General features: G+C 62.1%; 53 protein-coding genes and 2 tRNA genes (2 of these 55 only partly in view). 18 read left to right on the top strand and 37 right to left on the bottom strand.

Annotated elements, in window-relative coordinates; genetic code table 11:
• A protein-coding gene (locus HMPREF1484_RS07750; protein ID WP_016664483.1) for a hypothetical protein crosses the window boundary here: on the bottom strand, positions 1 to 248 show its 5' portion. It extends 34 nt beyond the left edge of the window; 248 of the gene's 282 nt are visible here — the first part of the coding sequence; its start codon is at positions 246 to 248; the stop codon falls past the left edge of the window.
• A gap of 285 nt (positions 249 to 533) precedes the next feature.
• Here HMPREF1484_RS07750 and xerC point away from each other — a divergent pair, with 285 nt between their 5' ends.
• Positions 534 to 1,652, top strand: a complete 1,119-nt coding sequence (xerC, locus tag HMPREF1484_RS07745; RefSeq protein ID WP_016664482.1) for a tyrosine recombinase XerC — start codon at positions 534 to 536, stop codon at positions 1,650 to 1,652.
• 48 nt (positions 1,653 to 1,700) lie between these two features.
• Here xerC and HMPREF1484_RS07740 read toward each other — a convergent pair.
• Positions 1,701 to 1,777, bottom strand: a tRNA-Ile gene (locus HMPREF1484_RS07740).
• A gap of 151 nt (positions 1,778 to 1,928) precedes the next feature.
• Between HMPREF1484_RS07740 and HMPREF1484_RS07735 the strand changes: the two genes are divergently transcribed.
• The 4 genes from HMPREF1484_RS07735 to HMPREF1484_RS07720 all read left to right on the top strand — a co-directional run bounded on the left by HMPREF1484_RS07735 (position 1,929) and on the right by HMPREF1484_RS07720 (position 3,631).
• Positions 1,929 to 2,001: transfer RNA gene (locus HMPREF1484_RS07735), tRNA-Asn, on the top strand.
• Between the two features lie 79 nt (positions 2,002 to 2,080).
• Positions 2,081 to 2,569 carry an OsmC family protein gene (locus HMPREF1484_RS07730; protein ID WP_016664481.1) on the top strand — a complete coding sequence of 163 codons (489 nt, stop codon included), beginning with the start codon at positions 2,081 to 2,083 and terminating at the stop codon, positions 2,567 to 2,569.
• The gene (locus tag HMPREF1484_RS07725) at positions 2,569 to 3,054 is read left to right on the top strand and encodes a peptide deformylase (protein WP_016664480.1); all 486 of its coding nucleotides are present in this window, start codon (positions 2,569 to 2,571) and stop codon (positions 3,052 to 3,054) included. Before HMPREF1484_RS07730 ends, HMPREF1484_RS07725 begins: the two co-directional genes overlap by 1 nt.
• 85 nt (positions 3,055 to 3,139) lie before the next feature.
• The gene (locus HMPREF1484_RS07720; RefSeq protein ID WP_016664479.1) at positions 3,140 to 3,631 is read left to right on the top strand and encodes a DUF3145 family protein; all 492 of its coding nucleotides are present in this window, start codon (positions 3,140 to 3,142) and stop codon (positions 3,629 to 3,631) included.
• 29 nt (positions 3,632 to 3,660) lie between these two features.
• Here HMPREF1484_RS07720 and dnaG read toward each other — a convergent pair whose 3' ends face one another.
• Genes dnaG through HMPREF1484_RS07700 form a run of 4 tightly spaced genes read right to left on the bottom strand, consistent with a single transcriptional unit; the run spans position 3,661 to position 9,559 of the window.
• On the bottom strand, positions 3,661 to 5,664 hold the full coding sequence (gene dnaG / locus HMPREF1484_RS07715; protein ID WP_016664478.1) for a DNA primase: 2,004 nt from the start codon (positions 5,662 to 5,664) through the stop codon (positions 3,661 to 3,663).
• 15 nt (positions 5,665 to 5,679) lie between these two features.
• Positions 5,680 to 6,993 carry a deoxyguanosinetriphosphate triphosphohydrolase gene (locus HMPREF1484_RS07710; RefSeq protein ID WP_016664477.1) on the bottom strand — a complete coding sequence of 438 codons (1,314 nt, stop codon included), beginning with the start codon at positions 6,991 to 6,993 and terminating at the stop codon, positions 5,680 to 5,682.
• 3 nt (positions 6,994 to 6,996) lie between these two features.
• Positions 6,997 to 8,154: a tRNA dihydrouridine synthase DusB gene (dusB, locus tag HMPREF1484_RS07705; RefSeq protein ID WP_016664476.1), complete on the bottom strand. Its 1,158-nt coding sequence runs from the start codon at positions 8,152 to 8,154 to the stop codon at positions 6,997 to 6,999.
• 16 nt (positions 8,155 to 8,170) lie between these two features.
• Complete coding sequence (locus HMPREF1484_RS07700; RefSeq protein WP_016664475.1) at positions 8,171 to 9,559, bottom strand: glycine--tRNA ligase; 1,389 nt, start codon at positions 9,557 to 9,559, stop codon at positions 8,171 to 8,173.
• Between the two features lie 142 nt (positions 9,560 to 9,701).
• Here HMPREF1484_RS07700 and HMPREF1484_RS07695 point away from each other — a divergent pair, with 142 nt between their 5' ends.
• The 5 genes from HMPREF1484_RS07695 to HMPREF1484_RS07675 are packed head-to-tail and all read left to right on the top strand — an operon-like array spanning position 9,702 to position 13,457.
• The gene (locus HMPREF1484_RS07695; protein WP_016664474.1) at positions 9,702 to 10,820 is read left to right on the top strand and encodes a metal ABC transporter substrate-binding protein; all 1,119 of its coding nucleotides are present in this window, start codon (positions 9,702 to 9,704) and stop codon (positions 10,818 to 10,820) included.
• 44 nt (positions 10,821 to 10,864) lie between these two features.
• Positions 10,865 to 11,599, top strand: a complete 735-nt coding sequence (locus tag HMPREF1484_RS07690) for a metal ABC transporter ATP-binding protein (RefSeq protein WP_034373007.1) — start codon at positions 10,865 to 10,867, stop codon at positions 11,597 to 11,599.
• Entirely contained in the window at positions 11,596 to 12,465 is an 870-nt protein-coding gene (locus HMPREF1484_RS07685) for a metal ABC transporter permease (RefSeq protein ID WP_016664472.1), read from the top strand. Before HMPREF1484_RS07690 ends, HMPREF1484_RS07685 begins: the two co-directional genes overlap by 4 nt.
• Positions 12,462 to 12,878: a Fur family transcriptional regulator gene (locus tag HMPREF1484_RS07680; RefSeq protein WP_016664471.1), complete on the top strand. Its 417-nt coding sequence runs from the start codon at positions 12,462 to 12,464 to the stop codon at positions 12,876 to 12,878. Before HMPREF1484_RS07685 ends, HMPREF1484_RS07680 begins: the two co-directional genes overlap by 4 nt.
• 15 nt (positions 12,879 to 12,893) lie before the next feature.
• Positions 12,894 to 13,457 carry a DedA family protein gene (locus tag HMPREF1484_RS07675; RefSeq protein WP_016664470.1) on the top strand — a complete coding sequence of 188 codons (564 nt, stop codon included), beginning with the start codon at positions 12,894 to 12,896 and terminating at the stop codon, positions 13,455 to 13,457.
• A 6-nt stretch (positions 13,458 to 13,463) separates the two neighbouring features.
• Here HMPREF1484_RS07675 and HMPREF1484_RS07670 read toward each other — a convergent pair whose 3' ends face one another.
• The 11 genes from HMPREF1484_RS07670 to hrcA all read right to left on the bottom strand — a co-directional run bounded on the left by HMPREF1484_RS07670 (position 13,464) and on the right by hrcA (position 24,196).
• On the bottom strand, positions 13,464 to 14,264 hold the full coding sequence (locus tag HMPREF1484_RS07670; protein WP_016664469.1) for an isoprenyl transferase: 801 nt from the start codon (positions 14,262 to 14,264) through the stop codon (positions 13,464 to 13,466).
• Positions 14,261 to 15,031 (bottom strand): DNA repair protein RecO, encoded by a 771-nt coding sequence (gene recO, locus HMPREF1484_RS07665; protein ID WP_016664468.1) that lies wholly within the window; start codon positions 15,029 to 15,031, stop codon positions 14,261 to 14,263. Before recO ends, HMPREF1484_RS07670 begins: the two co-directional genes overlap by 4 nt.
• A 12-nt stretch (positions 15,032 to 15,043) precedes the next feature.
• Positions 15,044 to 16,756: a 2-isopropylmalate synthase gene (leuA, locus tag HMPREF1484_RS07660; protein ID WP_040386953.1), complete on the bottom strand. Its 1,713-nt coding sequence runs from the start codon at positions 16,754 to 16,756 to the stop codon at positions 15,044 to 15,046.
• Positions 16,757 to 16,933: 177 nt separating this feature from the next.
• Positions 16,934 to 17,872: a GTPase Era gene (gene era / locus HMPREF1484_RS07655; protein WP_016664466.1), complete on the bottom strand. Its 939-nt coding sequence runs from the start codon at positions 17,870 to 17,872 to the stop codon at positions 16,934 to 16,936.
• A 10-nt stretch (positions 17,873 to 17,882) separates the two neighbouring features.
• Positions 17,883 to 19,184, bottom strand: coding sequence for a hemolysin family protein (locus tag HMPREF1484_RS07650; protein WP_016664465.1), 1,302 nt, complete (start codon positions 19,182 to 19,184; stop codon positions 17,883 to 17,885).
• Positions 19,181 to 19,675, bottom strand: a complete 495-nt coding sequence (gene ybeY / locus HMPREF1484_RS07645; protein ID WP_016664464.1) for an rRNA maturation RNase YbeY — start codon at positions 19,673 to 19,675, stop codon at positions 19,181 to 19,183. Before ybeY ends, HMPREF1484_RS07650 begins: the two co-directional genes overlap by 4 nt.
• Entirely contained in the window at positions 19,672 to 20,679 is a 1,008-nt protein-coding gene (locus HMPREF1484_RS07640) for a PhoH family protein (protein WP_016664463.1), read from the bottom strand. Before HMPREF1484_RS07640 ends, ybeY begins: the two co-directional genes overlap by 4 nt.
• A 2-nt stretch (positions 20,680 to 20,681) precedes the next feature.
• Positions 20,682 to 21,032 carry an HIT domain-containing protein gene (locus HMPREF1484_RS07635; protein ID WP_016664462.1) on the bottom strand — a complete coding sequence of 117 codons (351 nt, stop codon included), beginning with the start codon at positions 21,030 to 21,032 and terminating at the stop codon, positions 20,682 to 20,684.
• 162 nt (positions 21,033 to 21,194) lie between these two features.
• Positions 21,195 to 21,986 (bottom strand): 16S rRNA (uracil(1498)-N(3))-methyltransferase, encoded by a 792-nt coding sequence (locus HMPREF1484_RS07630; RefSeq protein WP_016664461.1) that lies wholly within the window; start codon positions 21,984 to 21,986, stop codon positions 21,195 to 21,197.
• Complete coding sequence (dnaJ, locus tag HMPREF1484_RS07625) at positions 21,983 to 23,134, bottom strand: molecular chaperone DnaJ (protein ID WP_016664460.1); 1,152 nt, start codon at positions 23,132 to 23,134, stop codon at positions 21,983 to 21,985. The genes HMPREF1484_RS07630 and dnaJ overlap by 4 nt, the downstream gene beginning before the upstream one ends.
• 33 nt (positions 23,135 to 23,167) lie before the next feature.
• The gene (gene hrcA / locus HMPREF1484_RS07620) at positions 23,168 to 24,196 is read right to left on the bottom strand and encodes a heat-inducible transcriptional repressor HrcA (protein ID WP_016664459.1); all 1,029 of its coding nucleotides are present in this window, start codon (positions 24,194 to 24,196) and stop codon (positions 23,168 to 23,170) included.
• A gap of 125 nt (positions 24,197 to 24,321) precedes the next feature.
• On the opposite strand from hrcA, the gene HMPREF1484_RS07615 reads away from it, so the two are divergent.
• Positions 24,322 to 25,200: a DUF3097 domain-containing protein gene (locus HMPREF1484_RS07615; RefSeq protein ID WP_016664458.1), complete on the top strand. Its 879-nt coding sequence runs from the start codon at positions 24,322 to 24,324 to the stop codon at positions 25,198 to 25,200.
• Positions 25,201 to 25,784: 584 nt separating this feature from the next.
• Here the strand turns inward: HMPREF1484_RS07615 and hemW are convergent.
• From hemW to lepA, 3 genes are read right to left on the bottom strand one after another with little or no spacing between them, the layout of a single operon-like run.
• Positions 25,785 to 26,969, bottom strand: coding sequence for a radical SAM family heme chaperone HemW (gene hemW / locus HMPREF1484_RS07610; RefSeq protein WP_016664456.1), 1,185 nt, complete (start codon positions 26,967 to 26,969; stop codon positions 25,785 to 25,787).
• Positions 26,953 to 27,726 carry an MOSC domain-containing protein gene (locus HMPREF1484_RS07605; RefSeq protein ID WP_016664455.1) on the bottom strand — a complete coding sequence of 258 codons (774 nt, stop codon included), beginning with the start codon at positions 27,724 to 27,726 and terminating at the stop codon, positions 26,953 to 26,955. Before HMPREF1484_RS07605 ends, hemW begins: the two co-directional genes overlap by 17 nt.
• Positions 27,727 to 27,736: 10 nt before the next feature.
• Positions 27,737 to 29,578 carry a translation elongation factor 4 gene (gene lepA, locus HMPREF1484_RS07600; protein WP_040386531.1) on the bottom strand — a complete coding sequence of 614 codons (1,842 nt, stop codon included), beginning with the start codon at positions 29,576 to 29,578 and terminating at the stop codon, positions 27,737 to 27,739.
• Positions 29,579 to 29,699: 121 nt separating this feature from the next.
• Here lepA and HMPREF1484_RS07595 point away from each other — a divergent pair, with 121 nt between their 5' ends.
• Together HMPREF1484_RS07595 and rpsT are read left to right on the top strand one after the other, a co-directional pair.
• Positions 29,700 to 30,302 (top strand): type II toxin-antitoxin system PemK/MazF family toxin, encoded by a 603-nt coding sequence (locus tag HMPREF1484_RS07595; protein ID WP_016664453.1) that lies wholly within the window; start codon positions 29,700 to 29,702, stop codon positions 30,300 to 30,302.
• 253 nt (positions 30,303 to 30,555) lie between these two features.
• A complete protein-coding gene (rpsT, locus tag HMPREF1484_RS07590) occupies positions 30,556 to 30,822 on the top strand; it encodes a 30S ribosomal protein S20 (protein WP_016664452.1) in 267 nt (88 codons plus the stop codon).
• Positions 30,823 to 31,035: 213 nt separating this feature from the next.
• Here the strand turns inward: rpsT and holA are convergent, their stop codons facing one another.
• Positions 31,036 to 32,025, bottom strand: coding sequence for a DNA polymerase III subunit delta (gene holA, locus HMPREF1484_RS07585; protein ID WP_016664450.1), 990 nt, complete (start codon positions 32,023 to 32,025; stop codon positions 31,036 to 31,038).
• Between the two features lie 108 nt (positions 32,026 to 32,133).
• Here holA and HMPREF1484_RS07580 point away from each other — a divergent pair, with 108 nt between their 5' ends.
• Positions 32,134 to 32,928: a sulfite exporter TauE/SafE family protein gene (locus HMPREF1484_RS07580; RefSeq protein ID WP_016664449.1), complete on the top strand. Its 795-nt coding sequence runs from the start codon at positions 32,134 to 32,136 to the stop codon at positions 32,926 to 32,928.
• Positions 32,929 to 32,947: 19 nt separating this feature from the next.
• On the opposite strand, the gene HMPREF1484_RS07575 is transcribed toward HMPREF1484_RS07580, so the two are convergent.
• The 13 genes from HMPREF1484_RS07575 to HMPREF1484_RS07515 all read right to left on the bottom strand — a co-directional run bounded on the left by HMPREF1484_RS07575 (position 32,948) and on the right by HMPREF1484_RS07515 (position 50,388).
• Positions 32,948 to 33,646, bottom strand: a complete 699-nt coding sequence (locus HMPREF1484_RS07575) for a GntR family transcriptional regulator (protein ID WP_040386529.1) — start codon at positions 33,644 to 33,646, stop codon at positions 32,948 to 32,950.
• Complete coding sequence (locus HMPREF1484_RS07570; protein ID WP_016664447.1) at positions 33,639 to 35,264, bottom strand: ABC transporter ATP-binding protein; 1,626 nt, start codon at positions 35,262 to 35,264, stop codon at positions 33,639 to 33,641. The genes HMPREF1484_RS07575 and HMPREF1484_RS07570 overlap by 8 nt, the downstream gene beginning before the upstream one ends.
• A gap of 9 nt (positions 35,265 to 35,273) precedes the next feature.
• Positions 35,274 to 37,118, bottom strand: coding sequence for a gamma-glutamyltransferase family protein (locus HMPREF1484_RS07565; protein ID WP_016664446.1), 1,845 nt, complete (start codon positions 37,116 to 37,118; stop codon positions 35,274 to 35,276).
• Positions 37,119 to 37,122: 4 nt separating this feature from the next.
• Positions 37,123 to 38,001 (bottom strand): ABC transporter permease, encoded by an 879-nt coding sequence (locus tag HMPREF1484_RS07560; protein ID WP_016664445.1) that lies wholly within the window; start codon positions 37,999 to 38,001, stop codon positions 37,123 to 37,125.
• Positions 37,998 to 38,954: an ABC transporter permease gene (locus HMPREF1484_RS07555; protein WP_016664444.1), complete on the bottom strand. Its 957-nt coding sequence runs from the start codon at positions 38,952 to 38,954 to the stop codon at positions 37,998 to 38,000. Before HMPREF1484_RS07555 ends, HMPREF1484_RS07560 begins: the two co-directional genes overlap by 4 nt.
• On the bottom strand, positions 38,951 to 40,570 hold the full coding sequence (locus HMPREF1484_RS07550) for an ABC transporter substrate-binding protein (protein ID WP_016664443.1): 1,620 nt from the start codon (positions 40,568 to 40,570) through the stop codon (positions 38,951 to 38,953). The genes HMPREF1484_RS07555 and HMPREF1484_RS07550 overlap by 4 nt, the downstream gene beginning before the upstream one ends.
• A 118-nt stretch (positions 40,571 to 40,688) precedes the next feature.
• Positions 40,689 to 43,070: a ComEC/Rec2 family competence protein gene (locus HMPREF1484_RS07545; RefSeq protein ID WP_016664442.1), complete on the bottom strand. Its 2,382-nt coding sequence runs from the start codon at positions 43,068 to 43,070 to the stop codon at positions 40,689 to 40,691.
• Entirely contained in the window at positions 43,051 to 43,887 is an 837-nt protein-coding gene (locus HMPREF1484_RS07540; protein WP_084813945.1) for a helix-hairpin-helix domain-containing protein, read from the bottom strand. Before HMPREF1484_RS07540 ends, HMPREF1484_RS07545 begins: the two co-directional genes overlap by 20 nt.
• Positions 43,888 to 43,981: 94 nt before the next feature.
• Positions 43,982 to 44,650: a vitamin K epoxide reductase family protein gene (locus HMPREF1484_RS07535; protein WP_016664440.1), complete on the bottom strand. Its 669-nt coding sequence runs from the start codon at positions 44,648 to 44,650 to the stop codon at positions 43,982 to 43,984.
• Positions 44,643 to 45,623, bottom strand: a complete 981-nt coding sequence (locus HMPREF1484_RS07530; RefSeq protein ID WP_016664439.1) for an NAD(P)-dependent oxidoreductase — start codon at positions 45,621 to 45,623, stop codon at positions 44,643 to 44,645. The genes HMPREF1484_RS07535 and HMPREF1484_RS07530 overlap by 8 nt, the downstream gene beginning before the upstream one ends.
• The gene (locus HMPREF1484_RS07525) at positions 45,620 to 48,283 is read right to left on the bottom strand and encodes an alpha/beta fold hydrolase (protein WP_016664438.1); all 2,664 of its coding nucleotides are present in this window, start codon (positions 48,281 to 48,283) and stop codon (positions 45,620 to 45,622) included. Before HMPREF1484_RS07525 ends, HMPREF1484_RS07530 begins: the two co-directional genes overlap by 4 nt.
• Complete coding sequence (locus tag HMPREF1484_RS07520) at positions 48,277 to 49,302, bottom strand: 3-oxoacyl-ACP synthase III (protein WP_040386946.1); 1,026 nt, start codon at positions 49,300 to 49,302, stop codon at positions 48,277 to 48,279. Before HMPREF1484_RS07520 ends, HMPREF1484_RS07525 begins: the two co-directional genes overlap by 7 nt.
• A gap of 114 nt (positions 49,303 to 49,416) precedes the next feature.
• Positions 49,417 to 50,388 carry a sugar phosphate isomerase/epimerase gene (locus HMPREF1484_RS07515; protein WP_016664436.1) on the bottom strand — a complete coding sequence of 324 codons (972 nt, stop codon included), beginning with the start codon at positions 50,386 to 50,388 and terminating at the stop codon, positions 49,417 to 49,419.
• An 82-nt stretch (positions 50,389 to 50,470) separates the two neighbouring features.
• On the opposite strand from HMPREF1484_RS07515, the gene HMPREF1484_RS07510 reads away from it, so the two are divergent.
• Positions 50,471 to 51,082: a thymidine kinase gene (locus tag HMPREF1484_RS07510; RefSeq protein ID WP_016664435.1), complete on the top strand. Its 612-nt coding sequence runs from the start codon at positions 50,471 to 50,473 to the stop codon at positions 51,080 to 51,082.
• A 41-nt stretch (positions 51,083 to 51,123) separates the two neighbouring features.
• Positions 51,124 to 51,978: a pyridoxal kinase PdxY gene (gene pdxY / locus HMPREF1484_RS07505; RefSeq protein ID WP_016664434.1), complete on the top strand. Its 855-nt coding sequence runs from the start codon at positions 51,124 to 51,126 to the stop codon at positions 51,976 to 51,978.
• A gap of 220 nt (positions 51,979 to 52,198) precedes the next feature.
• Here pdxY and HMPREF1484_RS07500 read toward each other — a convergent pair whose 3' ends face one another.
• The gene (locus HMPREF1484_RS07500) at positions 52,199 to 52,438 is read right to left on the bottom strand and encodes a hypothetical protein (protein ID WP_016664433.1); all 240 of its coding nucleotides are present in this window, start codon (positions 52,436 to 52,438) and stop codon (positions 52,199 to 52,201) included.
• A 168-nt stretch (positions 52,439 to 52,606) separates the two neighbouring features.
• Between HMPREF1484_RS07500 and HMPREF1484_RS07495 the strand changes: the two genes are divergently transcribed.
• Positions 52,607 to 54,106 (top strand): MFS transporter, encoded by a 1,500-nt coding sequence (locus HMPREF1484_RS07495; RefSeq protein ID WP_016664432.1) that lies wholly within the window; start codon positions 52,607 to 52,609, stop codon positions 54,104 to 54,106.
• A 17-nt stretch (positions 54,107 to 54,123) separates the two neighbouring features.
• Complete coding sequence (locus HMPREF1484_RS07490; protein ID WP_016664431.1) at positions 54,124 to 54,696, top strand: TetR/AcrR family transcriptional regulator; 573 nt, start codon at positions 54,124 to 54,126, stop codon at positions 54,694 to 54,696.
• Positions 54,697 to 55,788: 1,092 nt separating this feature from the next.
• On the opposite strand, the gene HMPREF1484_RS11995 is transcribed toward HMPREF1484_RS07490, so the two are convergent.
• Together HMPREF1484_RS11995 and HMPREF1484_RS07485 are read right to left on the bottom strand one after the other, a co-directional pair.
• Positions 55,789 to 55,989, bottom strand: coding sequence for a DUF6318 family protein (locus HMPREF1484_RS11995; RefSeq protein ID WP_369707159.1), 201 nt, complete (start codon positions 55,987 to 55,989; stop codon positions 55,789 to 55,791).
• A 604-nt stretch (positions 55,990 to 56,593) separates the two neighbouring features.
• Positions 56,594 to 57,281, bottom strand: the 3' portion of a protein-coding gene (locus HMPREF1484_RS07485) for a UTP--glucose-1-phosphate uridylyltransferase (RefSeq protein WP_016664428.1). It continues 686 nt past the right edge of the window; 688 of the gene's 1,374 nt are visible here — the last part of the coding sequence; its start codon lies beyond the right edge, outside the window; it ends in the stop codon at positions 56,594 to 56,596.

Genomic DNA, 57,281 nt, shown 5'->3' with positions numbered 1-57,281 from the left:
TCCCTTTCACGCTTACGCCGCTGGCGCTCAAGCCACGCCTGAGACTGCTCCGGCGTCATGCTCGTCAGGTGCCACCGCTTGCGCTGTTTGCAGGAATAGGCTTCCTGGGGGTGTTTGTGCAGGCCAGACTTGCCAACCCATCGCCCGTTGTCGAGCGCTTTTTGCACCTCGCCACGCGATCCGTAGATAGCTTTGCCGCTTGGACAGCGACGCTTTCCGTTACTGTCGCGGTTTTTGCGGTATCCCATGACGCTTCCTTTCAAACTGGCCGATGCAATTTTGTGTACCGCCAAGGGCTAGAAGCCTTCTCGTGGTGAGAGACTAAGAGCGACCTCGCCTTGATCCACCTGGAGTACAGCCATACCACGCCAGTCCCTCGCGCCCGGAGAAATCGGAACCATCTCGCACCAGGTGAAGCTCGAAGGGAAATGGGTCATTGAGGAGGAGGCGAAGCTCAAGGGGTCAAGCCTTCCTCTCTTCCGCGTCGGGCTAGAGCGCGCGCAAAACTCAGCAACGGCAGAGATGTCCGGTTCATGGTCTCGGGCCCTACGAAAGGCGCGATCGAACACCGGATCAAGCTCAAAATGCGCGAGGCAGAAGAGAAGCTTGCGCGAGAAATCGAGGAGCGCTCTTCTCGACAGACCCTCGGTGAGTACGCGCGGCGCTACCTTGATGGAATCGACGCAGGTGTTCTCGAGCGCGAACGCTCCAGCGCCACGAGAACGAAATATCGGTACACAGCAAAAACCTACGCACTCAATAGCCCGCTCGCCGACCTCAAGATCGACGACATCACGAGAAACCAGCTCACCGACGAGCTGCTGCGCCTTGGTCGCGAAGGGCTGACGGGCGAGCGCAAGCACGTCCTGACAATCTGGCGAAAACTATGGGAGATCGCCGATGGCGATGTAACCGGCACCCCGCCACCTTCACCACTTGACCGGCTGCGCCTTCCCCGCGACGGCGCAGTCAGCAAAAACCCGCAGGTGGTTCATAAAGGCCGCGCCTACACCGATGAGGAAATCGCGACCCTCATGGATACGGTGATGAATGACCCGCGCGCCCAAGGTAATAACTCCTCTGACGCCATCATGCTGCTTCTCCAAACCGGCTGCCGTATCGGAGAAATCGCCGGGCTGCGCTGGCAAGACGTCGATCTTAAAACTGACCCGCCAGCGGTCCACCTGCGCGGCCAGATCCATACAGAAGATGGCGAGCGTCGATGGGAGCCTCGGCTGAAGTCGAAGCTCTCCTACCGCTCTATCCCGCTCACGCAGCAAGCGTGCGAAGTGCTCAAACGGCGGCTTTCACTGCGCATGAGGCCTGGGGCAACAGATGCCGAAATGGAGTTTGTCTCCGCCACGGCTCGAACCGGTAACATCCCCGACCCCCGCGCCCTCACCCGGTCAATTAAACGCACACTATCCGATGCCGGGCACCCAGAGATGAGTTCACATACTTTCCGCCGCATTGTTGAACGCAGGTTAGAAGAGTCAGGCCTTTCACGAATGGATCGTGAATCCCTCATGGGGCACACCATCCAAGTGGCCGAGCGCCACTACTCCACCCACGGCGTACCCCAACGCGCCTTGGAGGCGTTGCAGGCAGAACCAAAACGGACAATAAACGGGAAATCGCCACTTTGTCCGTGAAAAACTAGAACGAAAATAGGCCCAAAAACACGGTGTGACCTAGGCATATGGTAGGCCCGGCGGGGCTTGAACCCGCGACCGACGGATTATGAGTCCGGTGCTCTAACCGACTGAGCTACGGGCCCGCGTATGGGTTCCATTATCGCCGGTTCATGCCTCGGAAGAAAAGTTGACGCGGCCCGAGCGCCATGAGCGTGGCCTTTGGCACATCTGCGCCAGATTGAGCCTCTGAATTGGCGAGATAGGCCGGGGCGCTGCTAATGTATTTCGAGTCGATCCCCCATAGCTCAATCGGCAGAGCATTCGACTGTTAATCGAAGGGTTATTGGTTCAAGTCCAATTGGGGGAGCAACAGAAGGCCCCGGGGAAACCCGGGGCCTTCACTTTTCGCGGTAGCGTTAAGCCCCGAGGTCTGGAAGAAGGTACCCATGAGTGTTCACTCGCCCGAGTCATTTGAGCGGCCCGAGGATTTCGGACCGGGCAGCGTGTGGGTCGATCGAGTCGCCACTCGCCAGTACGTGGGTCACACTCAGTCGGGTGTGGAGATCCCCATTGGTCTCGAAGAAGGCCGCGTCAGCCCCGGGGAGCTTTTGAAGCTCGCTCTCATTGGGTGCGCGGGAATGTCGATGGATCATTCGGTTGCGCGGCGCCTCGGCGAGGACTTTGCGGCGCGACTTTACGCGCACGGTACGTCCGACGAAAAGGACGACCGCTACCATGAGATTGACGAGACGATTCAGCTGGATCTCTCCGGTCTTGAGGAGCGAGAGCGGGAAAAGCTCGCCGCCGTCATCGATCGCGTCATTGATGCGGCGTGCACGATTCAGCGCACTGTCGTTCCTGGGGCCGAAGTGCGCCACACGATTACCGATGCACATTCCGCTGGCGCGGCTGCATCGCACGAGGAGGAGAAGTAATGGCCAAGCGCGACATTCGCATTGTTGGCGACCCGGTTCTGCGCACCGAGTGCGATCCGATTAAGGACATCACCCCTGGCGTTCGCGGCCTTGTCGAGGATCTCCTGGAGAACGTCAACGAGGAGGGGCGCGCCGGTCTTGCCGCGAATCAAATCGGGGTGAGCCTGCGCGCGTTTTCCTGGAACATCGACGGTGAGCTCGGCTACATCCTGAATCCGGTCATCACCTACCTTTCTGAGGAAAAGCAGGGCGGTGACGAAGGCTGCCTTTCAGTTCCGGACCTGTGGTTTCCGCGCGAACGCGCCGCGAAGGCGGCGTGCGAGGGCATTGACCTTGACGGAAACAAAGTCGTGCTCGAGGGCGATGGAATTGTCGCGCGCTTGATCCAGCACGAGGTGGGTCACCTCGACGGTGCGCTTTATATCGACGGTCTCGAGAAGAGCGAGAAGAAGAAGGCGTTGCGGGCTATCCGCGCAAACCTCTAGACTGTCGTAAGGCCCGAGCTTGGCCACCGCAAGTATCAACGCGAATCGTGGGGAAGACGTTTCGATTGATACGAAAGGTAAGCCCATGGCTCGTGGAACCCTCACAATCCACTCCGTGTCGCGTGCCCTCGCACCTCATCTTGAATGGGCCGTCAGCGGAGTTCTTGGTGTGCCCGTACGCGTGAAGTGGCATCGCCACGAAAGTGATCCCTCGCAGCTACGCATGGCGATCAACTGGACCGGCCCCGAAGGCCTTGGTGCACGCCTCGCGACTGCGCTGCGTGGCTGGGACAGCGTGCGCTTCGAAGTCACGCAAGAGCCGGGAGGCGGCGAAGAGGGGGCACGGTGGATGTACACGCCCTCGCTCGGCATCCATCACGCCGCGATCGATGCGGCGGGCAACGTCACGCTCACCGAAGACCGTATTCGTTTTTGCATTGCCGCTGGTGCTGGCGACGCCGCGCGCATCGAACAGGAGATCGGCAAGGCTCTTGGCGAGGCGTGGGATCGCGAGCTCGAGGTATTCCGCGTGGCCGCGAGCGGTGAGGAGCCGCGCCGCCTTCACCTCGTCGGCTGACCGACCGTTTCCAAAAACTCCGCGTGCCTCTAGTCTTTGAGGGCGCGGAGTTTGTGCTGCGCCTCTTGAAGGGCATTCATGGTCGCCCGGTACTCCTCGGCGTCGCGCTCGGGGGTGAGCCTTCCGAGTTTGCGACGCAGCTCGGAAATGTCGTGCGTGAAGCTCAACTGCTGTAGACGGCGTATGAGCGCGGGGCCCAGACGGCTCAGTTGCTGCTCATCGCGTGCGGGAAGCGGGTAGGAGGCAAGGTCGCCGATGAGCGGGCGCAAGGAATCACCCGCAATTTCCATGACCGCTTCGACAAACGCGCGCACGCTGACGTTCTTGTGCGCCGCTTCCTCGAAGAGGCCGGTCGCGATCACGCAGTCCCACACGCTCTGAAGGGTCACCGTGCGAAATGGCTCGTCGGGCAGCGCATGCACATCCTCGATACTGACGCATGAGGGCGCCTGAAGCAGGAGGGACAGTGCCTGCACTTCGGCCGTCTCGATCGGGTCGTGCGTCTGCGTTATATCTCGCAGGCGGATGGGCGACAGGAGGGGTTCGGCATCGGCGGGTGCGTGGGTGGCGTCGGAACCGCCCGCGCCGGGGCTCTCCGGCGGGTTTTCCGACGCTTGCTGCGCGATCCTGCGCTGCGCGTATACCGCCTTTCCGGCGTCCTGAACCGCTTGTTGAACGGTTCGTTCATCGAGGCCAAGCCACCCGGAGAGCCTGCGCGCGTACTCGGGGCGAAGCGCGTGGTCTCTGATCTGCGCAACGACAGGGGCGGCCATTCGCAGGCCGGCGATCTGGCCTTCGGCGGTGTCGAGGTCGACGGAACGCAGCGCAGCTCGAATGGCAAACTCGAACATGGGAATGCGGGCGGCGATGACGTCTTTGAGCGCTTCCTCGCCGCGCTTGACGCGTATGTCGCACGGGTCCATTCCCTGGGGGTCGACGGCAACGTAGGTCTGGGCAACGAAACGTTGATCCTCACGGAACGCCTTGAGGGCAGCATTTTGCCCCGCTTCGTCGCCGTCGAACGTGAAGATGACTTCTCCCCCGGCCCCCGCGAACGATCCGCTACCGCTGGCAAGGCTCAGCGAGCTGAGCGCAGAAGTGTCGCCCATAATCCGGCGCACGAGGGTGACGTGCTCGGAGCCGAAGGCGGTTCCGCACGAGGCGACGGCGGTGTCAATACCGGCTGCGTGGGCTGCCATGACGTCGGTATACCCCTCCATGACGACGACTTGGCGCTTGGAGGAAATGTGCTTGCGTGCGAGGTCGAGGCCGTAAAGCACCTGGGACTTTTTGTAGATGGGGGTTTCGGGCGTGTTGAGATATTTAGGTCCCTTGTCATCCTCGAAAAGGCGACGTGCCCCAAAACCGATGGTCTTACCGGTGACATCGCGGATGGGCCACACGAGGCGCCCACGAAAACGATCGTAGACACCGCGCTGGCCTTCAGAGACAAGCCCGCTGAGAGTCAGCTCTTTCTCCGTAAAACCGCGCGAGCGCAAGTGCCTCGTGAGGTTGTCCCACCCCTGCGGCGCGAAGCCGATCCCGAAGTGGGCGGCCGCGCGCGGCCCAAAATCACGCTCTGCCAGAAATCGACGCCCGATCTCAGCTTCGGGGCTCGTGAGGTGTTCGCGGAAGAATTCCTCCGCTACCTCGTGGGCCGCGAGCAGCCGCTGGCGGGTACCAAAGTCGGTGCGTGGACCCCCATCGCGATCACCGCGCGAGAAGGACTCTTCATACCGCAACTGGATGCCGTAGCGCGAGGCCAAGTATTCGACGGCTTCGGTGAAGCTCATGTGGTTGATCTTCTGGACGAACTCGATCACATCGCCACCTTCGCCGCAGCCAAAGCAGTGGTAGCGACCGATCGCGGGGCGAATATTGAACGACGGAGTTTTTTCGTCGTGGAAAGGGCACAGGCCCTTCATCGAACCTAGGCCCGCGCTCCTGAGGGAGACGTGCTCGGAGACGATCTCTTCGAGGTTCGCGCGCTCGCGCACAGCCACGATGTCCTCGCGTTTGATGAGGCCTTTCACGCGCACCTTCCTCGGTCAGTTAAACGGGATTTCCGGGCCGAACCCGGGAAGTGGCACATCGCCCGCCAACGCATCCGAGTAGGCGCCAGAGAAGAACTCGGAGTGCAGTCGCACTGCGGAGACATCGGTGAGCGACGCGATCTGATCCACGATAACTCGCTCACGCTCCTGAAGCGTGTTCGCCCGCTCGTACAGCACGGTAAAGATGGGATCCAGGTGCGCCGCTCCCGTGCGGCGAAAGAGCGCAAAGAGATCCGTAAGGATCTGCTCCTGGAGGGCATACACGCCCTGCTGAGCCCTGCTCGACATGACGTATGCGGCCGCGAGCCCTTTGAGAACGCAGATCTCTCGCTCGGTGTCCTCGGGAATCACGACGCTTCCTTCGAAGCGTGCAAGTGCGTGCTGCCCGTGTGCCTGACGAGTCGCCTCGACAACCGATCCCACGAAGCGGCCGATGAGCTGAGAGCACATGTCCTTCAAGGCCGCAGCGGAGAACGGATCCCCCGAATGCTCCCACTGCCACACCGTTTCGTTTTCGAGTCGCGTGAGGGCGACATCAAGGTCACTAATCTCGAGATGCGGGGTGTACCAGTCCTGGACAACATAGAGCGCGGCCTCGCGCTCTTGCGGATCTTTCAGTGCGCGCAGCGTGATCGTTCCGCCCGTTATCGCATCCTCGATATCGTGCACCGAATAGGCGATATCGTCAGCAATATCCATGACCTGTGCCTCGAGGCACTTACGGTGCTCGGGCGCGCCTTCGCGCGCCCACTCATACACGGGCAGATCATCCTCATAGACCCCGAACTTAGGCGAGTTGGGATTCGGCCCTTCACCGCGCCGCCACGGGTATTTGATCGCTGCATCGAGCGCCGCCCGCGTGAGGTTGAGGCCGTAGCTCTTTTCGCCACCAAGGACCTTCGGTTCGAGCCTCGCGAGCAGGCGAAGTGTTTGAGCGTTCCCCTCAAATCCGCCGATGTCACGCGCGAGTTCATTGAGCACCCGCTCGCCGTTGTGCCCAAACGGCGGGTGCCCCAGGTCGTGTGAGAGGCACGCGGCGTCCACGATATCGGGGTCGCAGCCAAGTTCATGGGCGATATCGCGGCCCACTTGTGCGACCTCGAGCGAGTGGGTCAGCCGGGTGCGGGAAAAATCGTTCGAGCCAGCCCCGAGCACCTGGGTCTTTGCACCGAGGCGCCTGAGCGCCGACGAGTGCAGCACTCGCGCGCGATCGCGTTGAAACGGCGTGCGTGCCTGGGACTTCGGTGGCTCCGCGAAAAAACGCTCAATGTCGCGCGAATGGTACGGGGCAGGAATGTATGGTGGCACGTCTCAACCTCCCGAGACGGAAAGTTCCGCCTCGTGCAAACGAGCGCGGTGCTCTTCTGAGATCTCGCGCGAATCGAGCCAGCCGTCGGGCATGTGGGTGCGTTTCGGGTGCCCTGCCCGCCCGCGGGGGCCTTCAACCGGCTCACCCGGGTACGGTGCGTCCCAGTCGAGACCAGCAAGCTTCTCCTTGAGGTCCTCGAGCGATTCCATGGTCGCAAGGGCGTGCCGTGCTTTGCCACCCACCGGGTATCCCTTGAAGTACCAGCCGACATGCTTGCGCAGGTCACGCACGCCTCGGCCTTCGTCCTCAAAGAACTCGATCAGAAGTTCGGCGTGGCGAATGAGCACCTGGGCAACCTCCCCGAGTGTCGGTTTCACTCGATCGGGTTTGCCGGCGAATCCCGCGGCAAGATCGGCGAAGAGCCACGGCCGCCCCTGGCAGCCTCGACCGACGACCACGCCGTCACACCCCGTCTGCTCGACCATGCGCAAAGCGTCTTCAGCGCTCCAGATATCCCCGTTTCCGAGCACCGGAATGCTCGTGACCGCTTGCTTCAACTCCGCGATCGCGTCCCACCTAGCATGCCCCGAATAGTGCTGATTGGCCGTGCGCCCGTGGAGCGCGATCGCCGCAGCACCGGCCTCTTCCGCGATGCGTCCCGCGTCGAGATAGGTGAGGTGCGAGTCATCGACTCCCATCCGGGTCTTGACCGTCACGGGGACGTCCTCGGCGGCCTTCACGGCCTCGGTCACGATGCGGGTGAACAGCTCCGTCTTCCACGGAAGCACCGCACCGCCGCCCTTGCGGGTGACCTTAGGAACGGGGCAACCGAAATTGAGGTCGATGTGGTCAACGAGATCAAGCTCGCGCAGCACGCGAATCGAAGCGGCGATGGTCGCGGGATCAACGCCGTATAGCTGAACCGAGCGAGGCGTCTCCCGCTCCCCCATCGTCACGAGACGCATTGTTTCCGGGTGGCGTTCGACGATCGCGCGGCTCGTCACCATTTCGGAGACGAAAAACCCACCGTCGTTTTCCGAGTGAAGCGCGCCGAACTCGCGGCACAGGAGACGAAACGGCATGTTCGTCACGCCCGCCATCGGGGCGAGAACCACGGGAGTGTCGCTCGTGTGAGGACCAATCGTGAGGGAACGGCTCATGCGCGAAAGCGGCTCCCTAGCATCCCGCAAGGCGCTCGGCGAGGTAGCCCTTGATCTGGGTGAGGGCTACGCGCTCTTGCGCCATGGTGTCTCGATCGCGCACGGTCACGGCCTGATCGTCGAGCGTGTCGAAGTCGACCGTGACACAGTAAGGCGTGCCAATTTCATCCTGGCGACGGTAGCGTCGACCGATCGCACCAGAGAGGTCCATCTCGATGTTCCACAGCCCGCGAAGCTCCGAGGCAAGGTTGTGCGCGGTGGGCTGAAGGTCCTCACTCTTGGATAGCGGAAGCACGGCGACCTTGACTGGCGCGATGCGCGGATCAAGTTTGAGAACGGTGCGCTTATCGACTCCGCCCTTGGTGTTGGGAGCCTCGTCTTCTTCGTAGGCGTCAATAAGGAACGCCATCATCGAACGCGTAAGGCCAAACGACGGCTCGATGACGTAGGGGGTGTAGCGTTCGCCGCTTGCCTGGTCGAAGTACTGCATCTTCGTGCCAGAAGCTTCCGTGTGGCTTGCGAGGTCGAAGTCAGTGCGGTTAGCGACGCCCATGAGTTCGCCCCATTCGCTGCCCTGGAAACCAAAGCGATACTCGAGGTCGATGGTGGCATCCGAATAGTGGGCACGCTCCTCTTCCGGAACGTCAAAGCGACGAATATTTTCCGGTTTGATACCGAGATCGAAAAACCATTTCTCGCACGCCTCGACCCACTCGTCGAAAAATGCGCCGGCTTGCTCCGGCGGGGTAAAGAACTCGATCTCCATCTGTTCAAATTCGCGGGTGCGGAAAATGAAGTTGCCTGGAGTGATCTCGTTGCGGAAGGACTTGCCGACCTGGCCGATGCCGAAAGGCGGCTTCACGCGCGCAGCGGTGACGACGTTGAGGAAGTTGACGAAAATGCCCTGCGCTGTTTCGGGGCGGAGGTAGTGCAGGCCTTCCTCGTTATCGACTGCGCCGAGGTAGGTCTTCATGAGGCCCGAGAACTGCTGGGGCTCGGTGTACTCGCCCTTGGTGCCACAGTTCGGGCATGGGATCTCGCTCATGCCCTCGGCTTTACGCCCCTTGCGTTCCTCGAACTCTTCCACGAGGTGATCCTCGCGGAAGCGGTTGTGGCAGCTGCGGCATTCGATGAGCGGGTCCGTGAAGGTCTTGACGTGCCCCGAGGCCTCCCATACGCGAGTAGGCAGGATGATCGAGGAGTCGAGGCCCACCATGTCGGCGCGCGAAGTCACGAACGTGCGCCACCACTGGCGTTTGATGTTCTCCTTGAGCTCAACCCCGAGGGGGCCGTAGTCCCACGCCGAACGCGTGCCGCCGTAAATGTCGCCGGCGGGGAACACGAATCCGCGCTTCTTCGCGAGGGCGATGACGTTATCGAGCTTCGACGGTTGGGGCTTCGCCACGAGATCTCCTTGGAACGATGGGCACGCATGACTTGCGTGCTTTGTTCCACCCTAACCAGAAACCGCCGAAAGGTTGATCCTTCTTGCACGCGGGTAGGTGAAGATTTGCCGCACACCACAACAATCATTGATAATAGTTCTCATGAATGATTCACGCTCACTTTCAGGCATGTCTTCCCCCATTTCTCGCCGCGCGTTCACGCTCGGCGGCGGGCTTTCGCTCGCGGCACTTCTTGCCGGGTGTGGCGGCACGTCGGGTGGTGCAAAGGGGTCCGACGCCTCCTCGGGTTCCGGCGATGTTTCGGTCATGATCACCTGCTACCCCACCCAGTACCTCGCCGAGAAGATTGGCGGAAAGCACGTCTCAATCATCAACCCGGTGAAGCCGGGCATCGACCCTCACGGCCTCGAGCTCTCGGTGCAGCAGGTTGCGCAAATGGCCGATGCTGACCTCGTGGTGCAGATCGAGCACTACCAAACAGCCGTCGACGATGCCATCAAGGCTCACAAGCCGAAGAAGCTTCTGAACCTCAACGAGTTTGTGGACATTCTGCCCGCAAGCGGTGAGGAGCACGAGCACGAACACGGCGATGAGCATGCTCACGAGCATGAACACGAACACGATCACGAGCATGAGGCGAGTGACGGCGGCGGCGAGCACGAACACGAACACGAACACGAACACGATGAGCACTCTGACGAGCATGATCACGAGCACGGTGGCCACGAACATCATCACGATCACGGCGGCATCGACCCGCACTTTTGGCAGGACCCGCACCGCATGATCAAGGCGGCAAAGGTACTCGCCGACACTCTCTCCGAGATCGACGCAGATCACGCCAAGGACTACGCGAAGAACTACGAATCGCTCGAAAAGGAGCTCACGAAACTCGACGAAGAACTCCACGAAAAGTACGACTCCGTGACGCGAGAGAAGGCTTTTATCACGAGCCACACCGCGTTCGCCTACCTCGCAAAGACCTACGACCTTCATCAAATCGGCATCGCGGGCATTGACCCTGAAAACGAGCCCTCGACCGAACGTCTGCTCGAGCTCGCTGATCTCGTCAAGAAGGAGAAGCTGACGACCGTCTTCTTCGAGACCTCGGCGACCCCCGCCGTCGCTGAGGCGCTCGCGAGCCGCACGGGCGCGAAGGCGGAGGAACTTGACAATCTTGAGACGCAGCTCGATGAGAAGAAAGATTATGCTCGGGTCATGCGAGACAACGCCGACAAACTCGTTGCTTCCTGGCAGTGAGTAGCGCCACCACTCACGACGCCGCCGCGTTTAAGGTTCGACATGTGAGCCTCAAACGCGGCGGCAACGTCGTCCTCAAGGACGTCACAGCCCGCATTAACGAGGGCGAAGTAGTCGCGATTCTCGGGCCGAACGGCTCGGGTAAGTCGACGCTACTCAAGGCCATGATCGGGGTGCTGCCCCTTTCGGGTGGAAGCGCCCAGATCCTCGGGCGCCCCTCGACTACGCGGGGTGTGCACGACGCGATCGGATACGTGCCACAAATGGCCGCGTTCAGCGGAAATATTGCGGCAAGCGCGTACGAGACGACCGCGAGCGGCCTGCTCACGAGCACGCGACTGTTCACCCGGGCACCGAAGCACAAGGTCCAGCGTGCCCTCGAATTCGTGGGGCTCGGTGCACTTTCGAGCCGCGCCGTCACGGAAATGTCCGGTGGTCAGCGTCAGCGCGTCATGATCGCTCGCGCTCTCGTGCGGGAGCCACGCATTCTTGTCCTCGACGAGCCCTTTACCGGGGTTGATGCCGCGACTCAAGAGAACATCTCTCAGCTCATCGGCAAGCTCCACGAGCGTGGGACGACTGTCGTTGTCGTGCTCCATGATCTCGACCCGCTGCGCGACCTCATTACGCGCGCAATCGTGATGGAGGAAGGTCGAATTGTTCACGACGGCCCACTCCCCCACGACGATCCGCATGCGGATGCAAGCGAGAGCGAGGACGGAAAGCACCACGTGAACGAGACCATCGACCAGTGCCTAGGGAACGAGATTCACCCGTGAGCCCCCTCGACCTTCTTCTCTCGCCGATCGTCCGCTACCCCCTCATCATCGCGGTACTAGTGGGGCTGACAGCGCCCGTCGTGGGCACCTACCTCGTGCAAAAGCGGCTTTCGCTTCTCGGCGACGGGCTTGGCCACGTCGCGCTCACGGGTGTGGCAATCGGGTGGCTTGCTAGCTCGATCTTCCAGCTTTCCAGTAGCGATGCGCTCGCGATCCCGGGAGCGCTTGCCGCGAGTGTCATAGGTGCCGTGCTCATCGAGTATGTGCGCGAAGTCGGCCATACGAGCCGCGACACAGCCCTCGCGATACTCTTTTACGGCGGCATCGCCGGCGGAGTCGTGATCATTCAACTTGCTGGGGGCACGTCGCAGAGCCTCATGGCATATCTCTTCGGGTCACTCGCGACGGTCACGCACTCCGATCTGTGGGTTGCGCTCGCTCTTGCACTCGTCATTCTTCTCGTCGGCGTCGGCGCGCGCCCACTTCTGTTCGCCGTCACGAGCGATGAGGAGCACGCGCGAGCGATCGGTCTTCCCGTACGTGCCGTGAACGTGTTGATCGCCATTATGGCTGCGCTCACCGTGACCCTCGCGATGAGAATCGTCGGTGCCCTGATGGTGTCCGCTCTCATGATTGTGCCGGTCGCGGCTGCGCAACAGGTCGTTCGCGGATTCACGCGCACGATGCGCGTGAGTATGCTTCTTGGCGTCGTCTGTGCCGTCAGCGGGCTTCTACTGACCGTGTACGTGGATCTTCCGCCTGGTGGCGTGATCGTGCTGATTGCGATTGGGTTCTATATCCTGGGAGTTCTCGCGCAGGCAAGTATTGGCCGCGCGAGAATCTCGCACGAACCGAAGGGCACGTGATTGTCGTGGCAAAACCACTCCGCACCACTAAACAGCGCACCGCGATTTTGGGCGCGCTCGAATCAGCACAGGATTTCATGACGGCACAGCAGCTGCACGATCTTTTGCGAGCCGACGGAGAGTCGGTGGGGCTCGCAACCGTGTACCGGAACATGCAGCCGCTCGTCGACGCTGGTCTCGTGGACGTCATCATCACCGATTCGGGCGAAGCAATCTATCGTCAGTGCACGACGGAATCACACCACCATCACCTCGTGTGCCGCACATGCGGCAAGACCATCGAGTTCCTTCCGCCCGAGCTTGAAGGGTGGGCGAATAAGGTCGCTGAGGAGAATGGCTTCACCCAGATCGAGCACACGCTCGAAATCTTTGGTCTATGCCCCGATTGCTCGGCATCGTCCGCGGCGAAGTAGGCGTCTCCTGCTCGAATGCTCGATTGGATTAACTCCCTTCCTCTTCTGCCCGCGATCGCTTTCCTCATGGTCGTGATCTACTGCCGCGCCGGGGGCACGTACCTCCTGGGAAGGCTCGCCTACACACTCGCGGACCGCGGCCGATTCCACGCGATCCTCACGAGCCCGCGAGTTGAAAACGCCGCAGAAAAAGTCAACAAATGGGGCGCGCCGATCGTCGCACTCAGCTTCCTCACCATCGGCTTCCAAACGGCCGCCAACCTCGCGGCGGGAGTAACACGCATGCCACTTGCTCGTTACCTCCCGGCCCTCCTCATCGGCGGGTTTGCGTGGGCCGTTATCTACGCAACCGTAGGTCTTGCCGCATTTGCCCTGTGGTGGAGGGTGGCCCTCAGCAATCCCTACGTGGCGGCAGCGATGGCGGTGGCAGCCGTCGGACTGCTGACCGCCTACATTCTTCGCAAACGCGCCGAGAGAAACCGCGCCACGAGAGAGCTGGCGCGCGAACGCGTCGTGACGGGCGAACGTGCCCCGCTGCTCCCCGAGATGGGAAGCGGCAAAGCCGAGCGCGACAGCTAGCGCGCCCTATTCGCCGAACCCTTCGGACGTCGCAACCTTGTCTATCGCCCCGCCGAATCGACGGTCGCGTTTGGCGTAGTCGAGAATGGCGCGCCAGAGGGTTCGCCTATCGACGTCCGGCCACAGCTCGGGAACGAAGAGCATCTCGGCGTAGGCGGCCTCCCACAGGAGGAAGTTCGAGGTGCGTTGCTCGCCCGAGGTGCGAATGAACAAATCGACGTCGGGCATGTCGGGGTCGTAGAGGTGGGCACGAATCGTCTTCTCGTTGATGCGCGACGGCGAAAGCTTGCCGTTCTTGACCTTTGTCGCGATCTCACGGACCGCATCCGTGAGCTCCGCCTGACCGCCATAGTTGACACACATATACAGCGTGAGCCCCGTGTTGTGCTTCGTGAGTTCTTCCGCTTCACGCAGCTCTTTGATCACGCTAGGCCACAGCCGTTTTGCCTGGCCGATCCACTTGATGCGCACTCCCCACGAGTGGAGCGTGTTTCGCTGTCGCCGCAAGACGCTCCGCGAAAAGCCCATGAGAAAACGGACTTCGCTCGGGGAGCGCGACCAGTTTTCCGTCGAAAACGCGTAGGCGCTCAGGTGCGTCACGTTCGCCTGGATCGCCCCGGCAACAACGTCAAGGAGAGCCGCCTCGCCCGCTGCATGCCCCTCTGTGCGAGGCAAACCCCGCTTATTAGCCCAGCGTCCGTTGCCGTCCATGACGACAGCGACGTGTTTCGGGATGAAGCGTTCCTCGAGAACCGGGGCCTTCTCCCCCGAGGGGTGTTCGGGCGGGTTCACGTAGCTGGCTTTCACGCGTTCTCCTTTAGCGCCGGCGCGCTTTCGATGAATCGATCCACCAATTCTAGGGCAGCAAGCGGCCGCTCAAGGTGATAGGAAAGAATACGCGCGATGAGACGGCCCGCTTCTGCCTGCGCAGCAGGGTCGGTTGCGAGGGCCTCGTCCCAGTCTCCCGCGAGTAAAAAGATCATATGTTCGGTCACGCTCGGTCGCGCTGCCACGGCGCCGGGGCGCCGGCATTCTCGGCACACGACGCCACCTTGGCTCACATCGAATGCCTGGTGCGGCCCTTCTGCCCCGCACACAGCGCAGTTGCGAAGCTCCGGGCGCCAACCCGCCATCGCAATGCTCCTCAGCAAAAAGGCATCAAGGACGAGCACGGGCGGCCGCCCGGAATTCACGAGCACGTGCAGTGCCCCAACGAGCATCATGTAGTGCGCGCTCGTAGGGTCGAATCCTTCGTTCGTGAGTCTCTCCACGAGCTCGCCCATAGCCGCCGCTGCCGTGTAGCGCGCGTAGTCGCCAGCGATCTGCTCGGCGTAAGCGGTGATCGTCACGACCTGCGAAACGGTATCGAGGGAGCGTCCCCGATGGCACTGCACGTCGACGCGCTGGAAAGGCTCGAGCCGAGCGCCAAAACGGGAGGACGTTTTCCGCACTCCCTTCGCGACCGCGCGGATCTTCCCGTGGTTTTTCGAATAGAGCGTGACGATGCGATCGGCCTCCCCCAAGTCTTGGGTTCGGAGGACGATCGCATCGTCGCGGTACAGCCTCGATGCCACCTGCGAGCGGCCCTAAAGAATCCCCGCGCGTGCGGCACGATTGAGCGCCGAAATTAGCGCCTGAAGTGAGGCCCTGGTAATCGAGCCGTCGATACCCACGCCCCAATAGATTGACTCGCCAATCTCAGCCTCGATGTACGCTGCGGCGAGCGAGTCATCACCCTCGCTCAGAGCGTGCTCGGCGTAGTCAAGAATCCGTACCTTGACCCCGCGCGAGGCGAGCGCCTTCACAAATGCATCAAGCGGGCCGTTACCGAGGCCCTCGATCGTGCTCTCGTGATCCTCGACGCGAAGCTGCACAGCAATTCTGTCTGTCCCTTCGCCCTCAGAGTGCTGGGTGAGCCCCCTGAAGCCGTAGCGTCCCCAGCGCTTGGACGCATCGGGGTTGGGAAGGTACTCGTCGACGAACGCCTCCCACAGCTGGGCTGGAGTCACTTCACCACCGGCAGTGTCGGTGCGGCGTTGCACGATGGTCGAAAACTCGATCTGCAGGCGGCGAGGAAGATCGAGTCCGTGCTCGGTGCGCAGGAGGTACGCCATGCCACCCTTGCCGGACTGCGAATTCACCCGGATAACCGCCTCGTAGCTGCGGCCGATGTCCTTGGGATCAACGGGCAAGTAGGGTACGCGCCACGTCGCCTCGCTCACCTCGACACCCGCGCGCTGCGCATCGGTGTCCATGCGCTCAAGGCCCTTCTTGATCGCATCCTGGTGCGAACCCGAAAAAGCGGTAAACACAAGGTCGCCGCCGTACGGATGACGCTCATGGACCCCGATTTGATTGCAGTGTTCGACCGTACGGCGAATCTCCGGCACATTCGACAAGTCGAGTTGAGGATCAACGCCCTGCGTCGCAAGATTGAGGCCGAGCGTCACGAGATCAACGTTGCCCGTTCGCTCCCCATTGCCGAACAAACACCCCTCGATGCGGTCCGCCCCCGCGAGGTAACCGAGCTCGGCCGCCGCCACCCCCGTGCCGCGGTCATTGTGGGGATGAAGCGAAAGCACGACGCTCTCGCGTGCGTGCAAATGGCGATCCATCCATTCGACGGAATCCGCGTACACATTTGGGGTCGCCATCTCGACCGTCGCCGGAAGATTGATAATGATCTTCTTCTCGGGGGTCGGTTTGATGATGTCGATGACCGCGTTGCACACGCGTGCCGCGTACTCGAGCTCCGTGCCGGTGAATGACTCGGGCGAGTATTCGTAGGTGATGTCGCAGCCATCGAGCGACTCCTCGTATTTCTTCGCGAGCAACGCCCCCTGCACGGCTATGTCGAGAACCTCGTCCTCGTTCGCGCGGAATACGACATCGCGCTGCACGATCGATGTCGAGTTGTAAAAATGCACGATTGCGCGCTTAGCGCCCTGGAGCGCCTCGTACGTGCGCTCAATCAGGTGCTCACGACACTGGACAAGCACCTGAATCGTCACGTCATCCGGAATGAGATCCTGCTCGATAAGGGTGCGGCAGAAGTCAAAGTCCGTTTGCGACGCCGAAGGAAACCCGATCTCGATCTCCTTGAATCCCATCCCCACGAGAAGGTTGAACATTCTGAGCTTCCGCTCGGTGTTCATGGGGTCGATGAGTGCCTGGTTACCATCGCGAAGATCCACCGCACACCAGCGCGGCGCACGGGTAATCACGCGGTTTGGCCACTCGCGCCCCTCAAGCGTGAAGGGAATCTGCTCGTGAAACGGGAGATACCGCTCGACTGGCATACCAGAGGGCACCTGGGGCGCATCCCCATGCTGGCCGAGAACTGGCGTGCGCGGATCTTCGGTTGCGGCAACAATACGAGCGTCTCGGTTCATGGCCGTCACCTTACACCTGGGGCAAGCAATGCGAGAGCGGCAACCGTCGGACACTCGAAATGTGAGACGGAGCCGATCCAAAAACTAGAAGCCCAGGCGACCGAGCTGCTTGGGGTCCCGCTGCCAATCCTTGGCGACCTTCACCCGAATATCGAGATGGACCGGGCGACCCATGAGATCCCTGATGCCACGACGCGCCCGCGTACCGACCCGCTTGAGACGCTTACCGCCCCTGCCGATCACGATTCCCTTTTGGGAGTCGCGTTCAACGAAGAGCGAAACGCGCACCACGAGCCTGCCTTCGCCGGGCGCTACCTCCGCGAACGGATCACCATCGAGCGACTCCTCCACGATCTCCTCGACCACAACGGCGAGGGAATGCGGGAGTTCATCGCGCACGCCCTCGAGCGCAGCCTCGCGCACGAGCTCCGCGATACGGTCGCTCACGCTCTCCTCCGTGAGTTGATCATCCGGGTAGAGCGCTGGGCCCTCGGGAAGATGCGAGGCAATGACGTCCATGAGCACGTCGATCTGCTCACCCTCAAGCGCGGAGATGGGAACGATGTCTTCAGCCTTGACAAAACGCTCAACCTCCATGAGGTGAGCGGCGAGCTCGTCGCGGCTCACGAGATCCACCTTCGTCACGATCGCCACGATCGCCGGGCTCCGACGGTTGCCACGCAACTGTCGAAGGTCCTCCGCGATAAAGCGATCGCCAGGCCCGATCTTCTGGTCAGCCGGAAGACAAAAGCCCACGACATCAACCTCGGCCAGGGTTTCGCGCACGAGATCGTTGAGGCGCTTACCAAGGAGGGTGCGGGGGCGATGAACGCCCGGGGTATCGACGATGATGATCTGGTCGTGTTCGCGGCTGACGATCCCTCGAATGGCTCGCCTCGTCGTTTGAGGTTTCGAGCTCGTAATCGCGACCTTGTCCCCCACCATCGCATTCGTGAGCGTCGATTTGCCGACGTTGGGCCTGCCGACGAGAGCGACGAAGCCACTTCGATGCACGGTTTCCACTTTTGCTCTCCTAATCGTCGCTCTCGTGCGACTCGTCACCGGTATCGCGCGGGGCGCGACTGACGAGAATTGCCGAGACCTGCTTGCGTCTGCCACTCGTGCGATCCGCTTCCATGTGTAAACCGTGGGCAGTGCCCTCGGCGCCCACGATCGGCACCCTTCCGATGGTCTTCGCGAGGAGACCACCGATCGTGTCAACATCGTCGTCTTCGATCTCGAGATCGAACAGCTCGCCGACCTCGACGATGGTCATGCGCGCGGGAACGCGGTATTCGCCTTCGGCGACCTTCTCGGCCTCTTGCTCGCGGCGGTCGTGCTCGTCGGCAATCTCCCCCACGATCTCTTCGAGGATGTCCTCAATCGTGACGATGCCGGCAACACCACCGTATTCGTCAACGGGGATACCAACGTGCACGCGAGAGGTACGCATGGCTTCCATGACGCGATCGGCAGTGAGGAACTCCGGGTAGAACTTCACGGGCCTCATGATCTCTGTGACGGGCCGATCGCCGCCGGGATCCCACGGCGAATGAATCGCACGCATCACATCCTTGAAGTACAGCATGCCGAGCAGGTCGTCGACGCCCTCTTCGCCGATGACGGGAATTCGGCTGTACCCCGAGCGTACGAACAGGCGCATGGCCTTGTTCGCGGTCGCGTCCGCGTCGATCGTCACCATGTCGGTGCGGGGCACCATGACCTCGCGGATCATCGTGTCGTCAAGATCAAACACACCCTTGATCATGTTGCGCTCGTCGTCTTCGAGCGCTTCCGTTTCACTCGCGCGATCCACGAAGTGGCGAAGCTCCTCCTCCGTCGCGAATGGTCCCCCCGCGACCTTTCCTCCGGGCGTGAAGGCGTTCGAGATGTGGATGAGGACCTTCGCAGGAAGGGCGAGGACGACCCGGGCGAAACGGACAAGCGGCGAAAGAGCCGAGATCGTTTTCTCTGGGGCACGCCTGCCTAGCGTGCGGGGCGACACGGAGGCTCCCATGAACGACACGAGGAAGGTCACCGTAATCGCGAGGAGGAGTGGTAGCCACAGGCCCTCGAGCCGTTCGAACATGAATGCTGTGATGACAACCGCGTAGGTCGTTTCGGCAAGAACGCGCCCGAGCGCGATGGTTGCGAACGTCGTGTGGGTGTCGTCGTGCATCGTGAGGATGCGGTCCCGCTTCTTTTCTTCGTCTTCAAAGTAGCGCTCGATACTGTGGCGCGAAAGCGTGCTGAGCGCGGCGTCAGCAGCCGAGAAACACACCGCGAGGACGATCGCGACGATAGCGAGTGGAACGAGAAAAGCGATGGCACTCATGCGTCGGGGCCGCCGGTATCGCAGATGCCCACGCGAGAGCCACGGCCAGCGAGAAACGTCAACAGGAGCTTGCGCTGGAGCGTGAACATCACACGCTCTTCCTCGGGCTCGACGTGGTCGTAGCCGAGCAGGTGAAGGATGCCGTGAGTGAGCAGAAGAAGCATTTCTTCTTCAGAGCTGTGGCCGGCAATACGGGCTTGCTGCGCGGCGACGGTGGGGCAGATGACGATGTCCCCGAGGAGGCCCTCGGGGGCGAGCTCCCCTTCGCGTCCTTCGCGAAGTTCGTCCATGGGGAAGCTCATGACGTCGGTGGGCCCCTCGAGGTCCATCCATTCCTCGTGGAGTTCACTCATGGCCTTCTCGTCCACAAACGTGATCGACAGTTCGGTGGCCGGGTGCAAGAACATAGCGTCGAATACGTAGCGGGCGAGATCAACGAACTCGCGGGCATCGATCTTGGCGGTCGTTTCGTTGTTGACTTCGATGCTCATCGCTTCCCCTTTTTCTTCGGTGAGAACTCGGAAAGATCCCAACGCGCGTAGGCGTCGACGATGTCGCTGACGAGTCGGTGGCGCACGACATCCTTGGAGCTCAAGTGGCAAAAGGCAATGTCGTCGACCTTACCGAGGATGCGTTCGACGACTTTGAGGCCGCTGCTGGTGCCTCCGGGAAGATCCACCTGGGTCGCATCGCCCGTGATCACCATGGTCGAGTTGAAACCCAAGCGGGTCAGGAACATCTTCATCTGCTCGGGTGTCGTGTTTTGCGCCTCGTCGAGGATGATGAAGGCATCGTTGAGCGTACGCCCGCGCATGTATGCGAGCGGCGCAACTTCGATCGTTCCCGCCCCCATGAGCCGCGGGATGGACTCGGGGTCGAGCATGTCGTGTAGCGCGTCGTAGAGCGGGCGCAAGTAGGGGTCGATCTTCTCGTTGAGCGTGCCCGGGAGAAATCCGAGGCGCTCGCCTGCTTCGACCGCGGGGCGCGTAAGGATGATCCGGTTGATCTGCTTATCGAGAAGTGCACGCACGGCTTTCGCGACCGCGAGGTACGTTTTTCCGGTGCCTGCGGGGCCGATGCCGAACACGATCGTGTTCTCATCGATAGCGTCCACGTACTCTTTCTGGCCGATCGTCTTCGGCCTAATCGTGCGCCCTCGTGCGGAGAGAACTGATTGACTGAGGATCGCCGACACGTGCTGGTCACGTCGCCGATCATCGCCGTAGAGTTCTGCGGCGCGGTGGACGGCTTCGCCCGTCACGGTTTCGCCGCTTGCGGCGATCTCAATGAGAGAGTTCATGATGGCGGCAGCGCGATCGAGAGAGCCTTCGGGGCCGCGCAGTGTGATCTGGTGTCCGCGCATCGACACGTCGATGTCGGGCATGATCTTCTCGATGACATTGAGTGCCTGATCATTCGCGCCGAGAACGGCGACGGGACGCAAGTGGTCGGGGATTGCGACGTAGCGTTCGAGGATTTCGGTGGTCTCCTGCACGGTTAGAAGAGGTCTCCTTCGGATTGGGCTTTACCGGCAAGAATGTGCCCGTGCACGTGGAAAACGCTTTGGCCAGCGCTTTCACCGGTATTGAAGAGGAAACGGAACTCGCCTCGGGCATGTTCCTTCGCGACCGCGCCCGCTGCCTTGACGACCGCGGCAAGCAGGTCCTTGTTGGCCGAGAGCTCCACGATGTTGGCGTAATGTTCCTTCGGCACGGCGAGCACGTGAACCGAAGCTTTCGGCTCAAGGTCTTTGAAGCACACGACGTCGGCGTCCTCGTAAACCTTGGTCGACGGGATCTCGCCGGCAACGATTTGGCAAAAGACACAATCTGGTGCGGTCGTGGTCATCGGTTCCTCCTCAGGGCTGCCGCCGCACGGTGCCGGGAATGGGCGCGTGGCGGCTCGTGTGTGCGCTGGTTCCACCAGTCTAGTAGTCGAGGGTACCGCGCGGCTTGTGCTTCCGACGCTCGCCGGCCGCGAGCCGTGAAGGCAGTTAGCATCGCGGTGGGGCTACTGCCACCGCCCGGTTACTGCGCACAGGGCCGCAAGAGCCGCGGGGCCCGCGCTCGAGGCCCGAAGAATCTCCGTGCCCAGAAGCGTCGGCGTGGCACCAGCGCGAGCAAACCGGTCGATCTCGCTGTCACTAATACCGCCCTCGGGCCCGACGATGACCCACACGTCGCGAGGAATGCCTTCTTGCGTACCCGCGGCATGATTGAGATCGCGTAGGTGTGCCCCGAGTCCTACGGTTGCACTCTCGTGCAGGGCAAGAACCGTCGATCCGCTGTCAACTGCACGCGCGATTTGGGCAGCGAGATCGTCACTTGTGACGACGGGCTCGAGCACGGGGATGCGTGCGCGACGAGACTGTTTAACTGCGGCGTTGATACGCGCACGCCACTTCTCAAGTCCCTTACCCTCTTTCGCACCTTTCCATTGGACGACGCTGCGATCAGCTTGCCAGGGAATGATGCGGTCAACGCCAAGTTCGGTCGCCATTTCAATCGCCGATTCGTCGCGGCCGCCCTTAGCGAGCGCTTGGACGAGCACAAATGTCGTCTCCGGCGCTGGCTCGTGCGTGGGCGCGCTGCACAGCTGAATGTCGAAGCTACTCTTCGAGACGTTCGTGACGGTAGCCTCCGCCTGGTGACCGTGCGTGTCCGTCAGGAGGATGCTCTCGCCCGGGCGAAGCCGCATGACGCGTGCCCCGTGGTGCCCTTCGTCCCCGCCGATCTCGATTGAGCTTCCGGCGGTGGCGCCCTCGAGAGTCCCCTCGAGGAGAAGGAAGTTCTTGAGGCTCACAGATCGCGGAATTTCTCGCGGAGTTTCGCGAAGACGCCGCCGTCGCTGTGCTGGGCGTTCTTCGCCGCTGAGCGAAGGTCGGGTTCGTTGCGCATCTCGCCAAACTTCGCGAGGAGATCCTTTTCGGCACCCGAGAGTTTCTTCGGGATCTCGACGCCCACCTCGATGAGGATGTCGCCGCGAGAGTCGCCGCGCAATGCAGTGACGCCGAGGTCGCGGAGCCGAATGACATCACCGGGCTGAGTTCCAGCCTTGATCTCGACCTCGCGCTCGCCGTCGAAGGTCGTGAGAGTGGCCTTCGTGCCAAGGGCCGCGGCAATCATGGAAATTGTGAGGCGCGCGAGCAGATCGTTGCCTTCGCGATGGAAGATCTCGTGCTCCTTGACGCGAACCTCGACGAAGAGGTCTCCGGCGGGGCCGCCAGCCTCACCCGCTTCGCCCTCCCCGCGAAGCTGGATGCGGCGACCTGTATCGATGCCCGCGGGAACGCGCAGCGTAATCGTGCGCTCCTCCTGCACACGGCCGTGCCCCTGGCACTCGCTGCAAGGATTCTCGATGATCGTGCCGTGTCCCTGGCAGGCCGAGCACGGCGCGAGTTGCACCATCTGACCAAGCAGAGAGTTCACCGTGCGCTGCACGTGACCGCTTCCGCTACAGACGGTGCACTTCTTCGTTCCCGTTCCGGGCTCACAGCAGTTACCGTGGCAGCGATTGCAGGTCACAGCCGTCGCGAATGTCAGCTCCTTTTCGGAGCCGAAGACGACGTCATCGAGCTCGAGTGTCATGCGTCGGAGGATGTCGTTGCCGCGCCGCTCGCGCGGGATCGGGCCACGCCCGCGTCCGCTCATTCCTGACGCACCCGCGAACACATCGAAGAGGTCGGAGAAATCGAACGTCGCTCCCCCGCCGAAGCCACCGAAGCCACCGCCCCCAAATGGGTTCTGACCGCCCATGTCGTACATTCGACGCTTTTCGGGGTTGGAGAGGGTCTCGTATGCCTGAGAGACCTTCTTCATTTGATCGGCTGCGGCTGGATCGGGATTGACATCGGGGTGCAGCTTGCGGGCCTTCTTGCGGTAGGCCTTCTTGATCTCGTCCGCGCTTGCGTCCTTTGAGACGCCGAGAATCTCGTAAAAGTCGTCGTTCACGAAGTGTGGTTCCTTGAGAGTTGGGTTCAGTTCTTAACCGATGAAACGGGAAATGTACCGCGCGACAGCGCGCACGGAAGAAATCGAGGTCACGTAGTCCATGCTCGAGGGGCCGAGGATCGCGATGCGCGAGGAGGGGGAGGCAGCGCCCGCCGTTTCGGTATAGGCGCTCCCCACGAGGGCCGCTCGCTGAAGGGCATCGCCCGAAACGCTACTGAGTTCCTCGCCGATCAACACATCGACCTCGCCGAAGTTCGAATGCATCTCGCCGAGGAGTCGAAGGAGCACGAGCTGTTCCTCGAGCAGGTCAAGCATCGGCCCGACCTCGCGAGAGAATTGCTCGCCTCGCGCAAGGTTCGAGACTCCGCCGACGATCATGCGATCCTCGCGGCGAGAGGCGAGCAGCTCACCGAGCGTGTCGAGCACCTCGGTCGCCGCCGCGCGGGTCAGTTCGGATTCCGCATCGAGCAGTGCCTCCAGATCCCCGCCCACGGAGGTCACGGGCCTTGACGTGCATACCCGATTAATGCGCTCGCGAAGCCTCTCGTAATAGGCGGCCTCTTGGGGATGTGTGAGCGAAATCGTCTGCTGATCCACGCGCCCCGCGTCTGTGATGAGCACGACGAGCAGGAGAGTCTCGGATGTCTTCACGAGCTCAACGTGGCGCACGTGTGCTTGTCGCAGCGCCGGGTACTGCACGACCGCCACTTGATTCGTGAGACGCGACAGCAGGCGCACCGTGCGCGAAAGAAGGTCATCAAGGTCGTGGGCGCCGTCGAAAAACGTCTGAATCGCGCGCCGTTCAGGAGCCGAGAGAGGCTTGACTTGCGCGACGTAGTCGACGAAAACGCGATAGCCCTTGTCGGTGGGAATGCGACCCGCCGACGTGTGGGGCTGCATAATGAGGCCCTCTTCTTCGAGCACGGACATATCGTTGCGTACGGTCGCCGCGCTGACGCCGAGTTCGTGCCGCTCGAGCAACGACTTCGAGCCCACCGGTTCGCGAGTCGCCACGTAATCTTCCACGATCGCGCCGAGGATGCTGAGCTTGCGCTCATCCATACTTCTCATCCTTTCGCGCGTTAGCAGTCACAGGCTTCGAGTGCCAATACTACGCGTAGTGCGCGACCCTTGCACGGTGTGGCGATCCCCTGTGAGCGAACACGCCCCTGGTAGCGTAAAGCGCCGTGAATATCGATCGATACGGCCACGACGTCCTTTCCGGTACCGGGGATGCCTTTCACCCGAAACGCCCCGCGAGCAGGGATGTCCCTGCCGAGCGCGGGCTCGTCGTCGAGGATGTGCAAACCGGCTGGGTCGGCGCCGTCACGCGCGTGGAGAAGTCGGGCGGTATCCACATCGTCGAACTCGAGGATCGTCACGGGCGCCTTCGCACGTTCCGCCTCGGCCCCGGTTTTCTAATCGATGGAAAGCCCGTTCGCTTGACCCCGCCAACGAGCGGCGGTCCGACGGCTGCTCGGCAAACGTCAGCCCCTAAACGAAGCGCGTCGGGCTCAACCTATGTCGAAGGGGCCCGTGCCCGCGTCGCGCGCGGCTCCCGGATTTGGGTTGAAGGCAAGCACGATGCGGAACTCGTGGAGAAGGTGTGGGGGCACGACCTGCGCATCGAGGGTGTCGCCGTCGAGATGCTCGATGGCGCCGATAATCTCCTCGAGCGCGTGCGGGCATTTAACCCCGCGCCGGGCCGCAAGCTCGGAATCCTCGTGGACCACCTCGTTCCCGGATCGAAAGAGACGCGGATCGCCGAGGCCGTCATGCGGGAGAAGGGCGTTGCGGGCAACGTGCTCATCCTTGGCCACCCGTACGTGGACGTGTGGCAAGCCGTGAAGCCCGCACGAGTGGGGCTTGAGAAATGGCCCCACATCCCCAAGGGAACCGACATCAAGGTGGGATCACTTAGGGCGCTCGGCCTCCCCGCCGAGTCCCAAGCCGATATCGCCGAGGGCTGGCAGAAGATCCTCTCTCGTGTGCGCTCGTACGCCGATGTCGAACCAACGCTCAGCGGGCGTATCGAGGAGCTCATCGACTTCGTCACCGCTCCCTGACCTGGAGCAGCCCCGGATTGCATAGAGGTTGTGGGGGTTTGAGCTCGGGAGCAAATCCGACGCTTACCTCGCCCGCGCTCAAGGGCCACCGGAAGCGTCGACTGAGCGGCCGCGTCCCCGCCTCTGCCGGAATCTACGGAGTGGGTGGTCTGGAGAGAATTCGACTCTGCGTACGAGTACATTAAAGACACACCAGGAAGAATCACTTGGTACGACATAAGTCCTCTGGCGGGTATGGCGTGTCACTGAGTAATCTTGGGTTCGATAAACCCAATACCTCTACCGTTTGCTTGACCGGAGCCTCATCTGCACTGAACGCGATCGAAAGTACGAGGTGGGTTCAGGTAAGTGCAAAATCGAGTCAGCGGCGACTTTCGAAAGCGTAGGAATCTCATGATTTTTAGGTCCGCGTGGTTTATGGTCATTTTCGTTGTTGTCGTGATGATCGTGGCGATCCTGCTTCTCGGCTTTCTAATTTTTACCGTTCTTCAACAATTCGTCGCCCGGAATAAGAAAGCGGACAACGAAAGTGATCAACATGAACCGTAGGGATCACCCGAGTCTCAGCCGCTTCAAAAGCGCTCTCAAGGCAAAACATCGCGCGTGATGGCATCGGCGATGAGCCGGCCGGCGTCGGAAAGCCTCACGATCCCGCTATCCCACGCACTCGCATCCAACCGCCCCGCTGCCACGTGCCGCTCGAGCACCTCGCGTGCCTCATCGCTCGAGGTGAGCGGATTACTCGCCGCGGAAAATCCTTCGCGAAGGCGCATCTCGAGCATGAGGCGTTCGAGCGCGCGATCCTCATCAGAGACCTGCTCGGAGCCATCCACGGGAAGCCGGTTCTGCGCAAGAGCCGCCGCGTAGCGCGAGGGGTGCTTGAGGTTCCACGAGCGGTAGCCGTCGCGGTGTCGATGCGCGCCGGGGCCGATCCCCCACCAGTCGCGGCCCCGCCAGTAGGCGAGGTTATGGCGGCACTGAAACTCCTCGCCGTGCGCGAAGTTCGAGACCTCGTACCACTCGAAGCCCGCGGCTCGCGTGCGGTAGGCGATGAGCTCGTAGGCATCGGCCATGAAGTCCGGATCGGGCTCGCTGAGTTCGCCGCGGCGCAGCTGGCGGGCCATTTTGGTGTTGCCCTCGACGATGAGCGAGTATGCGCTCACGTGGTCCGGCTGCATCTCGGTGATCGCGTCGATCGTGGTCTCGACATCCGCGAGGCTTTCCCCCGGCGTTCCATAGATCATGTCGAGGCTCACCTGCAGGCCTGCCTCCCGGGCCCACGCGACGGCCCGCGGGACGGACTCTGGGTTGTGGGTGCGGTCGAGGATCGCGAGCACACGCGGCACCGCCGATTGCATGCCGAAACTCACGCGTGTAAACCCAGCCTCGGCAAGTCGCATCAGGGAGTCTCGCGTAACGGAGTCGGGGTTCGCCTCGGTCGTCACCTCGGCGCCCGGGGCGAGAGGGATAAGCGAGTCGAGGTGGGCGAGCATGCGCGCCTGGTCATCTGCAGGCAGAAGCGTGGGGGTCCCGCCTCCGAAGAACACGGTGACCACGCGGTCGTACGTGAAGTCCGACGCTTGATCGTCTGCGAGTGTGAGCTCCATTTCGCGCATCGCATTGGCAGGATATTCGGCTTGCGATCCTCCCCCACCAAGCTCCCTCGCCGTGTAGGTGTTGAAGTCGCAGTAGCCGCAGCGCACCGCGCAAAACGGCACGTGAATGTAGACCGAGAGCCCTCGGCGCTCGGCGTTAGTTCCCGCGGCCATCGGTGATGAGCGAGGCAGGGAATTCGAAGGAGATGCCGGCGCTCTCGAGCGCCGCGAGGCACCCCCTTGCCATCGAGGTGTACACGGGCGTTTCCGTGTCGCGGGCCCAGCTCAAGAGTGCCTTGGCGCTCGTTGGATCGATCTCGCTCGAGAGACCGCGGAAGATCTCGCCTATGCTTACGCCGTGCTCGGGAACCGAAAGCACTTCGATTTCGTCACCCGGGCGCACAACGCCTTCCCGCACAACGCGGAAGTACGCGCCCGACTTGCCGTAGGCGTTGAAGCGGCGGCCCCATGCTCCTCGGGGCTCGATCCCAGCCTGATCGGCGAAGCGCCCCATCCACACGGCGAAAGTTTTGCAGGGCTGGCGCGGCACGCTCGCCTGAAGCTCGGCACCGCCAATCCGCCAGCGCGAGCCAATGACAACCTCGTCAGTATCAATGCCCTCCGTGACGAGATTTTCGCCGAAGGCACCGTCGGGCAGACCACTCAATCCCTCCCGGCGCGCAAGTTCGTCGCGGGTTTCGCGCGCGAAAGCGTACACGGCCTTGAAAAGACCGCCGTGGTGTTCGGTATCGCCCTGCACATCGCCAAGCACGCCGTGCGTAAGGAGCTTGATGCCCTCCGCGCGCGGGACCTTGTTGATCCCCGAGCGGATGCCCGTTTCCTCGACGTGGAAGAGTGATTCCACCGTGCACGTCGCAATCACGCGCGCGGGGCCTTGAGCGATAGCGACCGAAAGTGGTTCGACGTTCATGTTCGTCCCCTTACTTGTTTTTGCCGTCCGACGATCCGCCGTCCGAGCGCAGCGCCGCGATGAAGGCCTCTTGCGGCACGTCGACCGAGCCGATCGACTTCATGCGCTTCTTACCTTCTTTCTGCTTCTCGAGAAGCTTGCGCTTACGGGAGATGTCGCCCCCGTAGCACTTGGAAAGCACGTCCTTGCGGATCGCGCGAATGTTTTCGCGCGCAATGATGCGCGAGCCGATCGCCGCCTGGATCGGCACCTCGAACTGCTGGCGCGGAATGAGGTTCTTGAGCTTGCCAGCCATTTCCACGCCGTAGTGGTAGGCCTTGTCGCGGTGCACGATCGCACTGAACGCGTCCACGGTTTCGCCCTGGAGAAGCATGTCAACCTTGACCAGGTCGGCCGCTTCCTCGCCCTGAACGTCGTAGTCGAGCGAGGCGTAGCCCTTCGTACGGCTCTTGAGCTGATCAAAGAAGTCGAACACGATCTCGGCGAGGGGAAGAATGTAGCGGAGCTCAACGCGGTCTTCGCTCAGGTAGTCCATGCCCTTCATCGTGCCGCGCTTGGACTGGCACAGTTCCATGACGGTGCCCACGAATTCCTTGGGCACGAGGATCGTGGATTTCGCAACGGGCTCGCGGATCTCGTGGACCTTGCCCTCGGGGAAGTCGGAAGGGTTGAGCACCTGGACTTCGGTGCCGTCCTCCATCGTCACGTGGTAAATCACGCTCGGGGCCGTGGAAATCAGGTCCAAGTTGAACTCGCGCTCGAGCCTCTCGCGCACGATCTCGAGGTGGAGAAGGCCAAGGAAGCCCACGCGAAAGCCAAAGCCCAGCGCGGTTGAGGTTTCAGGCTCGTAGTTGAGCGCGGCGTCGTTGAGTTTGAGCTTGTCAAGCGCGTCGCGCAGCGCCGGATAGTCTGAACCGTCGATCGGGAAGAGACCCGAGAACACCATAGGTTTCGGTTCTGAATATCCGGGAAGGGCTTCTTCGGCACCTCGGAGCGCCGCGGTTACCGTGTCACCGACCTTCGACTGGCGCACGTCCTTCACACCCGTGATGAGGTACCCGACTTCGCCGGGCCCGAGGCCCTTGGTGGGCTTCGGTTCGGGAGAGATCACGCCGATCTCGAGAAGCTCGTGAGTCGCGCCCGTCGACATCATCTGGATCTTTTCGCGCGGGTCGAGCTGCCCGTCGACGACACGCACGTACGTCACAACACCGCGGTACGTGTCGTACACGGAATCGAAAATCATCGCACGCGAGGGGGCGTTGATCTCGCCTTGCGGCTGCGGGACGGTGCGCACGACATGGTCGAGCAATGCCTCGACGCCTTCGCCCGTCTTGCCCGAAACCTTGAGAACATCCGAGGGATCGCAACCCACGAGCTGAGCGATTTCCGCCGCGTACTTTTCGGGATCGGCGGCAGGAAGGTCGATCTTGTTGAGGACGGGGATGATCTCGAGGTCGTTATCCATCGCGAGATAGAGGTTCGCGAGGGTCTGCGCTTCAATCCCCTGAGCGGCGTCGACGAGCAGAATCGCGCCCTCACAGGCCGCGAGCGAGCGAGAAACTTCGTAGGTAAAGTCCACGTGGCCCGGCGTATCAATCATGTTGAGCGCATAGGCTTCGCCGTCCACAACCCACGGCATGCGCACGGCCTGACTTTTCACGGTAATACCGCGCTCGCGTTCAATATCCATGCGGTCGAGGTATTGGGCCCGCATCGCACGTTCGTCGACGACCCCGGTGAGCTGGAGCATCCTGTCAGCGAGGGTCGATTTTCCGTGATCGATATGCGCAATGATGCAGAAGTTACGGATCCTCTCCATAGAGGTCGCGGCTGGCTCAATCTCGCGCATGTTCGCGGGGGCGCTAGTCAACGGGAATCCTTTCGACGGGCACAGATGATTCCATTGTCCCATGCACGGACAGTTTTGGCTCGTTCACGCGGGCCCGCGCACGGGTTGATACGGTCACATCATGAGCCTTTTCTCCTCCCTCCGGTCCATCGCGGGCTCCCTTGCCCGCAACCGTCAGGTGCAACGCGCCGCCCGTCGCCTTGCGCGGGAGGGAGTGCGCTCGCTCGAAGGAAAAATGAAGGGTTCCGACGGTGGCCGGGCAAGCGTCGGGCCAGATTCGCACACCGATGCTCGCGCGAGCGACACCGGAACCGCTCTCCCCGACCGTGCGGGCAACGCTCCCCTGAACCTCACGTACGCCCCCGCCGCTGATGGCAATCCGGATCCGGGCGAAATCGTGTGGGCGTGGGTCCCGTTCGAGGAGGACCGCTCACAAGGTAAAGACCGCCCCGTTCTCGTGATCGCCGACGAAGGCGGCGGCGTAATCGTGGCGCTCATGCTCACCTCGCGCGATCGCGGCAAAGGCGATCACACCGATGAGCACGGCAATCGTTGGGTCGATATCGGCACCGGGTCGTGGGATTCGCGGCATCGCCCCTCCGAGGTGCGGGTCGATCGGCTCATTAGACTCGAAGCGGCGAAGGTGCGACGAGAGGGCGGCAAACTGGACAAAGCACGCTTTGAGCGGGTGGCTAATGCCACACGTGACTCGCATGGCTGGTGAGTTTTAACTCTGGGCTTTCACGCTTAGCGCTGGTAAAGTTGACGGCTGTATGTGTGAACATACTGCGCTGTGTGCGGCGCACTTTCGTCCCTTTCGTGTCTCTGGGGCAGAGTGCTGTATGCGCCGGCGTGAGTTTTTCCGTTCGTGATGCGAACGTTTGACGTCTCCAGGCGACACCCCACCGCCCGTCCCCGTCGAGCGCGAGCACCTCTCATGAGCGGCGTTTCACCTCAACATCTAGAAAAGGCACCTCGTGGCAAACATCAAGTCCCAGATCAAGCGCAACAAGACCAACGCGAAGGCTCAGGCACGCAACAAGGCGTACCGCAGCGAGCTCAAGACCTACGTGCGCAAGGTTCGCACCGCGGTCGCTGCCGGCGATGCGGAAGCATCGACCAAGGCTCTTCGTGAGGCTTCGCGCAAGCTCGACAAGGCTGTGTCGAAGGGCGTCATCCACAAGAACCAGGCTGCAAACCGCAAGTCGGGTCTCGCAAAGCTTGTAGCGACGCTCGAGAAGTGAGCATAGTTCTCACGTTTTAGTGTGACGGAAGGCCCCGCTTCGGCGGGGCCTTTTTCGTTGCCTTGTTGGCAATGGATCGACCCGTGCGTCGACCTTCCTAGCCGAAGATGATCAGCACCTGCGCGACGAGGTCCTTCGCGAACGACAGCACGAGAAGAAGCGTGAGAAGCGCACCACCCGCCACCCACAGAGCGGTTCTCCAGTCGAAACGATTCATGCCCGGCCCCTCCTCGCGCGCGAAATCTCAACGATAAGGCGTTGAAGCGCCCACATTGGGTCACGATCATTCCCCTTAACCGCGGCATCCGCGGCAGCGAGGGATTCGAACACCGAGGCGAGCGCTCGCTCCGAGTAGTGGCGGGCGAGCTGAGCGTTGTTGCGGAACATCCAGTCCTGCATGCCTGTGCTCTTTGCCGTCGCACCGGGAATCGCTGCCTGCGCCACCTGTCTGGCCTTGCGCACAATCGTCGCGACGATAGCAACGGGAGACAGCCCCGAGAGTTCGGCTTGGCGAAGCAGCACGAGCGCTTCGCGTTCTTTGCCGGCGAGGCAGGCGTCGGCGATCGCAAATCCCGTTGTCTCCGCGCGACCTGCCGTAAGGGCCTCGACGTGCCTGAGCGTGATGGGGCCGGCCTGCTGCCCCGGCTCGGGTTCGGTGTCGCGCATGAGTTGGGTGCTCACGGCCGCTAGTTCCATGAGGTCCGCCCCAAAGGCATCGACGAGGGCTTTAACCGCATCTGAGTTGACGCGGCGCCGCGCGCGTGAAAACTCGCTCATCGCGAAGGTCATCTTCGCTTTCGCGGTTTTGATCTCTGCCGCGTTCACCCACGGAGCGCCCGATTTCTTCACGGCGTCGAGGAGTTTCTTGGCGCGCTGATCACCGCGATTGATGAGCACGAGCGTGACGTCCTGCTCGGGACTCTGCACGTATTCCATAAGAGCGTTGATGAGAGGCTCCGCGCCGCGTGTCACCTCATCGATGATGACGAGGCGTGGCTCGCCGAAAAGCGAGGGGGCCGTGTATTGAAGGACGTCGCTCTTGGTAATTTCGGTTGAGGTGAAACGGTGGATCTCAAGATCGGCGTGGCGTTCGCGACTGAGCCGGACGATGCGTTCGAGCGCGCGCTGGGCGAGGAGCGCTTCCTTGCCCGCGATAAGCACAACGGGCGCGGGTTCGATACTGTGCCACTGGACTTCGGCCATGGAGAAAGTCTATCGACCACATCGCGAACGCTTTGCGCTTGACGCGAGGTCAGCGGCTACGGTGGCTCATGACATCTAAATGTATACAACAAACTGGAGGTGGAACCCGTGTTGGGTTTGAGCGCGCTGCTGCTGTTCGTCATGGGCATACTCGCGGGCATCGTCAATGCAGCCGTCGGATCCGGTTCTCTCCTCACCCTCCCCGTGCTCCTCGCACTCGGCGTCCCGCCCGGCGTGGCTGTGCGCACCAACACGATCGGAATGTCCTTCGCGACAATCGCCTCCGTCCTTGGCTTCCGCAAAGAAATCGCGGCAGAGAAGCGCCACCTCGCTCCCCTTTCTCTCACCACGATCGTGTGCGCGAGCGCCGGCTCGATACTGCTCCTCCTCTCCCCCTCGAGCGCTCTCGACATCGTCGTGCCCATTCTCATCATCGTTGCGCTCGCCCTCGTCATCGGTCAGCCCTACCTGACGGCGTGGCTCAATAAACGGCGCGAGGCCGATCCTGGCACGCAAACGGGCCCCGTCGGCGAGGCATACGAAAGCCCGTGGCTCGTCGCGCCCATGGGGGCGGCCGCCGTCTATGGCGGATATTTCACCGCTGCACAGGGCGTTCTCTACATGGGGATCCTCGGCATCGCCACGTCCCGCAGCATGAAAGACGTCAACCCGGTCAAGAACCTCATGCAGCTCTACGTCAATGCGACGGCCGCAATTGTCTACCTCGTGGCGTTTGTGTTTTTCGACGCGCACGTGTGGTGGGTTGGCGTCGTCATTCTCGCCGCGGGCGGGATGATCGGTGGCTATGTTGGCTCGCACGTTGCGAAGCGGCTACCGAACTCGGTATTGCGCGCGACCATCGTCGTCGTCGCACTCGTCGCACTCGTGCGACAGTTCGTATAGAAAAACGTGAGGGCGCTCGTTACCGATCCTCGTCGGCCAAACTCGAGAGGCTCGCGACGAAGGCGTCGCGCGATGCCTCCAGGTGGGCACGCATCCGCTCGTGCGCGCTGTGCGCATCCCCCGCGCGCACGAGGTCGTAAATCACTTTGTGCTGATCCCAGGCAGACGTGTCGCGCGTAACCGTGAAGCCACGATGCGCGCTATGAAGCCACTCCACGCGCCCGCCGATCTGCTGGAGAATGTGGCTCAGCACGGGACGCATGGCTAGATCCGCAAGTCCCTGGTGCACGCGGAGATTCGCCTCCGCGATTCCAGCACCGTCTCGATTCGCAAACGCCTCGTCGCCTTGCGCGAGGGCTTCCTCAATTTCCATGCACAGACGGCGCGAACGCTCGACGTGGGCAGCCCCGGGAGCGGAGAACTCGGCAAATCGCGCGGCTGCGTCCCGCACGAGTGAGGTTTCGAGGGTGATGCGGAGGTCAAACAGCTCGCGCGCATCGTCAAAGGGCGGGTGGGCCACGCGGGATCCGACGTTTGCCCGCGTATCAACGAAGCCCTCCGCCGTGAGGATGCGCAATGCCTCACGCACGGGGACGCGCGACAGCTCAAACTCCTTCGCCAAGGCAACTTCACGAAGCGGAGTGCCGGCCGCGTACTGGGCAGCGATAATTCGCTTGCGCAGGGTGGCGGTCACGGTCTTAGCCGCGGCGTCAGACACGCATGAACTCCCTTCCGGGGACGGCATCGAGCAACCCTCGCGTGTACTCGTGTTGAGGGTTTCGCACGACATCGTACACCGAGCCCTTTTCCACGACCTTTCCGGCCTTCATCACCACAACGTCGTCCGCGAGATTTGCCACCACCGCAAGGTCGTGCGTGATGAACACGCAACTGACACCAAGGTCTTTTTGAAGGTCACCGAGGAGAGCGAGGATTTGGTCTTGGACGAGAACGTCGAGGGCTGAGACGGCCTCATCACACACGAGGAGTTGAGGATGCGCCGCGAGCGCCCGGGCGATTGCAACGCGTTGGCGCTGACCGCCCGAGAGCTGCCCGGGAAGCACACGAGCGGCACTCGACGGTAGTGCAACGTGATCGAGCACCTCGAGAACACGCGCACGGCGCTCGCTTTTGTGCCCGACTCCGAATGTGTCGAGAGGCTCGCGCACGATCCGTTCGACCGTCCACATCGGGTTGAGCGACGAGTACGGGTCCTGGAACACGGGCTGCGTGAAGCGGCGAAGTTCCTTGCGCTGCTGTGCGTTCGCGTTGACGACTGAGCGCCCGTCGAGCTTCACTTCCCCGCTCGTCGCTTCCTGCAAACCGAGGATAATCGAGGCCAGGGTCGATTTTCCCGACCCCGATTCGCCAATGATCGCGAGGGTCGATCCACGTTGCACCGTGAAACTGACGTCGTCCACTGCACGAACCTCGCCCTTGCGCGCGCCGCGCAAGCGAAAGACTTTCGTCACCTTCTCAACTTCGAGGACGTTTTCGCTCGACGCGCCTTCTCCCCCCTCGCATGCGGAAGCACTCTTCTTCGTTCCTTCGAGCGTGGGGGATGCGTCAACGAGCTCCCGCGTGTATGGGTGCCGGGGATTCGCAAGGACCTGCCCCGGCGCCCCTCTTTCAACGATCTCGCCCTTGCTCATCACGAGAACGGTATCGGTTCGATCGGCCGCAACGCCAAGATCGTGCGTCACAAAAAGCAGCGACATCCCGCGTTCTTCCACGAGGGATTCGAGGTGGTCAAGAATGTGCTTTTGAACGGTGACGTCGAGTGCACTCGTCGGCTCATCCGCGATCACGAGGTCGGGGTCACCCGCGAGTGCAATCGCGATGAGAATCCTCTGACGCATGCCCCCGGAAAATTCGTGCGGATACTGCTTCGCACGCCGCTCGGGATCCGGGATGCCCGATTCCGCCATGAGCTGCACAACCTCGCGTTCAATCGCCTTCTTGTCCTTCATCCCGTAGGCCCGAAGCGCATCAGCAATGTGATCGCCAACCCGCATCGTCGGGTTGAGGTTCGACATCGGGTCCTGAGGCACGAGCGCGATCCGCTTGCCGCGGACGTCTCGCCATCGTGTGGGCGACGCGTTCACGAGCTCGGTTCCGCGATAGGTGATCGAGCCACCCGTGATGCGACCTTCGCCAGGCAGTAGGCCGAGGATGGAGGCGATCGTCGTGGACTTGCCAGAACCGGACCCGCCTACGAGCGCGAGCTTCTCCCCCGGTCTAAGCGTGAAAGACACTCCGCGGACAGTGGGGCCGGCCGCGCTCCCGTACGTGACGTCAAGGTCGCGTACCTCAAGCACGAATTCATCTGTGTGCATCATGGAGCCTCACCTTCCTGCCGCATATCCTTGCTGGCCGCGATTATTCGCCGCGGCACCGAGCATTCCTGTCACCGGGTCGCGCGTCACGGCGCTCAAACGCCCGAGTGACCACGTCCCTGCCCGCACGACTCGGTGTCCGCGAGCCTCGAGTTCGCCAATGACCTCATCGCCCAGCGAATCCTCGACCACGAGCTGACCGGGTTCCCACGTGCGCGGCCAAAAGCTCTCGAGCATCGAGGTCGTGTGCATCATGGGCGATTCGATCGCCTCTTGCGGGCTGTACCCGCCCACGAGCACCCGCAGAAGGAAGAGAAGCTGCCACTGATCCTGCTGATCCCCTCCCGGCGTTCCAGTCGCGAGGATAGGCTCACCGTCTTTCAGCACGAGAGTGGGGCTCAGCGTCGTGCGGGGTCGTTTCCCGGGGGCGAGGGCCGACGGTGACCTTTCGTCCAGCCACGTCATCTGGAGCCGAGTGCCAAGGCAAAAACCCAGTTCGGGAATCGTCGGTGAGGACTGGAGCCACCCACCCGAAGGTGTCGCGCTCACCATATTGCCGAACCGATCCACGACATCGATGTGAACGGTGTCGCCGCGCAATTCGCCCGTTTCAGGATCCGTTTCTTCCTCCCCCGTGTTCACGCGCACGGTCGGCTCACCTGCAGCGTCACCGCGCGCGCCGCCGCGCGCATCGTATGCCTCACGAGTTTCAGCACACACGAGCGTTGGGACGCGCCCACCGGGGCGACCGGGGCGAAGCTCCTCCGACGCTTTCTCGCCTATCAGCGCGCGGCGAGAGGCGAGGTACTCCTCGCTCAACAGTTCCTCGAGCGGCACACTATTGTCGTCGCCGAAAAACGCATCGCGATCGGCAAGCGCGAGCTTGAGGGCCTCCGCGATCGTGTGGATACCGCGAGCCGTCGACGGATCGAGATCTTCATCCTCAAAGCCCTCGAGAATACCGAGCGCAAGAAGCAGCACGGGCCCCTGGCCCCACGGGCCCGTCTTATAGAGGTCGAAGCCCCTAAATGACGCAACCGTCGGACTCTCCACGCGCGCACCCGGGCACGCGAGGTCATCCTCTGTCAGCACCCCCGCGTAATCACCGCCGTCGGAATGCCGGTGCGGCTCCTGCACAAAAGCGGCCATCACTTTGGCAACGGGGCCCGTGCGCCAACGCTCACGCGCTGCACGAACCCCACTGGCACGGTCCTCGTGCGCCGCGGCTACATCGACAAGATCCTCGAGCACAGTCGCGTAAGCAGGATTCTTCACGATGTCGCCGGCTTTCGGCGCGATACCGTCGCGCAGCCAGAGATCGGCAGACGTCGGCCAGTGCTCCACAAAAAACTCGCGCATGGACTCAATGACGCCTGCCGCGCGTTCGAGCAAAGGATGGCCCTCGCGCGCGTACCCAATCGCGTACGAGAGAACCTCCCCCAAGGTGAGCGTTCCGTACTCTTGAAGCAGAAGCAGCCAGGCGTCCACAGCGCAAGGAATCGCGGCCGCAAGCGCACCCGAACCGGGCACACGCTCGAGCCCGAGCGCCCGATATGTTTCGACACTCGCACCGGCGGGAGCAGCGCCTTGCCCCATGAGTACACGCGGATGGCGCGGGTCCTCGGCAGTCACGAATACCCCCGTCATGTCACCACCGGGACCGTTTAAGTGGGGCTCGACGATGTGCAGCACGAATGCCGCAGCCGCCGCCGCATCGAACGCGTTACCGCCCTTTTCCAGGACCGATTGCGCGCTCGCGGTCGCAAGCCAGTGCGTCGATGCGCTCATTCCAAACGTGCCCTTGAGATCGAGACGGGCGAGCGGAGCCGGGGCGGGTGTGAACGACGTCGTCATGGGGTCATTCCTTCGACGAGTTGGGATCGAGTGCATCGCGCAACGCATCACCAAAAAGGTTGAATGCGAAGCAAATGAGCACGATGGTCAAGCCAGCCGCAATCGCGACGGTAGGTGAGCGGTAGATGCACTGCTGCGCATCGGAAAGCATGATGCCGAGGCTCGGCGCTGGCGGTTGAATGCCGAGACCTAGGAACGACAGCATCGACTCGCCGATGACGGCAGCGGGAAGGATCACCGTGACCTGCACAATGATCGCGCTGAGCGTATTCGGCAGAATGTGCATCCCGAGGATCCTCACGAGGGAAGCATCGGCAGCAATCGCCGCCGAGACGAAGGCCTCTCCCTTCAACCGCATCGTTTCGCCGCGCACGACGCGCACCATCGACGGAATATTGCCAACGCCCAATGCAATCGCCGCATTGGTGAGGCTCGCACCCGAGATCGCGGCGAGACCCACGGCGAGCACAAGAAACGGAAATGCAAGAGTCACGTCAACAAAGCGAGAGATGACCATATCCGCCTTGCGCCAATATCCCGCGAGCAAGCCGAGCGGCGTCCCCACGACAACTGCGAGAGCAACGGCGAGCAGGCCGACGAGAAGTGAAGCTCGGGTGCCGTACAGCAAGCGAGAGAGTACGTCACGCCCAAGGTCGTCGGTTCCGAGCCAAAAGCCCTCCGTGAACGGCACCTGGAAGGGGTAGGTGAAATTCGTGTCGGCGTAGTGGTACGGAGAGATCACTGGCGCAAGTAGCGCTGCGAGAATCACGAACGCCACGAGCACGGAACCGACGAGGCCCGCGGGAGAAGCGAGGAGACGCTTGCCCACGCCTTTCGTAGGGGCGTAAGTATCGGATGAGTGTGAGATCGCGGTAGCAGTCACGATGCGGCACCTCCCGTTCTGATTCGCGGATTGACAACGGAGTAGAGGACGTCCACGAGGAAATTAATGACGATGTAGGCAACCGTCACGAGCAGCACAACGGCCTGGATCACGGGATAGTCACGCGAAAACACCGCATCGAGCGTGATGCGCCCGATTCCCGGGAGCGCGAAAATACGCTCGGTCACAACGGCACCGGAAATCAGACCGCCCAGCTGGAGACCGACGATCGTGACGAGCACGATGAGCGAATTGCGAAGGCCGTATCGAAACAAGATGCGCGAGGGAGCGATGCCCGTCGCCCGGGCCGTGCGCACGTAGTCCGTCGCCATCGTGTCGATGAGACTCGCACGAGTTTGGCGCGCGATGACTGCTGCGAGCCCCGATCCCAGCACGAAGGCAGGAAGCGTGAGGTAGTACAGGCACCTCAGCGGGTCCTCCGTAAGGGACACGTATCCCGAGGCGGGGAACCACCCGAGCGAGACGGCAAGCACGAGAATCGCGAGGAGGCCCAGCCAAAAGTTCGGCACGGAGAGCCCGAAAAGAACGGCGATATTCGCCCCGAGCTCGTCGATTTTGCCCCTGCGACGCTCGGCATAGACCCCGAAGAACAGCCCGATCACGATCGCGACGATGATGGCATACAGCGAAAGCAGGACCGTGACGGGAAGGGCGGTCACAAGCATCGACACAACGTCCTGGCCCGTACGCGTCGATTCCCCGAGATTCAGTGTGACCGTGTTCTTCACGAACGCGCCATACTGGACGATCAGAGGTTCTTCGAGCCCAAGACTTGCCCGAATCGCCTCGATTTGCTCCTTTGAGGCCTCCTCCCCCGCCATTGCGACGGCGGGATCGCCCGGAAGCGCACGTACGCCAACGAAGATCACGATCGACGACAGCACGAGCGTGCACAGCGACTCGAGGAAGCGTATGGAGATAAAGCGGGTCATGGCTGCTTCCCTTCGATAAAAGCCGCGTGGGACAGCTTGACGACGCCGTCCGCGTAGGTCGAGACCCCCACGAGATTCGCCCTGTAGGCGGTGAGCGAGCGCTGGCGGTACAGGTAGATCACGGGGTTCGTTTCCTGCATGCGTTTCACAGACGCTCCGTACAGCGCGGAGCGTTCGTCAAGGTCGGTGACTTCAGAAGCCTTCGTGAGCAGATCGTCGAGCGTGCGATCGCTGAAGGCCGCGTAGTTGTTGTTCGCGTCGGTGGTCCAGAAGTTGTACGCGTTGCCGTGGGGATCCACACGGCCAGACCAGCCGAGCTGAATCGCCTCGTACGTACCCGAATCCTGAGCCGAGAGCATTGCCGTGTACTCCGTAGGAACAACCCTTATGGCGAACCCCGCTTCCTTTACTTGGGCCTGCAGGGCCTGGGCGAAGCGGAGCGAATCTTGAGAATTCGAGACCTTGAGGGTGATCGGGTACGGCACCGGGGCGCCCGCCTGCTCGAGCAAACGCTTTGATTCCTCCGGATCGTACTCAGGACATTGAGTGGATTCCTCGGTCGCGAACGGACTCGAGGGCGAGATCGGCGAGCACGCTGCATCGAACCACCCGTTGAACACCGTGTTCACGAGAGCCCCTCGATCGATCGCCTTCGTGAACGCGAGTCGCACGCGTTCATCGGTCGCTATGAGGCCCTTATCGAGGGGGTGACCAGCGTCGTCCTTGGGCTCAAGGTTGATGGTGATGGCTTGGTATCCAAGCGAAAGCACCTGGAGAGTGTTAATATCACGCGATGCCTTGACCGCTTCTATGTCCTGCGGCGAGATGCTGTCGGCAACGTGCACGTCGCCACTTTGGATATTCGCGGCGCGGATGTTGGCATCGGCCATGATCCGGTAGGTCACGCTGTCGAGTCGCACGTTGCGCGCGTCGTAGTAGAGCGGATCGCGTTCGACGGTAATCGAGGTTTGCGGAATGCGCTCAACGAATTTGAAAGCCCCGACCCCCACCGGATGCGATGCAAAGTCATCTCCGAGTTCCTCGAGGGCCTTCGGGGAGAGCATCATGCCCGCACGATCGGCAAGCGCAGCGGTAAACGGAGAAAATGACTTTTCGAAAGTCACCCGCACGGCAAACTCTTCGAATGCCTCGATGCCGGTGATGGGGCCGAGCTCCGAACGCCGGGAGGACTGCTCGTGATTGAAGTGGCGATCAAGCGTGATACGAACGGCTTCGGCGTTAAACGGCTCACCGTCTGCAAAGACCGCATCCTCACGTAGGCGGATCACGACCTCACGCCCATCGTCGCTGATCTCGGGAAGAGCGGCGGCCAGCATCGGAACGATCTCACCTCTGTGGTTGAGGTCGTAGAGCTTCTCGCACATCGTTTGCATGACGTAACGGGTATAGAGCGAGGACGACGTCGTGGGGTCGAGCTTGTCGGGCTCCGCTGAGAGCGCCATGACGAGATCGCCCCCGTTGTGCAGGTTTTGACCCGTGGAATTACTATCCACGATGTCGGGGCGTTCGGGGGGATCATCCAGTTCTTGGCGGGGCACGCACCCCACACCAGCGAGCGCAACAAGGCCCGCACCGAGGATCGTTCTGCGTTTCATCCCGCACCTCCCTTCCGAGAAGCTTTCGGGGCACTTCCCCAAATCGTTGTATACAAAGTAGGAGGTGTGGGACGGTTCGTCTAGCGAGTTCACATCGTGAGACTTTTTGTATACATCGCTATCGTAAGGTGCGCACCAACCACCCATCCCCGGCGCGTTTCATCACCACCATCCCGTCAACATCCGTGCGCCTCACCGCCATTCCTCGCTCCGCTAGCAGTGACAAAGTGCGCTGGTGAGGATGCCCAAACGTGTTCGCGCCTACACCAATGACGGCAATCGAAGCGTGCGCCGCATCGTAGAGCGCCGGCTCTTGGCGACGCGAGCCGTGGTGCGCGACTTTGACGAGCTCGACCGCCTCGACAGCACCAGATTTCGCTAGCACGGCTTGCGCATCAGGCTCTAGGTCTCCTAGCGTCAGAGCACTCCACGTGGGCGTTTTCACGAGCATCGAAATCGAACAATCATTGAGTGCCGATTCCTCTCCCCCGCCCTCGCCTGCCCCGAGGGCTCTCGCTTCCTCGGCTGAACGCGGCCACAGAACTTCGAGGGACAGCGACCCAACGGTTTCCGTACGAGGCGCGAGCACGGTGTCCACCTCAGTCCGAGGGAGCTTTGCTTTCGTCGAGGTATCCAGCGGGCACACCCACGCCTGCTGCGGCGTACGCTTCCCCGTCAACGCGGGTATTCCGCCGTCATGATCAGCGTGAGGGTGGGTCACGACGAGGAGGTCGATCGCCCCGACTCCCGCACGGTCCAAACATCGGGCGAGCATGTTCGGGTCTGGTCCCGTATCGATGAGTACTGTTTTTCCCCCGGCGCGCACGAGCATTGCATCGCCCTGCCCAACATCGCACATCACGACATCCCAGTCTTCGACGTCCCCGGGGATCAGCGTGGAGACTCCTCCGAAAAGGGCAATCACTGCGAGGAATACGAGCGCCCAGCGCACCTCGCGGCGCGTGCGCAACCAAAGCGTGAGCCCTACGACGATGAGCACTCCTGCCGTGGCCAGTGCACCTCCCGCGCCGGCGGGCAACGCGATGTGCGCTCCCGGAAGTGCGGCACTCACCTGTGCAATGAGCACGAGAACATGCGCACCTGCCCCCGCAAGGGCGAAGAATGGTACGCCGAGCGGCGCCCACACATGCGCGACAATAATGCCAACAAAACCGCTCACGGTTGCGGGCGCCACGACGAGTTCCGCGGCAATGTTCGCAGGCACAGCCCACACTGACGTTTCGGGAGCAAGCAGGAGCAAGATCGGTGTGCATGCGGCCTGGGCAACCGTCGGAACGGAAACCACAAGCGCGAGATTGCGGGAAATTCTCTCGCGACTGACCTGCCGGATAACCTCAGCAAGCGGAACCGAGAGCGCGAGAATAGCGCCCGTCGCACCGACGCTGAGCACGAAGCCCACCTCTCCCACGAGCGCCGGATCAACGACGCACCATGCGAGAACGGTGAGCGCAAGCGCGTTGAGAGGCGGCGTGCGAAAACCCGCATAGCGTCCAATCATGAGGGGAACGGCCATGAGTGCGGCTCGCAGCAAGCTGGGCTCCGGGCCCACTGCCGCCACGTACACGGCGATCCCCGCAGCCCCCGCCAGAACCCGCGCTTTGCGGCGCACGCCCACGGCAAGCAGCGGCAGCGTGACAAAAGCATAGGTGAGAGCAATGTTTGCCCCCGAGGCAGCAACGAGGTGCGTGAGCCCGGAGGTCGCCATATCATCCTTCACCTCTCTGGCAAGACCCGTCACGTCGCCAAGGGTCATGCCCACGACGAGCGCTGCTTCATTGGCAGGCAAAAACGAGGAGGCTAACCGTACGACCTCTTTTCGCTCTTCTCGCCAGGAGTCAAGGACACGCCCTACGGCGGCCATCGCCCCCTCACCCTGAGCAGGTCGTGACGGCTCCGGCTGCCAGTCGGCAATCTCGAGAAAGAGCGTGGAGCCATCCTTTTCGGCGTATCCCCGCGCACGCAGTATGTCTCCGCGTTCAAGCGAGAAGGGATCGCCCCCGCGCGTGTGTTTCGACCAGGTGAGCACGATTCGTATCTGCCTCGAAATCGCTTTGTTTCCTGCACCAACCGTGATCCTCGAAAGCTCGGGCTGGCTCGACGCACGCGCAACCGTCGTATCCCACGCGCGCACCTTTAAGGGTTCTGACGGTTGCTCGCGTAAGGCGACCTGCACCTCCGTCACAACGTTTCTTTCGCGAAGAGCTTCCTCGAGGCTCAGGTTCTCGCTGTGCACGCGTGCAACTGGCCCTGCGATTGCCGCACCGAGAAGAACAGCAAGCAGTGCATGTGCCCGCAGGCGTTTCTCTCGCACTATGGCCAGGAGAAGCGCCGGTATAACGACGGCGAGAAGCACGACAGGTCCGAGAGACACGCTCGCAATGGTTGCCGGCCAGAGCACAGCGGCGTGTGGGATGAGGCTCAGCCCCCTCACGGGCCTCACACCACACCCGTTCACGCCCTCAGATAGTGATGCGCTCACGAAGCTCCTCGAAGATGGCAGGACCAATCCCCTTGACATCCTGGAGCTGTTCGATATTCGAGAATGGGCCGTTGGTTGTGCGATGCTCAACGATTCTGGCGGCGATCGCGGGGCCCACGCCGGGAAGCTCGTCGAGCTCACTTTCGGAAGCCGTGTTGATGTTGACGAGAGCGCCGTCCCCGCTGGCCTCCGCTCCTGGGCCCGAGGGGGAAGACTCGACGCCGGTCGCTGGCCCCGCGATTTCTGACGGGATTTCTTCCCCTTCGCGTGGCACATACACCTGTTCGCCGTCGCTTACGACGCGCGCGAGGTTGATGCGGCCCAGATCGGCGTCTTCGGTGGGTCCGCCCGCAGCCTCGAGAGCATCGCCGACGCGCGCGTGTGACGGAAGTTCGACGAGCTTCGGTTGCCTCACTGCCCCCACGACGTGAACCACCACCGTCTGCTTACCGGCAGCGGGAGGATTCGAGGCCCCGGGCGCCGGAGCAGTAGAGGCGGGTGAGGATGCTTCCGGCGCCGACCCCTCGGCGATCGCCGTCGTTACTTCCGGTGCCTCCTCGAGAGGCTGCGCGTTGACTGCGACCCTGTCGTCACTCGGCGTCATCGACGTAGCCATGTGAGCCCCGCCGAGCACGAGCGCCCCCGCGGTAAGGATCCCGAGTATGACGCGCGGGTCCTTGAGTGCTGACCATCGAGGACCCCGCTGCCCGCCGGATCCTTCGCGTGACCATTCCTCAAGATCGTCCCACGAGCGTGTGTTCACACTCGTTCGTGCATCTGCGCGGTGTCGCCTCTCGCGCCCCGTCGAACTGTTCATAGCCTCCACGCTAGGAACAAGGAGCGCCCACGAAAAAGCCCCGGCGATCCACTGGGGACAACCGGGGCTTGTGGAGCCTAGAGCGCGACGGGGCCTAGAAGAACATCGCCTGCCATTCGGGCAGGAACACAAAGAAAGCCGCCACAATCACCACGGCGTACCACGCGAGAGAAAGCGCGATCCACGAACGCAGCACGGTGCGCACGAGCCCGCGCGCCTCGATAATGCCCTCCTCCACGAGGAAGGTCACGAAGGACCAAAACATGGGTGGCACAACCGCCCACACTAGGAGGCACCACGGGCACAGGGCGTGAATCGCAAAAAGGGCATTACTCGAGAGCCACAGAATGAAGGCGAACGCAAAGGCGAGCCCTCCGAACGTCGCCCACTGGAACCAGCGCGGAAGCGCAAGTCCCGAAAGGTGCAGTGCGCCGACGACACCCATGATCGAGAATCCCATGAACCCGAGGTACATGTTCGGAAAACCGAACGTCTGTGCCTGCCACGTTTGGATAAACGTCCCGCACGAGATGAACGGGTTGATATCGCAGGCCAGCGACGCATTCGCGTCCGCGAGAATCGCGAGCTTATCTTGCATAAGCGCGAATGACGCGACGATCCCGAGGACAGACCCGATGAGCAGCACGAGCCCAACGGTGCGCTGAGAAGCTCGAGGCTTCGCGTCTTGCTCAGCGCGAATCTGAGCATCAATGGCCGCAATATCCTTCTCGCCGTACGGAGAAGTCGTTAAATCTTCAGTCACGCGCCTTATCGTAATACGCTTTGAGCTTCGCGAAGCCTTCGTCCATACTTACGCGCGGCTTCCACTGCAAACGCTCACACGTACGTCGCTGATCAAACCAATGCGCTGTCGACAGCTGCTCCGCGAGGAACTCGGTCATGGGCGGCTCATCGTAGCCGGGCCGCAACTCCCACGCCTTCTCGATCACGCGACCCGCAACGCGTGCGAGCGGGCCAGGAACCGTGATTCGCGGGCGCGAGACACCGGCCGCATCGCACAACCCCACCACGAAGTCGCGAACCGTGCGCGGCTCGCCATTCGTAATCACAAAGCTCTCTCCGTGCACGTCCTCGATGCGATCGAGTGCCGCGACGAATGCCTCGGCGGCGTTATCAATGTAGGTGGTGTCAATGAGCGCCATGCCGCGGTCGAGAAGGGGCATCGTCCCCTTGCGGCCACGCTCGACGATGCGTTCCACGAGCTGGGTGTCACCGGGGCCCCACACGATATGCGGGCGCAAAGTCGTGACGAGAATGCCATCGTTGCCGTCTGCCTCCATCGCCACGAGCTCAGCGGCGGCCTTCGTGCGGGCGTAGGGTCCGCGGGCGCGCGTAGGCTCAGGGGCGGTCGCGTCGAGCCCGACGATAGCCTCGCCAAAGTGGGCGACGGACGGCGAGGACGTGTTGACGAGCTTCCCGCCGCCCTGGGCGCGAAGCGCATTCACCACGTTGCGAGTGCCCTCGATGTTGATGGCGCGGTATTCCTCCTCCGGACCCGAGATGGAAACCTTCGCCGCGAGATGAACGACCGCGTCGTTGCCGTCAACGGCACGGCGCACCTGGTCCGCCTCGGTCAGCGAGCCGCACACGTCGGTGATGCCTTCAATCCCCGCGGGGCGGCGCTGGAACGCACTCACCTCATGGCCCGCATCGCGAAGCCGCTTTGCGACCTCGCCGCCGAGCATGCCGCTCGCACCGGTCACGAGAACCTTCACAGCGCACTCCTTTCACCGGCCAGCTCGCGCGCGGCCCACGCCCCAAGGCGTGCGCGCTCGATCTTCGAGTTGTGGCGGATGTCGGTCGGAAGCGTCGTCGTTTCAAAAGCAGCCGTCACGGCAATACCCGTTGCCGCTTCAACGGCTTCGCGAATCGCGGCCTGGCGCTCGGGAGTCGCGGGCTTGGGCGTTTGGCCCTTACCCGGGCGGAACGTCGCCGGGTCTTCGTAGATCACCACGACCTGCTGCGTTCCCGCGGGGCCTACCCCGCATACACCCGCGCGACGCACGAAGTCGAGGCTCTCCGCCGCCTTCTCGATCTGCACGGGCGTCACGGGTCCCGCCGCAGTCGTGACCACGTGCGCAAGACGCCCCTCAACCCACAGGCGACCCTCGGCATCGAGCTGACCGACATCTCCCGTCGCGTGATAACCCTCGCAGCGCATCGACTCTCGCGTCGTATCCCACAGCATGAGGTAGCGGTCGCGAACGTGCGCGGCACGGACCATAATCTCGCCGACAACACCGGGCTTAGTGGTGACCGTGGAGGCTGCGCGGCCGTCGGACTGAAGCGGCGCGATTGCGAGCTCCACACGCGGGACGGGCGCACCCACGCACACGCCGCTTCCCTCACCAGCAGCTTCAATTCCCTCGAGGTCGATCGCCGCGACCGCGAGGCACTCGGTCATGCCGTAGGGCGAATACGAGTGTGCGTTCGGGAGCACATCGCGTAGCGCGCGAAGAAGCGGCGCGGGAATTGGTGCCCCCGCGCTAAAGAAGCTCGGCACTCGCGAAAGTGCCTCGCGCTGGCGCTCATCGAGCGCACCAGCCGTGTCGATAATGTTTTGGAGCGCAGCCGGAGCAGTGAAGACTGCCGGTGAACCGAGTTCATCGACGGCATCGGCGAGGGCGCTCGCGGTGAGCTCACCAGGGCGCGTCACGTCCATCTCGGGCACAATACTCGGCGCACCGAGGGCCGGTCCAAGCAGTGCGAACGGCGCGAACCCGGCAACGAGTCCGCGCTCCGGGCGAAGCTGAAGCGTGTCGCCAACGGCCGCGAACATCGCGCTCGCCTGCCGATGCGTGTACACGGCCCCCTTCGCGGGGCCGGTCGACCCCGATGTAAACAGCACGAGCGCATCCGCATCGGGATCGATGTCGGACCATTCATCGCCGCCACCAAGAGCGTGAATCTGCTCGCCCTCGCGCATGAGCTCATCGATCGATGTGCTTACACCAAACACAGCGCGATCGATCGTGGGCAGTGTGCGCACGGAAATACGTTCACCAGGCCAACCGAGCGCACGGGCTCCCGCAAGAGCCGTAGGGATCCCCACGACGTAGTCGATGTGGGCGCCCACAATTGCGCGCGTGAGGCCCTTGACCCCCAGGCCAGCATCGGCGACGACGGCAATCGCGCCGATCCGGAGGCACGCATACAGCACCGCCGTGAGGTCGGCGCCTGGCGTCACGAGAACGCTCACACGATCACCGGCCTTGATGCCATGCGCACGCATTCCACTCGCGAGCTGCGACACTCGCTTTTCAAGAAGACTCCACGTGATCGTGCGAGGGCCTTCGGCGAGCATCTCGACGACAGCGGGTTCATACGCCGTCGTCGGATCGTTTGCGCGCTCAGTAATGAGCGAGCCTAAACGTCTGTACTCGGGCTGTTCGGCAAAGCTCGAGACCGAGCGTTCGCGATGGTCGGCGCCGTTGATGAGTCGTTCCTCGAGCCAGCGCCGCACGAGCGGGGCGACGGGCGCGTCGTCCCACACGAGATGCGAGGCGCCTTCGAAACGATGCACATCGGCATGCGGAACACGTTCAAGAAGATCGCGAAGGTATCGGTCCGAAAAGACAACATCGCGCGGCCCCCACACCATGAGGGTGGCAACGTCCATGCCCTTGAGACCCTCCGCAAGGCGCTCAAGGGTCGCGCGCGAGGGGTGCTCCGCGCTCGCCGGAATATCGGCGACGAAGGTTTCGATGCCCCGACGGCGCGCTCTCGACCGATACGGCGCGTAGTAGCCCTCCCGCACCTCGCGCGGCAGCTGCGGCTTAGAGAGATTCACGGTCGTGCGAAGAAACGCATCCGTGCGCGACGTCGAGAACGGCAGAAAACCGGGGGCCGTTGCGAGTTGAAGTGAAGCCGGGAGCGACTCGCCAAGTTCCTGATGAATAGCGGTGTTCGTGAGCACCATGCCGATCACGTCGTGACGGTTGTCGAGGGCCCAGCCGATCGACACAATGCCGCCCCAATCGTGCCCCACCGTCACGACGTTGCCGGAAAGGCCGAGTGCATCCGTAAACAACGAAAGATCGGTAATGCGATCCTGCAAGCGTCGCTCACGTCCCGTGCGTTCCGAGTAGCCCATCTCGAGCTGGTCAACGGCAACGACACGCCAACCGGCTTCGAGCATCTCCTCGTTGAACAAGCTGCGATACAGAAAGGAGTAGGTGGGGTTGCCGTGCACGCACAGAAGCGTGCCGCGGGGCTCAATGCCTCGCTCGGCAAGTTGGCGGTCGTTATCGAGGTAGTGCCAGCGGCGCATATCACCGAACGAGTCCCGCACCTTGAGCGTGTGGTGCAGTTCAGGCTGAACGCCGGGAAGATCGGGAACGTCCTGCACGTCCTGGAAGGTCTTCGCGCTCACCACTGGACCTCCATCATCGCCGTGTTCAATCCCGAGCCCACACCGAGGAGCAAAAGCTCATCGCCCTTCGCAAAACGATCCTGGTTGAGGGCGAGAGTGAGCGGAACGGCCTCCGCGGCAATGTTGCCAAGTTCGGGGAACGTCACCGGAATGATCTCAGGGTCGATTCCCATAGCCTTCGCGAAGGCACGCGTGTACACCATCGACACCTGATGGGTGATGTACCACTGCTTATTCGAATAATTCCGACCGCTTTCTTCGGCCGCGCGCCACGTTTGCGTCACGAGCTCGAGACCGTTTTCGAGCAGACCAGCCGTATCGGTACGCATGTCGTCCATATTGCCGATGCACAGCTCGTGATGCTCGGTGCCCGCGCGCGTTTGCGTGTGCACGATCCGGTGGCCATCCGGGTGCTTATCGAAGCGTCCCACAACAGCCGCGGCAGCGCCCGAACCGAGCGTGAGCGACGCAAACTGGTTATTGAAATTCTGACGCGTCGAGTTCTTGTCGTTCAAGCGCGCAATGGTGCGCCGCTGCACTTCCTCGACATCCTCCGCGCCCACGATGAGTGCGTAGTCGATTTGACCGGCGTCGATGAGCCCGGCGGCGAGAGTCATCGCATTAACAAAGCCGAGGCACGCATTCGTGATGTCAAAATTCATGCACGAAGCGGGCATACCGAGCGCCGCGTGAATATGGGCACTCATCGCCGGCTCGAGGTGCTGACGCGAAACGGAAGCGTTGATCAGGATCCCGACGTCCTCGCGTGTGATGCCCGCGCTCGCCATCGCACGCTCAGCGGCGATCACGGCACCCTGTTTCCACCCGTTTTCCGGGTCCTTCCACCATCGCCGCTCGTACACACCGGCGACGCGCTGAAGTGTGCCCTTCGGCAACCGCAAGCGCTTGCGGGCCGGTGAAAGCATCTCGTCGATCGAGTCAGAAGTGACGGGAACCTGAGCTTCCACGGCGGAAACGGAGAGAATGGCGGCGTTTTTATGGTCAAACGCGGTGTTGGGAATCACTACTACTATTCGCTTTCGGTCTCGGTTCGCGCCTCTCAAAGCGCCCCATTATTGTCCACCGAAGCACTGGAGATTTGGTGAAAAAGTGACCAGTTCAAAGGGCTTTGGCGCTCAAACGTGACTGAGTTCTCGGCGCGCAACGACGAGCGAACGTTCGATAGGGGCGAGCTTCGCGTCGAAGTTCCGGCTCGTGCCCGTCGCGATCTCCACGATGACAGACCCGCCCCATCCACGACGCGCGAGCCTCTGCAGAATCTCGGCAACCGGCTGATCCCCCTCGCCCGGCACGAGGTGTTCATCGCGCAGCGTGTGGCCTGAACCGTCGGTGAGGTGGAGGTGGCTGAGCCGATCCCCGACACGTTCGATCATCGCGAGGGCATCATCACCCGCGGTTGACGCATGAGAGAGGTCGATCGTCAGGTGGGCGTAATCCTCATCGGTCGGGTCATGATCCGGGTAATACGGAAGGGCCTCGCGCACCCCGAGGCGCCACGGATACATATTCTCGACGGCAAGCGCGATCCCGTAGCGCTCTTCGAGCTCGGCAACGATCTCCACGAAGTTCTTGGCGTAACGCCCCTGCCATCGGAACGGCGGGTGGGCGACAACCGTCGGAACCCCAAGATCCACCGCGAGGCGCATCGTGTCCTCAAGCTTCTTTTTGGGGTCGAGACCACCTGCGAACTGCAAAAAGAAGAGAGTCGGTGCGTGAAGCGACAAAATCGGCAGGTCGTACACACGCGTGAGGGTCTCAAGGCGCATGGCGTCACGGGTAGCCGGATCGAGCGAACACATGACCTCGACGCCGTCATAGCCCGTTTCCCGTGCCGCCTTGAATGTGTCTTCGAGGCCGAGCGGGAACAGCGACGAAGTGGAAAGCCCAATGGGAATCGTGCGACCAGCGCAGGTTCTCGGGTGTGCGGCTTCGCTTGTTTCAGTTCGGCCCGCCCCATCATTGGAGTGAGAAGCGCTGGGTCCGACGCCTGCTCGGCTCCTCTCACGCCACGCTCTCGAGTTTTTTCTCGCCTGGTTCTTACGGGTGAAGACCTTTCGGCCGTTGCCACTTTTGTCGCTTGTCGTCACGCCTTCACGCTAGCAAGGCCAGGTGCACTAAGGTTGTGGAGGATATATTCACGCGCGCCGAAGGGATGCTCAGGAGGAACCGATGGCTAAGCTCCACTTCAAATACGGCGCGATGAACTCGGGAAAATCCGACACCCTTATCAAGACGGCCTACAACTACGAGGAACGCGGCCTCGGCACCATTACCGTCAAGCCCGCTGTCGATACGAAGGGCGAAGACTGGGTGCTCGCGCGCGGAGGCGCGAAGCGACGGGTCGATGTTCTCATTGAGTCCGGGCACGACCTTCGCGAAGAAATCAAAGCGTTCATCGCTGCTCGCCCTGAGCGAAACTTTCATGTCGTTCTCGTCGATGAGAGCCAATTCCTGGACCGCGATCAAATCGACCAGCTGTTCCTCGTCGCCAAGAACGACCAGATCTCCGTCATCTGCTACGGGCTTCGCACCGACTTTCTCGCCTGTCAATTTCCCGGCTCGTCGCGCCTGTTCGAGCTTGCCGACAACTTCGAGAAACTCCCCACGATGTGCCGCTGTGGGTCGCAAGCCGAGTTCAATTGTCGAAGCGTGAACGGCGCGTTCGTGTTCGAAGGCGACCAAGTAGCGATCGATGGCGCGGGCCGCGTGACCTACGAGTCGCTGTGTGGCACGTGCTACCTCGATGAGAAAGCTCAAGCGCTCGGCCCCGCTCTCTTCTAAACACCGATGTTTCCCGTTCCCAAGCCGTCAAGGAGTGACGCATGAAAATTCTGTCGATCCAATCTGCCGTGGCCTACGGCCACGCGGGCAACTCCGCGGCGGTGTTCCCGCTCCAGCGTCTCGGCCACGAAGTGTGGCCCGTAAATACAGTTCTCTTCTCCAATCACACTGGCCACCCCACATTCCGTGGCCCCGTGATCGACGCGAAGGACGTACACGAGGTCGTTCTCGGCATCGAAGAGCTCGGCATCCTCGGCGAAGCCGACGCTGTTCTCAGCGGTTATCAGGGCTCCGCTGCCGTCACTGACGTCATCCTCGATGCCGTTGAGCGCGTCAAGAAGCACAATCCACGCGCCGTGTATATCGCCGACCCAGTGATGGGCAATGCGGGCGAAGGTTTCTACGTGGATTCCGATATCCCGCCGCTCATGGCGAACAAGGTTGTTCCGGCCGCGGAGGTGCTGACTCCGAATCACTTCGAGCTGGGCGTGCTCACGGACACCGATGTGTCCACTCTCGAGGGCACCCTCACTGCTGTCGAACAACTGCGCGCCGAGGGCCCCGACACCGTTCTTGTCACGAGCGTACTCACCGATAAAACCACGCCCGGCACCCTCGAACTTCTCGTGGCCGATTCTTCCGGCGCTCACCTTATTTCGACACCGCGCCTGAAGCGCAAGGTTCACGGCAGCGGCGATGTGACGACGGCTCTTTTCACGGCACACTTGCTTGGCGGCGCCGGCCCCGTTGAGGCGCTCGAGAAAACTGCCGCGTCGGTGTTCGAGCTCATCGACCGCACCCTCAAAGTGAATGCACGTGAGCTCTTGATCGTCGAAAGCCAGGACGCGTTCGTCAATCCCGACACGAAATTCAAGGCCCACCCCCTCCCTCACTGAATTCCATAGGGGTTGTGGGGGTTTGAATCCACAGGGTTTAGGGGATATTGGATCCTAGGTCGTTTCGGCTTTGACTCTATAGGGTCCTGAAGCTTTGATTCCAGCGCACTTGCGCGACATACGCCGCGTCATGAGGGTGGAGAAAAACGGCGAGAGCATTTCCGAAACGGTGCCGCCTGATTTTTCCCGACCCTTGCCTTGCCCCACGGGAGGCTAATTTTTAGTTCTTCTTGCGCGGTTTCGTTAACGTTTTCTTCTCCGCGTCCGGGTTCAACGGCCCCAGCGTTTCCTTACCCCGCTGGGGAATACCGAGATACTCCGTTGGCTCTTCATCCCCCACAAGACGCGCCTGCCGAAGATCCGAATACATCCACTTCGGTTCAGACCTCACCTGCACAGTGCCATCAATCGGCTGCCACGCACCCCCACCAACCGAAAACTCCCCACTAAAAACCGTCACCAACGACACCTCATACCACCCCTCAAACGCATACCCAAATGAGCGCCACGCTCGTAGTCACTGGCTTTAGGCGCCGTGAACAGGGAGTGACGCGGACCTCTCTCGCAGTAGACATAACTATACTATCCATCAGGTACAGTTACGTTGTTCACGATTAGGGAGACGCGCATGTCCACGATGACGAAACGGCGACGCTGGTCGCTGCTGGTGACTGTCGGAGCGGGGCTCCTACTGATCACCCTCGACAACTCGATCCTGTACACGGCATTGCCGACACTGACCGAGGACCTTCAGGCATCAAGCACCCAGAGCCTGTGGATCATCAACGCCTACCCCCTGGTGATGGCGGGCCTGCTGCTCGGTAGCGGGACCCTCGGTGATCGCATCGGCCACACGCGGATGTTCGTCGTCGGCCTGGTGATCTTCGGGTTGGCGTCCCTGCTCGCAGCGTTGGCGCCGTCGCCCGAGGTGCTGATCGGTGCACGCGCTGTGCTCGCTGTCGGTGCGGCAGCGATGATGCCGGCAACCCTGGCACTGATCCGCACGTACTTCACGGTCGAGCGCGAGCGGAATTTTGCGATCGCGATCTGGGGCAGCCTGTCGGTCGTCGGGTCCGCTCTCGGTCCGATTCTCGGCGGCACGCTGCTCGAGTTCTTCTGGTGGGGCTCGGTGTTCCTGGTGAACGTGCCCGTAGTGGCGCTGGCGCTGGTTGCTACCTGGTTGATCCGCCCGGCCAATGACCTGGATCCTTCGAAGCGCTGGGATGCCGTGTCTTCGATACTGGTGATGATCGGGCTCGTCGGAACGGTGGTGGCCATCAAGGAGATCGGCCACGCGCCCCCGTCTGTCGCGACCATTGTTGTTGCGCTGCTCGTTGCTGCCATCGGGTTCTGGCTCTTCGTGCGCCGTCAGCGGCGCCTGGAGAATCCGCTGCTGGAGTTCTCCATCTTCCTCAACCCGGCGTTCAGTGCTGGCGTGCTCGCCGCGGCGTTCGCGATGTTCGCCATCGGTGGCATCCAGCTTGTCACCACGCAACGGTTCCAGCAGGTCGTCGGCTTCAGTCCGCTGGAGGCTGGGCTTTTGGTTGCCGTGATTGCCGTGGGCTCGTTGCCGACAGCGCTCCTGGGTGGTGCCTTCTTGCACCGTGTCGGGCTGCTCGCGCTGATCACCGGTGGTCTCGCCGTCGCCACCGGCGGCGTCGTGGTGACGGTAGTCGGGTTCCAATCATCCTTCGGCGTGCTGGTTCTCGGCCTTCTGGTGACGGGTGCCGGTCTCGGAGCTGCCATGTCGGTCGCCTCCACCGCCATCATCGGGAACGTGCCGGTGCGCCGTGCAGGCATGGCCGCTTCCCTCGAAGAGGTCTCCTACGAGTTCGGCAGCCTCATCGCCGTGTCCGTGCTCGGAAGCCTGCTCACGGCCATCTATACCGCCAGTGTTGTCCTCCCCAACGGTGCACCGGCGGCGGCTGGTGACGGTATCGCCGAGGCACTGGAGGCGGCGCAGGGAGACGCCGCCATCATTCAGGCGGCCTCCACGGCCTTCGACTCCGCGTGCCTCGTCGTGATGCTAGTCGTTGCCGGCGTCCTGGCAGCGGCCGCTGTCATCACGGGAGTGCTGCTGCGTCGGTACCTGCCTGGCACGCAGTCACAGCTGCACTCCGAGCACTGACCACGAAAGGACCGCTCATGCGGACCAGCAAACGAGACTCCATCCTCCAAGCCGCCCTCCACGTTGTCGAAACCGACGGCGTCACGGCCGTCACGTACGAATCGGTGGCCGCCGCCTCCGGACTCACCAAAGGTGGGCTGCTCTACCACTTCCCCTCGAAGGACGCCCTGGTGCTCGCGCTGCACGAGCATCTTGCCGAGCGCTGGGACCACGAGATGATCAACGTCCTGGGCAAGGACCCAGACGAGGCAACGCAGGACGAGCGCGTCACCGCCTACGCCCGCGTGAGCGCTCGCAGCGCCACTGGCCCCGAGCTGCTGCTCATGCTCGAGGCGAGCACCGACAGCGAGCTCAACAAGCCGTGGAGAAGGGTCATCTCCCGATGGATACCCGACCCTGCCGAGATTGACCCGACTGACCCTCGGGCGCTGCAGAAGATGGTCGTGTACCTTGCCGCCGACGGACTCTGGCTTAGCGAATCCGTCGGAGCCGCCCCCCTTCCGCCCGAACTGCGCGCCGCGCTGGCAGAGCACCTCGCCCACTCCGTTGCGGACGCAGCCGGAACCTCGAGCAACGCGGCGAACCGATGAGCGCATCCATCTCGTAGATCTGAACCGATCCAGGTTCGCTGCCGCTGCCTTTCGCCTTCTCAAGAGGCTGCTCGTTCGCGGCCTCGTCGAGTCAGTGCCATACAGGGGCACCCCAGCGGGACAGTTACGGCGCAGTAGTTTGCTGTTGCCAATAGGCTCGGTCTCGCCATTTTTGCGACACATCTGTCGCACTGGGTATACCCCATCGACACATCCTTACTCGGAAACGGCCTACCGGGAAACAAAGTCGTCAACACCGTCCCATCACCAAAATCCCAGATATATTTCACCGGCGTCGCCCGCACACTCACAGCCCGACCAAGCATCTCCACCTCAAAAGTCTGCACCCGAGACTCCGCCCACACCACCATGTCCAACCCAATCGGAATCCACTCTCCCGGCGGCCCCAAATGCGCCACAAGCGGCTCCACACCAAGCGACCGAAAATCCTCCTGCGACACCACCGGCATCACAGAACCACCGCCACCCGAGCTCGAAGACGGCGACGAACACCCCGACACACGCTCCGTCCCCAAAATCGGCGCCCCCGTCGATACCTCTACCTCATGTCCCACCACAACTGACGCCCCCGGAAACGCTACCGGACACGCTGCCCGCGCAGTGCGACAAAACGACGTCACAGCAAGCAACCGAAACACATCAGGCCCACCACTACGACAACCCAAATCCCGATCACTCGCCGACACCCACACCCGCCGCGGGCCATCCGTCACCGCATCACGCTTGCCCGAAGGTTTATCCGGCGCCCGCCCATTTGACCCGCCATTAATGGGGCCTCCAGGTTTTCTACCCTCGATTGTCAAAGATCCAGTTTCAGCGACTCCATCAAAATCAATATCTGAGTTCTCTTCACCTAAGACCGGTGCCGACCAACTTGAAATGGCGATTGCCGCACCAATCAACAAGCCGAAAATTTTACCGCGAGACATCGTCCGCCCCTTTCCAAACACCCTCTTGGATCTTCCAAGATCCGTTCAGGTAACGGAGGCGAAATGCTGATGCTTTTCTTTCACTTTTAACCGTTTCACTACTTAGGCCCGGCTCTGTCACCACCACATCGTTGACGGTGTATCAATATTCCACTTGAGTGAAGTCGTCGTTAGTCTCAACGACCCAAATATCATCTTCAGAGATCTCGGCGGGCGAAATATGTTTAGACTTCTTCCGCCACCGATCTATGCCGTCAATAACACGTTGGCAATTTTCGCACTGACGGGAATCAACCACGTTCCCTAGCGGTTCCGTATCGCCCGTGGCATACCCGTAATACATCCATCAACAAAGTACCTAGCTGTCTCCTGGGCGCCCTGATCGGTTTCGTACTTTATGCCCGTGTAGTCCTTGAAATCAGGAGCCTCAAGCGCCGCGTTTTCCGGCGGAAGATTCGGCGTGCGGCCGGACGCTTCACCACCGCCATCACTGCCACCACCCGAATCGGAACCGCCATCATCACTGCTCAGAGGAGAACTGGATGACTGCGCGGCAGGCGTCGGACCACCCGCAGACTCACCACCACAGCCCACGAACCCAGCCGCCACCACAACCGCGACACTCAACGCACCAAGAACCTGTGCCCGCCCGCTCCGCATACACTCCCCCATCCAGCTCGACGCGGCCCCACTCCCCCGAGCGAGGCCCATGTCACATAGCCAACCAGAACGCTAAAGGCTGCGCAACGGGTGTTTGGAAATTGTGGAAGCTCTTCATAGGCGAAGAGAGTTTGGCGAGCCGGCATCCGCTCGACTTAGCGGCGCCTCGCCTCGGCCAGGCGCGTCAATGACGACTGGGCGGCTGCGCAGCATGGAAACGGGGGCCTGGGCGGGCCACATGCACCGCGCCAAACCCCCGCAACCCCTATGCAATTCGAGGAGGGGAACTAGGGGAGGATTCCGCCCTCAGCTCCGAGGGTCACGTCACCTTCAATCCGGACGCCCTCATTGAACGTCCAATCCCCCTCAACGGTGAGCGAAGACGCGTCTTTAAGGCTCGGCGCACCACCCGGGAAACGCTTCTCGAAGTCACCCACGAGCTTGTAGGGGCTGTCGGCGAGCTTGACGAGCGGGGCCTTCTCGATGACCTTCTCAAGAGCGTAATCCTCGGTGAGCTCGTAGACATCGGAGCGCACGAGCAGCAGGTCGCTCGTTGTTTTCACGGGCAGGAAGCGCGAGCGGTCAACGACAATCGCGGTGGCTCCCTCGAACACCTCGATGGCCGCTCCCATCGCCGATTCAATCTGGTAGACGGGAGTGCTCGACTTATCGGAAGGATCAACAGTCTTTTCGTTGCGGATGAGTGGCAGGCCCATGACGCCCTCACGCTCGGTGAGGATCTCCTTGAGCTTCACGAGATCAAACCACAGGTTGTTCGTGTGGAAGAACGGGTGGCGGTGCTCGTCGGTGAAGTAGTCCATCTGCTCCGCCGGGGTTTGGGCGGTGTCGCGCAGGATAAGGCGAGAGTCGGACTTACGGATAGCGAGGTGGCCTCCCTTGCGGTCCGCTGCTGTGCGGCGGCACAATTCAGCAGCGTAAGGGGCGCCGGAAGCGGCAAACCAGCCGGCAATCTCG

Source organism: Dermabacter sp. HFH0086, assembly GCF_000413375.1.
Classification (GTDB): Bacteria; Actinomycetota; Actinomycetes; order Actinomycetales; family Dermabacteraceae; genus Dermabacter; species Dermabacter hominis.
Note: the sequence above shows the minus strand (reverse complement) of the source record. Positions and strands in the feature narration are given on the sequence as shown.

What these genes read in the sequence shown, in the direction of transcription:
- holA (WP_016664450.1), bottom strand. Translation starts at nt 32,025, where the DNA reads ATGGCCGAAGTCCAGTGGCACAGTATCGAACCCGCGCCCGTTGTGCTT.
- HMPREF1484_RS11995 (WP_369707159.1), bottom strand. Translation starts at nt 55,989, where the DNA reads ATGTATTACGGGTATGCCACGGGCGATACGGAACCGCTAGGGAACGTG.
- HMPREF1484_RS07635 (WP_016664462.1), bottom strand. Translation starts at nt 21,032, where the DNA reads ATGACCACGACCGCACCAGATTGTGTCTTTTGCCAAATCGTTGCCGGC.
- HMPREF1484_RS07605 (WP_016664455.1), bottom strand. Translation starts at nt 27,726, where the DNA reads ATGAACGTCGAACCACTTTCGGTCGCTATCGCTCAAGGCCCCGCGCGC.
- HMPREF1484_RS07720 (WP_016664479.1), top strand. Translation starts at nt 3,140, where the DNA reads ATGGCTCGTGGAACCCTCACAATCCACTCCGTGTCGCGTGCCCTCGCA.
- HMPREF1484_RS07510 (WP_016664435.1), top strand. Translation starts at nt 50,471, where the DNA reads ATGGCTAAGCTCCACTTCAAATACGGCGCGATGAACTCGGGAAAATCC.
- ybeY (WP_016664464.1), bottom strand. Translation starts at nt 19,675, where the DNA reads ATGAGCATCGAAGTCAACAACGAAACGACCGCCAAGATCGATGCCCGC.
- hemW (WP_016664456.1), bottom strand. Translation starts at nt 26,969, where the DNA reads ATGGCCGCGGGAACTAACGCCGAGCGCCGAGGGCTCTCGGTCTACATT.
- dusB (WP_016664476.1), bottom strand. Translation starts at nt 8,154, where the DNA reads ATGAGCCGTTCCCTCACGATTGGTCCTCACACGAGCGACACTCCCGTG.
- hrcA (WP_016664459.1), bottom strand. Translation starts at nt 24,196, where the DNA reads ATGGATGAGCGCAAGCTCAGCATCCTCGGCGCGATCGTGGAAGATTAC.
- pdxY (WP_016664434.1), top strand. Translation starts at nt 51,124, where the DNA reads ATGAAAATTCTGTCGATCCAATCTGCCGTGGCCTACGGCCACGCGGGC.
- HMPREF1484_RS07550 (WP_016664443.1), bottom strand. Translation starts at nt 40,570, where the DNA reads ATGAAACGCAGAACGATCCTCGGTGCGGGCCTTGTTGCGCTCGCTGGT.
- HMPREF1484_RS07675 (WP_016664470.1), top strand. Translation starts at nt 12,894, where the DNA reads ATGCTCGATTGGATTAACTCCCTTCCTCTTCTGCCCGCGATCGCTTTC.
- HMPREF1484_RS07555 (WP_016664444.1), bottom strand. Translation starts at nt 38,954, where the DNA reads ATGACCCGCTTTATCTCCATACGCTTCCTCGAGTCGCTGTGCACGCTC.
- xerC (WP_016664482.1), top strand. Translation starts at nt 534, where the DNA reads ATGGTCTCGGGCCCTACGAAAGGCGCGATCGAACACCGGATCAAGCTC.
- lepA (WP_040386531.1), bottom strand. Translation starts at nt 29,578, where the DNA reads ATGCGCGAGATTGAGCCAGCCGCGACCTCTATGGAGAGGATCCGTAAC.
- HMPREF1484_RS07490 (WP_016664431.1), top strand. Translation starts at nt 54,124, where the DNA reads ATGCGGACCAGCAAACGAGACTCCATCCTCCAAGCCGCCCTCCACGTT.
- HMPREF1484_RS07565 (WP_016664446.1), bottom strand. Translation starts at nt 37,118, where the DNA reads ATGACGACGTCGTTCACACCCGCCCCGGCTCCGCTCGCCCGTCTCGAT.
- HMPREF1484_RS07650 (WP_016664465.1), bottom strand. Translation starts at nt 19,184, where the DNA reads ATGAGTGCCATCGCTTTTCTCGTTCCACTCGCTATCGTCGCGATCGTC.
- HMPREF1484_RS07495 (WP_016664432.1), top strand. Translation starts at nt 52,607, where the DNA reads ATGTCCACGATGACGAAACGGCGACGCTGGTCGCTGCTGGTGACTGTC.
- HMPREF1484_RS07570 (WP_016664447.1), bottom strand. Translation starts at nt 35,264, where the DNA reads ATGCACACAGATGAATTCGTGCTTGAGGTACGCGACCTTGACGTCACG.
- HMPREF1484_RS07595 (WP_016664453.1), top strand. Translation starts at nt 29,700, where the DNA reads ATGAGCCTTTTCTCCTCCCTCCGGTCCATCGCGGGCTCCCTTGCCCGC.
- leuA (WP_040386953.1), bottom strand. Translation starts at nt 16,756, where the DNA reads ATGCCAGTCGAGCGGTATCTCCCGTTTCACGAGCAGATTCCCTTCACG.
- HMPREF1484_RS07695 (WP_016664474.1), top strand. Translation starts at nt 9,702, where the DNA reads ATGAATGATTCACGCTCACTTTCAGGCATGTCTTCCCCCATTTCTCGC.
- HMPREF1484_RS07730 (WP_016664481.1), top strand. Translation starts at nt 2,081, where the DNA reads ATGAGTGTTCACTCGCCCGAGTCATTTGAGCGGCCCGAGGATTTCGGA.
- HMPREF1484_RS07725 (WP_016664480.1), top strand. Translation starts at nt 2,569, where the DNA reads ATGGCCAAGCGCGACATTCGCATTGTTGGCGACCCGGTTCTGCGCACC.
- HMPREF1484_RS07540 (WP_084813945.1), bottom strand. Translation starts at nt 43,887, where the DNA reads ATGAACAGTTCGACGGGGCGCGAGAGGCGACACCGCGCAGATGCACGA.